The organism is Lactobacillus sp. ESL0679, from assembly GCF_029433515.1.
Lineage (GTDB): Bacteria > Bacillota > Bacilli > Lactobacillales > Lactobacillaceae > Lactobacillus.
The window spans coordinates 1-57,671 of the sequence record NZ_JAQTIG010000002.1 but is presented as its reverse complement, the minus strand read 5'-3'; the positions used below and the strand labels follow the sequence as shown (position 1 = coordinate 57,671).

At 38.1% G+C, this 57,671-nt stretch carries 46 protein-coding genes (1 of these 46 running past the window's edge); 3 read left to right on the top strand and 43 right to left on the bottom strand.

Annotated features, from left to right (window positions below; all coding sequences use genetic code 11):
• Window positions 1-6,414 carry the start of an SLAP domain-containing protein gene (locus PT287_RS03285; RefSeq protein ID WP_277132552.1) on the bottom strand. The gene continues 7,638 nt to the left of window position 1, outside the view, so 6,414 of the gene's 14,052 nt are visible here — the first part of the coding sequence; its start codon is at window positions 6,412-6,414; the stop codon falls past the left edge of the window.
• Window positions 6,415-7,212: 798 nt separating this feature from the next.
• A complete protein-coding gene (locus PT287_RS03280; RefSeq protein ID WP_277132550.1) occupies window positions 7,213-22,779 on the bottom strand; it encodes an SLAP domain-containing protein in 15,567 nt (5,188 codons plus the stop codon).
• A 1,352-nt stretch (window positions 22,780-24,131) separates the two neighbouring features.
• On the opposite strand from PT287_RS03280, the gene PT287_RS03275 reads away from it, so the two are divergent.
• Window positions 24,132-24,593, top strand: a complete 462-nt coding sequence (locus PT287_RS03275; RefSeq protein WP_277132548.1) for a universal stress protein — start codon at window positions 24,132-24,134, stop codon at window positions 24,591-24,593.
• Window positions 24,594-24,657: 64 nt separating this feature from the next.
• Here PT287_RS03275 and PT287_RS03270 read toward each other — a convergent pair whose 3' ends face one another.
• The 18 genes from PT287_RS03270 to PT287_RS03185 form a co-directional block, all read right to left on the bottom strand.
• Window positions 24,658-25,851, bottom strand: a complete 1,194-nt coding sequence (locus tag PT287_RS03270; RefSeq protein WP_277132546.1) for an FtsW/RodA/SpoVE family cell cycle protein — start codon at window positions 25,849-25,851, stop codon at window positions 24,658-24,660.
• 12 nt (window positions 25,852-25,863) lie between these two features.
• Window positions 25,864-26,091, bottom strand: a complete 228-nt coding sequence (locus tag PT287_RS03265) for a DUF2969 domain-containing protein (RefSeq protein ID WP_277132544.1) — start codon at window positions 26,089-26,091, stop codon at window positions 25,864-25,866.
• An 8-nt stretch (window positions 26,092-26,099) separates the two neighbouring features.
• Window positions 26,100-26,393, bottom strand: a complete 294-nt coding sequence (gene yidD, locus PT287_RS03260; protein ID WP_277132542.1) for a membrane protein insertion efficiency factor YidD — start codon at window positions 26,391-26,393, stop codon at window positions 26,100-26,102.
• An 18-nt stretch (window positions 26,394-26,411) separates the two neighbouring features.
• Window positions 26,412-27,401, bottom strand: a complete 990-nt coding sequence (locus PT287_RS03255; RefSeq protein ID WP_277132540.1) for a rod shape-determining protein — start codon at window positions 27,399-27,401, stop codon at window positions 26,412-26,414.
• A gap of 82 nt (window positions 27,402-27,483) precedes the next feature.
• On the bottom strand, window positions 27,484-27,714 hold the full coding sequence (locus PT287_RS03250; protein ID WP_277132539.1) for a DUF1146 family protein: 231 nt from the start codon (window positions 27,712-27,714) through the stop codon (window positions 27,484-27,486).
• A gap of 70 nt (window positions 27,715-27,784) precedes the next feature.
• Window positions 27,785-28,222 carry a F0F1 ATP synthase subunit epsilon gene (locus PT287_RS03245; protein ID WP_277132538.1) on the bottom strand — a complete coding sequence of 146 codons (438 nt, stop codon included), beginning with the start codon at window positions 28,220-28,222 and terminating at the stop codon, window positions 27,785-27,787.
• Between the two features lie 11 nt (window positions 28,223-28,233).
• Window positions 28,234-29,673: a F0F1 ATP synthase subunit beta gene (atpD, locus tag PT287_RS03240; protein ID WP_277132537.1), complete on the bottom strand. Its 1,440-nt coding sequence runs from the start codon at window positions 29,671-29,673 to the stop codon at window positions 28,234-28,236.
• 23 nt (window positions 29,674-29,696) lie between these two features.
• Window positions 29,697-30,659 (bottom strand): F0F1 ATP synthase subunit gamma, encoded by a 963-nt coding sequence (locus tag PT287_RS03235; protein WP_277132535.1) that lies wholly within the window; start codon window positions 30,657-30,659, stop codon window positions 29,697-29,699.
• A gap of 10 nt (window positions 30,660-30,669) precedes the next feature.
• A complete protein-coding gene (atpA, locus tag PT287_RS03230) occupies window positions 30,670-32,181 on the bottom strand; it encodes a F0F1 ATP synthase subunit alpha (RefSeq protein WP_277132533.1) in 1,512 nt (503 codons plus the stop codon).
• 14 nt (window positions 32,182-32,195) lie between these two features.
• Window positions 32,196-32,744, bottom strand: a complete 549-nt coding sequence (atpH, locus tag PT287_RS03225; RefSeq protein WP_277132532.1) for an ATP synthase F1 subunit delta — start codon at window positions 32,742-32,744, stop codon at window positions 32,196-32,198.
• Window positions 32,744-33,253 (bottom strand): F0F1 ATP synthase subunit B, encoded by a 510-nt coding sequence (gene atpF / locus PT287_RS03220; RefSeq protein WP_277132530.1) that lies wholly within the window; start codon window positions 33,251-33,253, stop codon window positions 32,744-32,746. Before atpF ends, atpH begins: the two co-directional genes overlap by 1 nt.
• Before the next feature lie 45 nt (window positions 33,254-33,298).
• The gene (gene atpE / locus PT287_RS03215; protein ID WP_277132528.1) at window positions 33,299-33,523 is read right to left on the bottom strand and encodes a F0F1 ATP synthase subunit C; all 225 of its coding nucleotides are present in this window, start codon (window positions 33,521-33,523) and stop codon (window positions 33,299-33,301) included.
• A gap of 19 nt (window positions 33,524-33,542) precedes the next feature.
• Window positions 33,543-34,256 carry a F0F1 ATP synthase subunit A gene (atpB, locus tag PT287_RS03210; protein WP_277132526.1) on the bottom strand — a complete coding sequence of 238 codons (714 nt, stop codon included), beginning with the start codon at window positions 34,254-34,256 and terminating at the stop codon, window positions 33,543-33,545.
• Window positions 34,257-34,375: 119 nt separating this feature from the next.
• Entirely contained in the window at window positions 34,376-35,005 is a 630-nt protein-coding gene (gene upp, locus PT287_RS03205) for a uracil phosphoribosyltransferase (RefSeq protein WP_277132524.1), read from the bottom strand.
• 85 nt (window positions 35,006-35,090) lie between these two features.
• Window positions 35,091-36,095 (bottom strand): L-threonylcarbamoyladenylate synthase, encoded by a 1,005-nt coding sequence (locus PT287_RS03200; protein WP_277132523.1) that lies wholly within the window; start codon window positions 36,093-36,095, stop codon window positions 35,091-35,093.
• Window positions 36,096-36,944, bottom strand: a complete 849-nt coding sequence (prmC, locus tag PT287_RS03195) for a peptide chain release factor N(5)-glutamine methyltransferase (protein WP_277132521.1) — start codon at window positions 36,942-36,944, stop codon at window positions 36,096-36,098.
• The gene (gene prfA, locus PT287_RS03190) at window positions 36,937-38,025 is read right to left on the bottom strand and encodes a peptide chain release factor 1 (protein ID WP_277132520.1); all 1,089 of its coding nucleotides are present in this window, start codon (window positions 38,023-38,025) and stop codon (window positions 36,937-36,939) included. Before prfA ends, prmC begins: the two co-directional genes overlap by 8 nt.
• A 6-nt stretch (window positions 38,026-38,031) precedes the next feature.
• Window positions 38,032-38,643 (bottom strand): thymidine kinase, encoded by a 612-nt coding sequence (locus PT287_RS03185; RefSeq protein ID WP_277132518.1) that lies wholly within the window; start codon window positions 38,641-38,643, stop codon window positions 38,032-38,034.
• Window positions 38,644-38,788: 145 nt separating this feature from the next.
• On the opposite strand from PT287_RS03185, the gene PT287_RS03180 reads away from it, so the two are divergent.
• Entirely contained in the window at window positions 38,789-40,141 is a 1,353-nt protein-coding gene (locus PT287_RS03180) for a Mur ligase family protein (protein WP_277132516.1), read from the top strand.
• 803 nt (window positions 40,142-40,944) lie between these two features.
• The gene (locus PT287_RS03175; RefSeq protein ID WP_277132514.1) at window positions 40,945-41,751 is read left to right on the top strand and encodes a hypothetical protein; all 807 of its coding nucleotides are present in this window, start codon (window positions 40,945-40,947) and stop codon (window positions 41,749-41,751) included.
• Window positions 41,752-41,815: 64 nt separating this feature from the next.
• Here PT287_RS03175 and PT287_RS03170 read toward each other — a convergent pair whose 3' ends face one another.
• The 23 genes from PT287_RS03170 to PT287_RS03060 form a co-directional block, all read right to left on the bottom strand.
• Complete coding sequence (locus PT287_RS03170; protein WP_277132512.1) at window positions 41,816-42,337, bottom strand: DUF2335 domain-containing protein; 522 nt, start codon at window positions 42,335-42,337, stop codon at window positions 41,816-41,818.
• A complete protein-coding gene (locus PT287_RS03165; RefSeq protein WP_277132510.1) occupies window positions 42,315-42,515 on the bottom strand; it encodes a hypothetical protein in 201 nt (66 codons plus the stop codon). The genes PT287_RS03170 and PT287_RS03165 overlap by 23 nt, the downstream gene beginning before the upstream one ends.
• 175 nt (window positions 42,516-42,690) lie before the next feature.
• Window positions 42,691-43,236, bottom strand: coding sequence for a peptidoglycan recognition family protein (locus PT287_RS03160; RefSeq protein WP_277132509.1), 546 nt, complete (start codon window positions 43,234-43,236; stop codon window positions 42,691-42,693).
• Window positions 43,223-43,552 carry a phage holin, LLH family gene (locus PT287_RS03155; RefSeq protein ID WP_277132507.1) on the bottom strand — a complete coding sequence of 110 codons (330 nt, stop codon included), beginning with the start codon at window positions 43,550-43,552 and terminating at the stop codon, window positions 43,223-43,225. The genes PT287_RS03160 and PT287_RS03155 overlap by 14 nt, the downstream gene beginning before the upstream one ends.
• Window positions 43,553-43,564: 12 nt before the next feature.
• The gene (locus tag PT287_RS03150) at window positions 43,565-43,924 is read right to left on the bottom strand and encodes a hypothetical protein (RefSeq protein ID WP_277132505.1); all 360 of its coding nucleotides are present in this window, start codon (window positions 43,922-43,924) and stop codon (window positions 43,565-43,567) included.
• An 11-nt stretch (window positions 43,925-43,935) separates the two neighbouring features.
• A complete protein-coding gene (locus PT287_RS03145; RefSeq protein ID WP_277132503.1) occupies window positions 43,936-44,118 on the bottom strand; it encodes an XkdX family protein in 183 nt (60 codons plus the stop codon).
• Window positions 44,118-44,534, bottom strand: coding sequence for a hypothetical protein (locus PT287_RS03140; RefSeq protein WP_277132502.1), 417 nt, complete (start codon window positions 44,532-44,534; stop codon window positions 44,118-44,120). The genes PT287_RS03145 and PT287_RS03140 overlap by 1 nt, the downstream gene beginning before the upstream one ends.
• A 45-nt stretch (window positions 44,535-44,579) precedes the next feature.
• Window positions 44,580-44,912, bottom strand: a complete 333-nt coding sequence (locus PT287_RS03135; RefSeq protein WP_277132500.1) for a type II toxin-antitoxin system PemK/MazF family toxin — start codon at window positions 44,910-44,912, stop codon at window positions 44,580-44,582.
• Complete coding sequence (locus PT287_RS03130) at window positions 44,912-45,175, bottom strand: AbrB/MazE/SpoVT family DNA-binding domain-containing protein (RefSeq protein WP_277132499.1); 264 nt, start codon at window positions 45,173-45,175, stop codon at window positions 44,912-44,914. Before PT287_RS03130 ends, PT287_RS03135 begins: the two co-directional genes overlap by 1 nt.
• A gap of 70 nt (window positions 45,176-45,245) precedes the next feature.
• Complete coding sequence (locus PT287_RS03125; RefSeq protein ID WP_277132497.1) at window positions 45,246-45,593, bottom strand: hypothetical protein; 348 nt, start codon at window positions 45,591-45,593, stop codon at window positions 45,246-45,248.
• A 27-nt stretch (window positions 45,594-45,620) separates the two neighbouring features.
• Window positions 45,621-45,974, bottom strand: a complete 354-nt coding sequence (locus tag PT287_RS03120) for a hypothetical protein (RefSeq protein WP_277132496.1) — start codon at window positions 45,972-45,974, stop codon at window positions 45,621-45,623.
• An 11-nt stretch (window positions 45,975-45,985) separates the two neighbouring features.
• Window positions 45,986-47,971, bottom strand: a complete 1,986-nt coding sequence (locus tag PT287_RS03115; RefSeq protein ID WP_277132495.1) for a hypothetical protein — start codon at window positions 47,969-47,971, stop codon at window positions 45,986-45,988.
• 15 nt (window positions 47,972-47,986) lie between these two features.
• Window positions 47,987-48,538, bottom strand: coding sequence for a putative phage tail protein (locus PT287_RS03110; protein ID WP_277132492.1), 552 nt, complete (start codon window positions 48,536-48,538; stop codon window positions 47,987-47,989).
• The gene (locus PT287_RS03105) at window positions 48,531-49,679 is read right to left on the bottom strand and encodes a baseplate J/gp47 family protein (RefSeq protein WP_277132491.1); all 1,149 of its coding nucleotides are present in this window, start codon (window positions 49,677-49,679) and stop codon (window positions 48,531-48,533) included. Before PT287_RS03105 ends, PT287_RS03110 begins: the two co-directional genes overlap by 8 nt.
• The gene (locus tag PT287_RS03100; RefSeq protein ID WP_277132965.1) at window positions 49,666-50,067 is read right to left on the bottom strand and encodes a DUF2634 domain-containing protein; all 402 of its coding nucleotides are present in this window, start codon (window positions 50,065-50,067) and stop codon (window positions 49,666-49,668) included. The genes PT287_RS03105 and PT287_RS03100 overlap by 14 nt, the downstream gene beginning before the upstream one ends.
• 443 nt (window positions 50,068-50,510) lie before the next feature.
• Window positions 50,511-50,891, bottom strand: coding sequence for a DUF2577 domain-containing protein (locus PT287_RS03095; RefSeq protein WP_277132489.1), 381 nt, complete (start codon window positions 50,889-50,891; stop codon window positions 50,511-50,513).
• Entirely contained in the window at window positions 50,864-51,616 is a 753-nt protein-coding gene (locus PT287_RS03090) for a late control protein D (RefSeq protein WP_277132487.1), read from the bottom strand. Before PT287_RS03090 ends, PT287_RS03095 begins: the two co-directional genes overlap by 28 nt.
• Window positions 51,617-51,667: 51 nt before the next feature.
• Complete coding sequence (locus PT287_RS03085) at window positions 51,668-51,892, bottom strand: hypothetical protein (protein ID WP_277132485.1); 225 nt, start codon at window positions 51,890-51,892, stop codon at window positions 51,668-51,670.
• Window positions 51,889-52,584 carry a hypothetical protein gene (locus tag PT287_RS03080; RefSeq protein WP_277132484.1) on the bottom strand — a complete coding sequence of 232 codons (696 nt, stop codon included), beginning with the start codon at window positions 52,582-52,584 and terminating at the stop codon, window positions 51,889-51,891. The genes PT287_RS03085 and PT287_RS03080 overlap by 4 nt, the downstream gene beginning before the upstream one ends.
• The gene (locus PT287_RS03075) at window positions 52,584-55,670 is read right to left on the bottom strand and encodes a tape measure protein (protein WP_277132482.1); all 3,087 of its coding nucleotides are present in this window, start codon (window positions 55,668-55,670) and stop codon (window positions 52,584-52,586) included. The genes PT287_RS03080 and PT287_RS03075 overlap by 1 nt, the downstream gene beginning before the upstream one ends.
• Window positions 55,671-55,899: 229 nt before the next feature.
• Window positions 55,900-56,313, bottom strand: a complete 414-nt coding sequence (locus tag PT287_RS03070) for a hypothetical protein (RefSeq protein WP_277132481.1) — start codon at window positions 56,311-56,313, stop codon at window positions 55,900-55,902.
• An 11-nt stretch (window positions 56,314-56,324) separates the two neighbouring features.
• On the bottom strand, window positions 56,325-56,801 hold the full coding sequence (locus tag PT287_RS03065; protein ID WP_277132479.1) for a phage tail tube protein: 477 nt from the start codon (window positions 56,799-56,801) through the stop codon (window positions 56,325-56,327).
• Window positions 56,802-56,812: 11 nt separating this feature from the next.
• On the bottom strand, window positions 56,813-57,671 hold an 859-nt coding region (locus PT287_RS03060), incomplete at its 5' end, for a phage tail sheath C-terminal domain-containing protein (RefSeq protein WP_277132477.1).

The following is a 57,671-nucleotide window of genomic DNA, read 5'->3' as shown; positions in this document are numbered from 1 at the left end:
GCCAGCATCGGTATCCTTAGCAACTTGAGTTGGATTTGCTGGATTAGGATTGTTCACTTTATTAAGGGCAGAGTCATACGCTTGTTGAACACTTTGCTTTAGAGCAGCTTTACTTGCATCATCTAAGCTAGTTAACGCATCAATTGCGTTATTAACCGTTGTTTGCTGATTATCTAATTTTTGTTTGCCTGCATTTTGAGCATTTTGTAAATCAGCTGCTGATTGGACAGATAAAATATTACTTTTACCTTCATTATATGCTGTATTAATATCATTAGCGCTATTAACACCATCAACGGCACTTGCAGCTGCTGCCAATGCAGCATCAACTTGCGCTAATTGGTTATTCTTTTCATCGGATCCTAGACTAGCTAAATCATTAATATGTTGCTTAACTTGATTAGCAAGTGCCTTAAGATCTTGCTTGGCTTGATCCTTAGCGTTAGCCAAAGCCGTATCATTAACACCAGTCGCTACACCCGACATAGCATCAATAGAAGTACCACAGTACTTGTTAATTTGATCGGTAGTAGTTGTCGCATCACTATTAATATCATTAACGCCAGTATCATGATAATTATTAATTTGATCAATCATCTGATCATGTTGTTGCTGTGTAATTTTATTAGCAGCAAGAGCATCATCAACTGTCTTAGTATCCTTAGCTTGTTCATCATTCAAAGAAGTAATAGCAATTGACTTAGCTGCTTCAAGTTCAGCCACCTTAGCATCAGCGTTAATAGCCGAAGCACCTGATTCTTCTGCACTAGTAATATCATCTTTATTAGTTGCAGTATTAATTGCATTTTGTGCAGCCTTATAATCCTGATTAATCTTAGCTAAAATTTTATTCTTTTTAGTAGAGCTTACTTGATCCGCGGGGAATGAATTAACTGCATTTTGTGCAGCAACATAAGCATCCTTTAAATCGCTAAGGGCATCATTACGTGCATTGTTAATTGCAGTATCCTTATCCTGCTTATCATTTTTATTTTCTGTTGTAGCATTAACTAAAACCTTATCAATATTATTAATTGCGGTGTTTTTGTTTGTTTCAACCTGATCACTGGCTGCAGTATTAATTGCAGTTATTCCTGCTGCTGCAGCAGTATTAACCGCATTAACTAAATCTTGACGATGTTCAGGCGTTAAATCAGCATATTTGCCAGTAGTCTGTGCTAAATCAGCAATAGCTTTACTTTGCTTGTCCTTAACAGCCTGAATAGCTTGTGCACGATTATCTGCATCTGTTTGTTGACTAAGTATGTTATTAAGTGCCGCAATTCCATCTTGATATGCAGATGCTACAGTACTTTCATCTGTTGCAGCGTCTACTTTTTCTTGCGCACCGGTGCCATCACCCTTACTAATCACATCTTTAGCTTGTTGCTTAGCCTTGCTTAATTCCGGATCCTTCAAAGTTGAAAGATTATCTAACGCTGCTTCAACAGCATTTTCCTTATCAACTAATTGTTGTTTAGCAACTCGCTTAGCTGCGGCTAAAATTTTGGCCTTAGCTGCTGTAGCTGCCTGAGTAATACCCGTAGCGTTATCCATAATATCAGTCGAGTTACCAGTGCTATTAGCTGCGGCTTGATCAAGCGTACCAGAATTAGGATTATTAGCTGCGGCTAACGCCTGATCAATGTCAGCATTAGGACCTGTGATCCCTAAATCATGCTTTACTTGGTTAGCATAGTTAGCAACTTCTGCCTTAGCTGCAGCACTATTAAACTTATTAAGTGCTGCATTTTGTCTGTTAATAATGTAAGCAGGATTTGTTGTATTAAAAATTGAATCCTTACTGCTCTTGTCCGTTGCTGCATGATATGCTGCATTCAGATCATCTAAATATGGTTTCTGATCAGTAGCATTCAAGCCAGAATTTTTAATTTTTTGCTTAGCAGCATCATAAGCTTTATCAATTGCATCTTCTGCTTGACTATATTTAACAGTATTATTAATTGCAGTTACTCCCTGATTAGCTGCAGTTTCAATTGGTGTTTTGCCATTAGTATCATTAGCAGCAGCAAAGACATCTTTAGCAGCTTTAGCCAATGCTTCATTGATAGCCGGTGTTTGCTTTGGTGCATCGTGCTTAGCTTGATCAGCAGCAGCTTTTAACTTATTAAGAGCCGCAATCCGCTTAGTAACATCGTCAATTAAAGCCTGAGCTGTCTGGTTTTGTTTAGCAGTATCCTGTCCTGTAGTAGCACTATCAATCGCGCCACCATTAGCAGCAATTGCAGTAGCATCACTAAGTTCCTGCTTAAGCTGCTTAATTCCATCTAAAATATCAAGGTTAGTACCTATTCCTGTACCATTCAAATAACCCTGTAAATCATTAATTTCATCAGCCAAGTTAGGATAAGTGGTAGTGCCTTCGGTACCGCCGGTAAGTTGCTGGTGCAAGTGTTGCTTTAAATTAGACTTATAGCCTGTAATTACCTGATCAACAGCTGTCATCCCATTCTTAACATCCGTAACTTGATCTCGGTTAGTTTCATTAGCGTTAGTGCCTTTAGCATCTTGTAAATTATTAAGAGTTGTTTCATTATTGATAACTGTTTGATAATTATTTTGTGCTTGGCTAATTGCCGTGGCAAAATCCGGATAAGCTGCAGTTTGTGCTTGCGCATAATCATTTAACTCGGAGGTAGCCTGTGCCTTAGCTGCTGCTAAATCAATTGCAGTCTTATTATTATTAATCAACTGACTACCTTGGAAATCGGCAGTAGTACCTGTTGATGGTGTACTTGCTAATTGTTGCGCAATATTATCAGGATTTCGTAACTTATCAATTGCAGCAACGTATGCTTGATCCGGCAAATTCAACTTACTTAAATCTGCATCACTTGGACCATATGAAGTTAGTGAATTTTTAACTTCAGTTTGATATTCGTTAAGTACCTGATTCTTAAGGTTTGTTTCAACACTATCCTTGTTAGAACCATCGGCTTTAACCGAAGCAATTTCATCATTGATTTGTTCAACTAACTTTTCACTTGGAAAACCAGTAGTCAAACCGAGCTTTGCTAAGTCGTCCTTGCCAGCTTGCAGATATTGTTGAATAGCACTATAAGCTTGTGCTTGGTTAGTCGCAGCATTAATGCTATTCTTAGCAGTATCTCTAGCTTGGTTGATCATGGCAAAATCAGTTGCACCATAGACAGATTTTGCTGCATCGTAATTAGGATTAGCCGTACCATCTGCCAGTGTCGGTTTAGCAGTAGCCGCGTTAGCCGCAGCATTAATAGCTGTCTCGTAGTCTATATACTTTTGCTGATGTGCTGGTGATTTATCCGGATCGGCAGTTGCTGCAGCTTGGACTTGACTTACTGCTGCGTTAGCTGCTTGCATAACAGTATTGGCTGCCTGATCCTGCTTTTCTTCTGTAGTTAGAATTCCATTATTTAAGCCCACCGTTTGGTGTGTACCAGCAGGATCATTAGGATCATAACTAATAAAGTTAGCTTCAGGAACTATTTGCAGTTGATCGCCCTTATGATAAGCATCTGCTGGTAAAGTAAAACTAAAAGTACCATACTTTGGACTCTTAGCATCCATGTTAGCCATAACTACATAAGTATGCGGCAAATCATTGGTTACGCCATTCTCACCGTCATCAGTATACTGGTAAGGATCGGCTACTTGATTCTTGTCATCTTGATAATAATTACCACCATTGACACTTACGGCAACGTAAGCATTAGTTCCTGTTGGCATTACATCATTAAATAAGTTATCTGGTTCATCTACCGCATAATTACTAAAGTTAACAATCTTACCACTAACCGTCATCGAACCATCATCATTTTGGTGGTATGAGGCTTTACCTAAATTGCCATCATCATCTGCGATATCCAAGAATCCCTTTTGGTTGGCCGGTAACATTGTAATGTTGTTATAACCAGGGTTAGTAGGATCTGAAAATGCCTGAGTGATAATTTGCGCAAAAACTTGGTCAAAACTAACCGCTTTCATATTTTCTAAGGCAGTTTTGACTCCTGCAACAATGCTATTAACTATATCTGGTGTTAATTGCGCTGGATTAGTTGGAACATCCTGTCCCAAGGCCTTAGCAAGAACTACGGCAACTGTTGGCTCTCCTTTTAAAGCATCAGTAAGCTTCTTAATATGGGCATCGTCAATATGGGACTTACCATTTAAGACTTCGATTCCCAACTTTTTCGTTTTATCATCTTGAACTACACTGATAGAGCCGTTTGTTTTCTTAACTCGTAAAACATGAAATGGCGGTAAAGTTATTTTAGGGAAGCCGGGAATTATTTTACTAAAATCAAACTGTTGCCGAATGTTAGTAATATCAATTTCACTATCACCGATAATACTGGTGCCAGGATTAGTATTATTAGCAGCATTTAAAATCAAACTTTCAGGGTTATCAACCGTTAATGATCCTGAATTAGAAACGTCAACTAAGATAATTGCACCAGTTCCGGCGCCATCAACAGTATTATCACCATCCAGATGAATATTGATTGAACCGTTATCTAGATAAGCTTTTTGTCCAATGTAAAGTAAAGTGCCGGAATAAGTACCCATTTGCGATCCGGCAATATTAATTACCCCACCACGTCTAATCGTTAAATTACCACCATCGTAAACTAAATAGCCTGCTGTAGGAACACCGTTATCTTTTGAAGCAGTATTAATATTACTATTAGTCTTAATATCAATTATTCCCTGTACGTTCATATTAACTTTAGGGGAGACTAACATGATTGCAGCTGTGGAACCATTATCTTTAACACTAGTGTTAACAGCTGGAGTGTTATTAATTGTTAATGTAGCACCATTTTCAATATTAACCTCCCCAACAGTATTATTACCAGAAATATTAATCGCCGCTGCTATTCCTGTTGCTGACGGAGCTGCATTATTAGCTGCTGAAACTCCCCGAGGATTTAAAGTTACTTGAGCTGCCGGCAAATCACCGTTAGCGCTTGACAGAACAATCTTAGATTCATTATCTAGCTGATGCACTGTACCTTGCGGATCTTTCCAAACTGTTGTACCACTTGATCCATTGTTCATTTCAATAACGTTATCACGTGAAGAAGTTCCCGTAAATTGTGATCCCGCTTCAAAAATTAAGCTGTCACCTTGATGTGATAATTCAAAAACTTGTTGACTATTTTCTTGTGACTTATAAGTTAAATTATCAAGTGGTGAAACATAAGTTGGTACTGAAGCTACATCAACTTTGCCTTTAATATGTACTTCCGTATAGTTACCGGCATAAATAATCTGAGCACCTTGGTAAGTAATATTTTCTAGAGTAATTTTCTTAGGGAAATTACCATTCATCCCATTGTCAACAGTATTCCATAAGCCCAAGTATGTCTGCGAATATAGTTGTAAGTTACGGTAAGTTACATCTAATGTACCATTAACCCCTTTACTATTGTTACGCGAATCATACCCTTTATAGTTAATGATATATCCGCCTTCAGGCATTTTACCATCTTTATTATTAGATTCAATGACTAGTTGCCGCTGCGCTGTAGCAATAGGATGATCATTAGTATTATTTGGATCAGCAGTTGGGGCATTAATGTTATTGATAAGCTCAATATTATGAATATTAGGATTAGCTAACGCCTTTACATAGTCATCCCAATTACCAATATAAACTGTCGAATCACTAGTCGTATCATAATTATGCAAAACCTTACCAGCTTGCTTTTCTTCACTCGTAAGTTCAGACAAACCATTATAAGCTACTACTCCATCTTGTACAGTCGGCTGCTTATCAGAATCAACTGTGACTGGTTTATTAGTAGATATGGCTTGTCCTGGCGTTGTAATATCTACTGCGCTTGCAGCAGGAACAACAGGTTTTGGCTCAGGCTGAGTAGCCACCGGTTTAGCAGTAGTAGGTGTGACTGCTACACCGTTAGTAATATCAGCAGGTTGATTATCTATTGGCTTTTGCTCAGGTTTAACGCTTGCAGCAGTTGCTGAAGTGGCGGTATTAGCAGTACTTGGCTTACTTGACTCCGTTACACTACCAGCACTAGCCGTAACAGTTGCAGCATCTGAATCACGTAAAAACTTACTTAACTTAGTATAAGTATCAAGTTTTTGTGCACTTTTAGCAGTTTTTTCTGCTGGTTGCCGTGTAGTAGTTGGGGCAGTACTTTTAGCTACCGTCACTTGCTTATCTGTCAGCAACTTATTACCTGTAGATGTATTAGGAGTTGCTTCTTTTACTTGAGGTTGTGAAGTCAATGTATCTGCTTGTACGCTTTGACTATTTAGGCCAAAGAAAGTAAAGCCAAGTAATACCGAGGCAGCACCAATACTTAATTTACGGATTGAAAAATGGTCCTGCTTAGCTTGCATTTCCATCTTTCGTAATCTTTCGTTAAAATTATTTTTTCCTAACATAAATACTCCTTGTTACATAAAAATCAACATGTACCATTGTAAATCATAGCTAGATAATTTCAAATATAATACATTATTACTTATATTATTTTATATATAAATAATAGTTACAAATGTGCAAATTAATAGTTAGCAATTAACAAAACATGATTTTTATTATAAAAAATCAACTTCTTCATTTATGCCAAAATATCATAGCTCCAACTTTTAAATTATTGTTTAAAAGCTAATAACGCCTATATACCAGCATTCTATCAATAAAAAATAATTGGCAGCTTATTTTTTTGTTAATCATTTTGCTTATAACACTACTCATTGCCAAAATATTGTAATAACTTTAAAATTATAATTAATCATAATTTTATGACTAGGTAGTAGTCTATTTCAATTAAGAAATCAGATAAAATCCAGCAATTATTCGGATTATATTTATTATTATTTTAATTATAATTAAGCATATAAATAATATGTATAATTTGCATAATTATTTATTTTAAAATTTTTACTTAGCCAAGTAAAAATTGCTGATATAACATAGTTAATGATTTTATGTAAGTAAATTTTAAAATTCTAGTTAATGTAATATATTTAAATTGACTCCTTAGTAAAGGTAACTTGTAATAATAGGACGATATTATAAATTTTAAAGTTATTAACTATAACTAATTAATTGTTAGTTTTAGAAAAATTTACTTAAAATGTAGAAACCTAGATAATTATTAGATTACAACTGCATACAAAAAATGCCTCAAACTGTTATTTCTAACAATTTGAGACATTTTTATTTATTCAAGCTAATTACTTCTTAATGAAGTTAGCTTCCTTAACATATTTTCCTTTAGCAGTAATGTAATATTTCTTACCATGAATCGAAACTGGATCACCATAAGTCTTAACTAACTTATGCTTCTTCAGCACTGCCTTACCTTTACGATCACCATATTGACTGTAAACATAAGCATTATGCTTTAATTTCATCTTCTTAGCATTAACATTTGCTGCCTTGACATACAAACCATCATCAAGTGCGTAATAAACTGTACCGTTAATTAACTTAGTACCTGTCGTAGTAATTACTGTGCCTTCGTTGAAAATTAAGCCATTGGAACGTTTGCCATCTTGGTCATAAAGATAGGCGTTGTGCATGATCTTCTTTTCAGCTGCAGCAGTTGTCTGGTCGCTAGTAGTCGCTTCTACCTCAACGGTTGTGATTACACTGGCTTCAGCAACATTAGCAGCCTTAACCAGCTCACCCTTGTTAATAATATAGAACTTCTGCCCATGAATTGTGATTGCACCACCATAAGTTTGGATTGTCTTACCCTTCTTCAAGGCATGTAACTTCTTAATTCGTTGACCATACTTGTTATAAACATAAGCATTATGGGTTAGCTTGGTATCAACACTATCAACATTAGTAGATACTATGTAGTACTTCTTGTTATTGGCACCCTTATCAATGACAACGAAGTAATCCTTGTCGCCAATCTTTTGCTTACCAGAAATCGTAATCACAGAACCGGCCTTCAGATCAACCTTGTTGCAACGTTTACCATTTTCATCATATAAGTAAGCATTGTGCATTAAGGTAACATCTTGAGTTGGCTGTGTTGATGGAATTGGCATTGCAATTGAAGTCCCTGAATCATTACTACCAATAATTGAATTAATGGTTGCAGAATCAGTGTAATCATTCTTGATTTGACTAATAGTGTCATCGCGATCGTGATTAATTGTACTAATATCAGAATCATTCTTGATCTTGTCTTTACCTTTTTGGGCATCTTGCTTAACACGATCCTTCAGCTTGGCTTTTTGATCCTTACTCCAATTTTTGTTATTGTCAATTGCCGTATTGGCTGCAGTAACTGCATCGTCAATCGCCTTATTAGCATTATCTTTAACAACTGTTAAATCATTATTGATAATGTCAGCTAAATTACTATCTGAAATAATAGTGGTGATGTCGTTAAGGGCAGCACTTGCAGCATTATTAACACCATTCTCATCATTAGTACTGTCAATCTTGCCTGGCTTATCAGTAGTACCATTTGTACCGTTGACAATGTCATCAATTGCTTGATCAACTTTGTCTTTCAAAGCTTGCTTTTCAGCATCAGTATACGGTGTACCATCTGGCTTATTAGTCAAATGGTCAATCTTATCCTTAGCATTTGCAGCAGCATCAGCAACTTCACCCTTGGCAATTTCTTTTTCAGCTTCTAAGGCATCGTGCTTAATGTCATCAACAGTCACACCATGAGCTTCCTTATGATTATTAAAGGCAGCATCAGTCTTCGAAGTATCAGCATTAGGACCAAATTGATCGTGCAAGTGCTCAACGGCATGTTGATGAGCAGCAGCGATTGCGGCATTGGCATCAACAAGTGCACTAAGTTCAGTAGTGTAATCATTCTTAATCTGATTAATAGTTTCGTCGCGATCGTGATTAATTGTACTAATATCAGAATCACTCTTGATCTTGTCTTTACCTTTTTGGGCATCTTGCTTGACTTGATCTTTCAGCTTATCCTTCTGATCCTTACTCAGGTTCTTGTTATTGTCGATAGCTGTATTGGCTGCAGTAACTGCATCGTCAATTGCCTTATCGGCATTATCTTTAGCAACTGTTGGATCATTATTGATAATGTCAACTAAATTATTATCTGAAATAGTGTTAGTAATTTCTTGAATAGCATTTTGTTCAGCAGTGGTGACATCTGACTTATTCTTTGCCTGATCAATAGTCCCTGGCTTACCAGTAGAACCATTTGCATTATTAACAATATCATCGATTGCTTGATCAACTTTATCCTTCAAAGCTTGCTTTTCAGCATCAGTATACGGTGTACCATCTGGCTTATTAGTCAAATGATCAATCTTATCCTTAGCAGCGTTAGCAGCATTAATAACATTTTGCTTAGCACTTTGCTTATCTTGATCAAGTTTAACAGCATTGTATGCTTCCTTAATGGCATCTTGCTTTTGAGTTACATTATCCGCAGTCGTATCAGTAGTTAAAATTGCATCAAGCGCTGCTGAATCAGTACCCAATTTATCCTTAGCTGTTTGCTTTTCAGAATCAACTATACCAGCTAAACCTGTATTTTCTGCATTAGTATATTTGTCATCTGTTACTTGATTGATTGCATTCAAAGCTGCTTGCTCTGCTTGGTCAATTGCCTTAGCTTCATCACTACCTTTAGCAACGCCCATGTCTTGACGAGCCTTATCAGCAGCAGTAATTACAGCGTTTTGTGCAGCTTGCTTATTCTTTTGTTCTTGTTGAACAGCTTCATTAGCACTAATAATTGGATCCAGAACACTACCATTATTATTCGTACATGCGTCTTTAATCTTATTAATAGCATCAAGAGCATTTTGCTTAGCAGTGTTGACATCAGGTACTGAATTAGCATTATCAATAGTACCCTTATCATCATTAGCCTTGGCAACTTCCGCTTGAATGGCATCCTTAATTGCTTGCTTTTCAGCATCAGTGTAAGGTGTGCCATCTTGATGATTAGTCAGCTTATCAACTGCATCATTGGCAGCACTAGCTGCAGCAGTAACTTCTTGCTTAGCCTTGGCTTTAGCATCAGCTAAAACAGCAGGATCACTATTCAAAGCTTCTTTGTCAGCTTCGGAATTACCAGTACCATTAGCACTAATGACATTTAAGGCATTGTTTAATGCACCACTGACAATTGAATTGTCTTTGCTCTTAGAAGCTTGCAGAGCAGTCATACGGCTTGGATTAGCTTGGGCGGCTTCAATCGCTTCATCAGCAGCTTGCACATTACTATCAATTAAGTTATTCAAAGCTGCTTGTTCATGATCAGTATAAGCTGAACCATCTTCATGCTTTGAATTCTTAATCTCATTCTTAGCCGCTTGAGCAGCATCTTTTACAGCACCTTGAGCAATTGCTTGTTCGGCTTTTCGTGCAGCTTCCTTAATAGCAGCAACACTATCGCCATCAATTGGTGCATGATGGTTGAAAGCATTATCTAGGTTAGTAGTATCAGCATCATCCAAGTTAGCCTTAGCTGCATCGTAAACAGTTTGCAAGTCCTTTTCAGCTTGGTCTTTAGCTGCTTGCAATTCACGATCATTTTGAACATTTTGATCATTGCTTAAAGCTGCTTGGTTCTTGTCAGTACCATCAGTTACAATATCAAGAATATTTTGCAGAACATCCTTACGAGTCTTATCAATATCAGTAGTAGTGTCTAATAAACCCTTATTACTATCAGTACCATTAGCGTTATTAACTACATCTTGAACAGCGTTAGTTAAAGCGGTTTGTTCATTAGTAGTGTATGGCTTCTGTGTATCCTGATGCTTAATATTAGTAATTAGCTTATTAGCTGCAGTTTGCGCATCTTGAACAAGACCTTTAGAAATGTCAACTTCACCAGCCTGTTCAGCTTCAGCAATCTCAGTAGGCTTTGAATTATTGCCTAATTTATCAATTGCAGCTTGTGCAGCAGTGTTAGCAGCATCAATCTTTGAAGTATCAGCATCTTTACCGAACTTATCATGCAATTCTTGAACAGCCTTGTCATGATCTGCCTGTAATTTAGCCTTAGCCCGTTCTTTTTGAACTGCAGGATCATTACTAATAGCAGTATGATCAGACTCAGTTGTCCCTATGCTATCACTTGCAATTGTGTTCAAGCCGTTGTTTAAAGCACCGCTGACTACTGAACTATCAGTTGAATTTTGAGCATCACTGACTAAAATACCACTTAAATCAGCAGTAGCATGGCTAATAGTTTCATTAGCCGTTGCGGCATCTTGGTCAAGTAAGTTATTCAAAGCATTCTGTTCAGCTTCTGTATATGAACTACCGTCTTCATGCTTCAAATCTTTAATCTTGTTCTTGCCGTTAGTTACTCCATCAGTTACAGCGCCATGAGCAATTGCTTGTTGTGCTGCTTGGGCGGCACTAGCAATATCAGCTAAGCTATCACCATCAATTGGTTCATGGTTGTTAAAGGCATTGTCCACTTCAGTAGTGTCAGCATTAGGACCATATTGTTCTTTCAGCTTATTAACTGCTGCATCATGAACAGTTTGCAAGTCTTTTTCGGCTTGCTTCTTAGCCCGTTCTTTTTGAACTGCAGGATCATTACTAATAGCAGTTTGTGCAGCATCAGTTGACCCTGTGGCATCATTAGCAATAACTGCTAAACTATCGTTCAAGGTACCACTAACTGAACCATCGCCTGTTGCCTGCTCAGCCTCAGTTTGACTAATACCTTCTTTATCTTTCGCAGCATTAGCGATTTCACTATTTGCTTTATTTACATCTTGAGTAATTAATGCATTCAAAGCTTGCTTTTCGGCATCAGTATAAGGCGTATTATCATCATGTTTCAAAGCATTAATACTATCTCTGGCAGCTTGAGCAGCAGCTTGAACAGCACCCTTGGCAATTTCACGTTGTGCCTTTTCGGCATTATGCTTAATCTCTTCAGGAGTTGAACCCGTAACTGTCTTATTATTGTTAAAAGCCGCATCAAGAGCACTAGTATCTGCACCATTAGGTAACTTATCCTTAGCTGCTTGATAAATAGTTGCTAAATCTTTTTCTGCTTGGGCCTTAGCACGATCACGCTGAACCGTTGAGTCATTGCTCAAAATACTATTAATCGTATCTTGAGCAGAGTAATCTTTACCGATCTTGTCAATGGCATTATTCCGAGCACCACTGGCATTCTTATCATTAGTATCGGCTTCAGAAGCTTCCACTGTTTCATCAGCATTTACCGTTGAGTTATCAATGTTGTTCTTACCAGTTGTCTGCTCCTTAGCCACTTGATTCTTTAAAGCTTGCTTTTCAGCATCAGTGTAAGTTGTACCATCTGACTTGTCAGGCAAATTCCCCTTATCAATCTGATTATTAGCATAAGCAGCAGCATCGTCTACCGCAGCTTTGTCAATATTCTTAATGCCATTATCAACATTCTTTAAACCATCAAGTGATAAACCATTTAAGGCTGCAACTTCACGATCATGCGCTTGGTCAAGGTTAGTCGTATCAGTACCTGCAGGTAATTTATTCTTAGCGGCTTGATAAGCATTATCAAGCTTCAACTTAGCAGCTGCCTTGGCATCAGCAAGAGCGCCAGCACCAGCAGTATTGGTATTACCCACAATGGTATTCATATCATTAATGACATCGCCTTTAGCAGCATCAATCTTGTCCTGATTACCAATTGTATCGCTATCGGTTGGTGTAACACCTAAAATACTATTAATTGCGGTCTGCGCATCCTGATCTACTTGATCCTGATATGGTTTCTTTTGGTCATCGGTCAAGTTATTATTGCTATCAATTGCATTATTAGCAGCAGTTTGAGCATCTTCAACTTCCTTAATTGCCTTGAGTTTGTTCAAAGCAGTTAAACCAGCATCATAAGCATTAGTTGCATCCGCAATTGAAGTAGCATGATCAGCCTTAGACGTATCAAGTTTAGCAATACTGTCATTAACTGTAGCAATTAAGTCATTATACTTAGACTTTTGGTCATCTGATAACCCAAGATTATCTAGCTTGCCGTTCAAACCTTCAACGCCGTCTGTACCATTCAGAGCATTATCAGCTTCATTAGCAAACCATGGGAAGTCATCAGTCTTAGAATTTTCCTTAATAACACGATCAACCATCTTCTGATAGTCATTAGCAATTTCTGCTGCCTCAACCTGATAAGCCTCTGGTGGTAAAGTGTGACCTTGTTGGTCTTTACCAGCAGCATCTAGTCTGTTCTGGGCATCAGTATATAGACTCTTGAGTTTATCTTTAGCAGCAGTCTTTTGTTCAGCTGTTAATTGTGAACGATCAATGATTGCTTCAGCATCAGCTTTTTCATGCTTTAACTTATTAGCGGCATCACTCTTATGACCACTAATTGCAGCTTGATCAACTAAATCTTGAATCTTGTCTTTAGTAGTATCTTTAATACCATCTGGCGAATCAGGTCCAGTTGTATCCGTTGCGTTATTAATTGCCGTCGTTGCGTCACTAACAAGTTTATCAATGGCATCTCGATCCACACCATCATGAATTTTAGCTTCATTTGCAGCAGTTTGAATATCAGCAATATCTTGGCGCTTCTTAGAATCTAACTTGGCGCTTGCTAAAATTTGATCAATTGCAGATTCACCATTAGTTTCCGCAGCAGCAACATTAGTTTTGCCAATTGCCAAATCATCTGACGTTGGCTTGTCTGGTAGTGACACACCACTAATCTTATCAGCAGCATCTTGACGAGCTGTTTCAATTTGCTGCTTGTAATCAGCAATTTCTTCTGGCGTTAAACCATTTGGATTATCTTTACTTTGAGCAAGAGCATCAATGGCATCTGCTTGCTGCTTTGCGTGATCGTTAAGTGCCGTCGTCTGCTTATTCTTCTCGTTTAAGAGCTTATAAGGTAACAAAGCATTATCAATCGCAGTTTCACAGTCTTTTTCGGTTTGATCAAGATCGTTCTTAGCAGTATCTAAACCAAAGATCGTGTTTTCACCTTGACGCTGTGCATCATGAACAGCAGCTTGGGCATTAGCAATATCACTATCGGTTAAGTTAGCGAAATCTGGATTATCCTTTGAGATAGGTTCGTACTTAGGACGACCATTAGTGCCATCGTTACCATTCTTAACATCACTAGCATGTTGCTTTAACTTCTCAATAGCTTGTTCTTTATTATCCCAATTGCCCATTAAGTTAGTTAACTTAGAAACTCCATCCTGAGCATCCTGATCCATCTTACCAATTGGATCATCAGCATCATTGCGATCTCGATTAATATTGTTGTTAGCTTCATTCTTAATGCTATTGATTTGGTCATAAACATGTTGCTTCTGCTTAGAAGTCATATTTGGATGCATACTAATATAATCACTAGCTGCAGCGTTTGCCTTTTGAACCGCAGCTGCAACGTTACCAAGATCAGTATTTTGTGCTTCATCCTTGGTAACTTCATCGTTAACAGCATTTAATTGTACTTCACCAACTGCTTCAGCCTTATCAATAGCAGTATGATCTTTAGCAGCATCAATCTTACCTTCAGCATCACTTAACGCATCATCAACTTGCTTATTAAGACCACCTTTACCGTCAGCGCCATTAGCTTGCGTTTGACTTAACTTGCCAGCAGCAAGATCATCCTTAATTCTGTCCTTAATTTTTTGTGCTAATGCTTCAAGTTTACCCTTAGCATCATTAACAGCAGCTGTATGGGCTGTATCGTTTGCACCACTAACAATATTACTAATCGTGTCTTCAGTATCACTAACAATACTATTAATGGCATTCTGATCTTTAGCATTGTTAATTTGATATTTACCACCGTTCGGATCTTTAGAAATCGCATGGTTAATGTTGGCAATAGCAGTTTGCTTGTCATGTTGTGACAACTTATCGTCTGGAATCTTGTTAATTTGATCAATAGCAGTTTGGGCAGCGTCATCCAATGCCTTATCAGCATCATTCTTAGCCGCCTGCAACTTAGCATCATCTAATGCTTGTTGAATATTGGTTAAACCATCATCACGATCACCCTGTATAGCAGCAACAGTTGCATCGCCATTAACCGCATCAACAGCATCGTTATGTGCACTTTGTGCTTGTTGCTCGAAGCCATTCAATTGATCAGAAGTCAGATGATCCTTCAAAGCAGCAATTTGGTCAAGAACCCCCTGCTCCTTGCCATCACCATTTAGCTTATGATCAAGTTCTTTAATTGCTTCTTGTTGAGCAGCACTAATCTCACTAGCATTAGTAGCTGAAGCTACTGAATTAATCTTATCAATTTTATCCTGATAGGTATTAACTGTAGCAGTTACATCATCAGGCGTTTGATCATCATTGTTAATTTCATTAACAGCATCACTAACAAGCTGATCGATCTTAGCAGCACCACCGGTACTATCAGGATTAGGCAACTTACCTTTGGCTGTTTCACCATATTGGGTAATCTTGTCCTTGCCCTTAATCTTAGCTGAAGCGAGTAATGCTGGCTTTTTGGCATTGTTGACGTCAGTATTAATACCGTTAACTGCATTATCAATGGCTGGCTTATCTTTAGCAGCTGCAACTTGCTTCTTGCGATTAGTCCTAGCAGCTTCGATTTCCTTATGAGCTGTAGTAAAGGCAGCAGCTGTAGTAGAATCAGCCTGTTCTTGCTTACTCAGAGTAGCCCATTCATTATCTAGCGCTGTATTAGCAGCATCACAGGCAGCATCAATGTCCTTATCAGCCTGATCTTTCAATCCTGCAAGATATGAACTATTAGCATTTGCTTCAGCAGTAGCAATAGCATCTAATCCATCACTTTCAGCCTTGTTGGCCTTATCAATCGTATCAGTCGTTGACTTATCTATTTCTTCTTTAGCATCATCACGTGCCTTGTTGATTGCCGTATGAGCAGCAGCTTTTTGCTCATCAGTTAAAGCAGATTGATCAATGCGGTTATTAGCTTCTTGGGCAGCTTGGTCAAGTTCAGCCTTATCATTTTTCTTAACTTGATCCAGACCTTGAGCACTGTCAACAACTTTATCCATATTATCGCAGCCGTCAATTGCAGCTTGAGCAATATTATCTAAGTCAGTGTTAGCAGAATCGTTAACTTTACCCTGCGCATCATCATGAGCTTGCTTGATCTTCTGCTTTAAAGCATCCTTGCTTGTTGAATCCAAGTTCGTCAAGGCGTCTATCGCAGCATTATCATCTTTTAGCCTCTGATCAAGCTTCTTGTTAGCAGCATTCTTGGCATTTTGCACATCAGCAGCAGTTTGATCAGCTTGAATATTAGAGTTACCAGTATTTAAAGCTGAAGTAACATCGTTAATACTTGTAGCAGAGTTAACTGCATCTTTGGCATTGCCAAAGTCAGTTTCAACTTTATCCTTTAAGGCGTTCTTCTCATCAGTACCAAGGTCAGTTAAACCATCAATATGCTCTTTAGCAGCATTTGCTGTAGCTTTTAACTTATCAATTGCATCATTTTTATTATTAGCCAAAGTAAGATTATCAATATCAGTAGTAACACCGTTCATTAAGTCGATGTACTTATTAGCATCAGTATCAGTCTTACTCTTATCAGTTTCATTCTTAACAGCTGTTGTACCTTGAGTATGGTAGCCGTCAATCTTACTGATCATGTCATCATGCTGCTGTTGCGTAATCTTACCATCAGTAAGAGCATCATCAACTACCTTGTTATCTGCAGTTTGAGCAGCATTCAATTTATTAATAGCATCTTGTTTAGCAGCAATCAAGTCAGCCTTGTTGGCATCCTGCGCCATATTAGTTGCACCAGTTTGCTCAGCAGTATCGGCCTCATCAGAAGTCTTAGCAGCGTTAATATTAGTTAAAGCTGTCTGATAGTCATGCTCAATTTGGCTAATCAGATCTGTTTTATCAGTTGGACTAACTTGATCATCCGTAAAACCATTAACCTTATTTTCGGCAGCTGTCTTAGCATCATCTAAATTTTGTTTAGCGGTTTGTTTAGCAGTATTAAGCGCATTTTCAGTATGTTCCTTATCATTGCTATTTAATGTATCAGCATTAGTCAAAATATCATCAAGATTTTTAATTGCTTGACTCTTTTGCGCATCAACTTGATCATCATCACAAGTTGCTAAATTACTCAAACCATTAGTCCAAGCTGTATTAGCATTAGCAATCAATTGCTTACGGTGTTCATCAGTTAAGTCAGGATACTTGGTCTTATCATTAAGGTCATCAACAACTTTCTGATGTTCAGCATTAACTGCAGCAATTGCAGCCGCACGGTTAGCTTTATTAGTAGCATCAGTTACAACACCATTTAGGTTAGTCAGACCATTATTTAAGTCAGTCTTAATACTACTGATACCATTAGCTAAGGCCGCATCCTTAGCAGCTTGATCTTGGGCATTAGTAACAGCGGCATTTACTGTACTTTCATCAACATTAATGTGATCTGTTGCACCAGTACCATTAGTATTAGTTACAAAGTCGTGTGCCTTACTCTTGCCATTCGCAATCTGATCAGCAGTCAGATTATCGCTAAGAGCATCAAGCTTCTCCTCAACTTTAGATTCTTCAGCATTTAATTTAGCATTGGCCTTATTCTTTAAGGCAGCCAAGATAGCTAATTTAGCAGCATTTTCGGCATCTTGAACTTGACTAGACGTATCATGGGCAGTCGTTCCAGCATCTGATACATTGTCAATTGTCCCTTTATTTGCTGTTGCCTCATCTCTAGCTGCATCAATATCAGCGTCATCATTAGCACCTAAGGCATCTTTAGCATCTTCCGCAAAGCCAGCAACCTCAGCTTTAGCAGCAGCCTTGTTAAACTTGTTAAGAACACGCTGTTGACGATTGTTAATAAAGTCTTGATTATCAGAACCGTAAATTGAATTCTTATCACCCTTATCAGGTTTCGTATTCAAAGCAGCAGTTTTAGCATCATCAATTTCCTTATTGTATTGTGCCTTTTGTGCTGCCGTTGCATGTGAATTATTTACACGAGTATGTGCTTGAGTAGCCGCGTTTTCAATGGCATCACTGGCAGCAGAGTACTTAACAATATCATCAATAGCTTTTTCACCATCTTGTTCAGCAGCTTCAATTGGACCATTACCATTGGTATCAGTGTTAGCACTCGTGTCTGTAGCATTAAAGATATTCTTAGCAGCTTCTTTAGCAGCATTGACAATATCCGGCTTAGCATCCGGCTTCTTTGAAGCTTGATTATTCGTGTAAGCTACCAGCTTATTCAAAGCATTGTAATACTTCAACGTTTGATCAAGTAAATCTTGTGCTTTCTTCTGTTCACCTAAGGCAGTACCAGCAGTAGCAGTATCACCTTCCTTAGTCGCCTTATCAATCGTAGCTGTTGCTTTAGAATCAGTCTGATCACCAGCAATTGAAGCAGCCTCATCTAAATTACTATTAAGTTTACTAATACCGGCTTTAATATCAAGATCAGAACCAAGATTTAAACTGGCAAACTTACCTTCCAGAAGTGAAATATTGTGCCGTAAACTATCATAAGTCTTGCCATCATTATCAGTACCACCATTGATTTGGACAATAATATGCTTCTTCAAACCATCTTTATAAGTCTGAATTGCTTGATCAATTGCTGCAATACTGTTTTTAACATCAGTAATCTGATCATGGTTATTAGCATTAGCATTGGCGTGATTAGTATCTTGCAAATTTGCAATGCTAGTTTCACCGTTAATCGTAGCCTGATAGGTACTATTAACTTTACTAATAGCAGTCCCACAACTTGGGTAATCACTTACCACACTGTTAGCATACTTTTGCACTTCAGAAACAGCATTGGCCTTAGCAATAGTTAAATCAATTACCGTCTTGGCCTTAGCAACATTAGCACTGCCTGTAAATTCGGTGCCGTCGCCTTTAAAGGTTAAGTCATTAGCAATATTGGTCTTAGTGTTATTAATGTCACTTTGGTAAGTAGAACCAGCAGGTAACGTTAAACCGGTTAACTCCTTACCTTCATCACCACCATAATTCGTGATCACACCTGACAAGTTTAAGTTATATTTAGCAAAAACCTTTTGCTTAATACCATTAACAATCTTATCCTTGTTAGAACCATCGGTTGCCATCGTAGCAAGTGCAGTATTAATAGCATCATCAGTAAAGCCAGAATCTGCACTTATAAAGTCAGTAGTATCAACACCTGCTTTGCCCAAGTCAGTCTTTGCTGCCGCAATATATTTTTGAATATCTTCTTTAGCTTTAGCTTTATTTTGAGCTATATTACCCGCTGCAGTTAGAGCAGTTTCAGCATCTTGTTCTGCTTTATTAATTGCATCTTTACCAGTTGCTGCATTAATTTTATTCTTTTCTGCATTAATAGTATTAGTTAGCGAATTATCAGTTAACTTATGATCACTAACAAACTTATCGAATTTACTATCATATGCATTATGATACATAGTATCAATTGCACTTTGAGCTCGGTTAATAACGTCATTAATCGCTGCATCGCTATTATCATCAGTTACGCCATAAATAGAATTGGTTTTGTCTGGGTTTGGGTTGGTATCATCTGTACCACCTGCAATAGCAGCATGATAAGCTTGATCAATCTCATTCTTATAAGTACCATCAAGATCAAGACCAGAATTAGCTAAAATACTTAATGCGTCTTGATATGCTTGATCCAGTTGCTTTCTTTCATCATCAACTGTATCTTTAAATGACTTCTTCAACAGATCGACACTGTATGGTTGAGCATCATTAGCATACCCAACAAAGTTGGCTTCTGGTGTTAATTCTAATTGTGCTCCAGCCATTAATTTATTAAATACATCTGTTGGAATTGTAAAACTAAACGTATTGTCATCATTAACTTTAGCTGCAAATTCAGTTGATAAAGTTTCTTTAGAGTCACTTGTTGATACTGGGGTCACAAACGGTAAATCAAACGGCAATGTTAATGAACCCATACCATCTGGTAGCGGCCAAGCTAAATTAGCAGGTAAACTAGCTACTTTATTGCCACCTAATAAAACAGCATGATTCTTAAAATCAAGAACTGCATTTCCGGGTACATTTGTACCATTAAATTTCATACCATTTTTTGGTACGGTTAAAGTTTGCTTAGTACCATCAATCTTTAAGCCTGCAGGTAAAGTCTGCGGATTACCAACCAGATCTGTACTTGCATAAGGTGAGCTAAATTCTCCCGTTTTGGTTGGCTTATCAACTTGATATGGACTCTTCCAAGTTTGACCATCTAAAGTTGAGCCAGTACTATTGAACTTAGCAATAACATAAGCATCTGTACCACCATCAACTAATTTATTAAAGACCGTGTCACTCTTTGGACCATCTTTTGTCTTGTCATAGCCAGTAATTGAACCTGAGATTGTTCTAGAACCATCTTTATTAACAGTTACTTTAGCATCTTGAATTCCCAAAAATCCGGATGGATTGGCTGGAATCATGTGAATGTAGTTGTACCCCGGATTATCTGGGTTAGAGAAGGCATTTTGAATAATAGCTGGGAAAATTTCATCAAAAGAAATCCCCGCTAGACTGGTTAATAAAGCCGTTGGATCTTGGCCACCCAATGCGCTTCCTAACACACTTCCTAATCCAGCAAGAGTTGGATCGGTGCTAATATCATTTACAAGGCCGGTAATCATATCTGTCGTTAATGGCGTTGTACCGTTAAGCAGTTCCATCCTGTTAACGCCAATAGTTGCTTTATTACCAGTCGTCTTTTTAACATCTAAAATATGAAACGGTGGCAAAATAATTTGCGGCAAACCTGGAAAATCAAAAACCTGACGGACATTCATGATCTTAATATCACTATTACCAATGATACTGGCTGCCTTATTCGCATGAGCATCTAGTATCAGGCTTTGTGGGTTATTAACAGTTAAAACACCCTTCGAAGAATCAAGGTCAACTAAAGTACTGGCACCAGTTCCTGAACCTTGAGCACCTTCGCCTTCCAATGAAAGATTAAGCGTTCCGTTTTCCAAATCGGCTTGACCAGCAATGTACAGTAAGGTACCGGCATATTTTTGCATATTAGTGCCAGTTATATTCAAAGCTCCATGTGAATTAACTTGAATATTACCACCATCATAAACTACAACACTAGCTTTACCAGAACCATTATCACTAACATCACCATTGGTTTTAACGTTAATGGCACCACCATCTTGAACAGTAATTGTAGCCGCTGCGTCAGATAAGATAATAGCTGCAGCTTCATGATAATCCACTTTACCTGTAAATTGATCACTTAATTGCACATCAGTAATATTAGGCTTAGCTGCATTCTCATTTGTCTGTCCTACATTAATATTAAGGTTAGCATCTTCGTTAATTAATACTTGGCCTTTAGCCGTCATATAAATACCGGCTGCCTTAGTGGTATTTTGAGCAGAATTACCACCTTTAGAACCATCAGCATTAGCAGCTGGATTTAAAGTAACTTGGGCACCTTGCTCTAAAGTTACTTTACTATTAGTACCATGCATTTCAATTACGTTACCGTAAGTGGTTGTTCCTACAAAAGTACTACCCTTTTCAAAAGTTAAAGATTGGTTACTGTTACCTTGAAATTCAAATAACTGCTGGTCTTCACCATCACCATTAACTTTAGTGCCATCTACTTGACTTGTATAAGGCATTGGAACAGTTTCAGCAGTATTATGACCGAAGAAATGAATATCAGTATCGTTATTACCAGCATATACCATCTGATTACCATGGAAGTCAACATCTGTAAAGTTAAATGTCGATGCATTAAAATATGAATCCGCTACGCCATAATCACTTGCGCAGTACAAAGTTAAATTATCATAAGATAAAGTGAGATGCCCCTGACTACCTTTATTGCCTGAAGAAACACGTGAATTTTTAAAATCAATTATGTAGCGCTTATTATCAGCTGGATTAGATTCAATCGTTAAACTACGATCACCTGACAACGTAACTGGTTGATCACCCGTAACGTTAGTATCATTAACAATATCCTTCATAATTTCAATTTTAGTAATTTGCGTATTGCTAAAGGCATTCAGCAAATCTTTCCAGCTACTAACATAAGCAGTTTGACCATCTTGTGCGTCAGCCAATTGCTTTTTCTTGTCGTCCTGATCTGGAGCAGTCGGCTTGTCACCATTAGTGATGGATACTCCTGTAGCAGCTGGATCAGTAGTAACTGGTTTTTGACCTGGCTTAGCAGATGTTGCTGTAATATCAATGTTAGCCGGCAATTTATCATCCGCTGGCTTGTTGGTGTCAGCTGGAGCTGTAGCATTATTATTAGCAGCAATACCACTTGCAGTATCAGCAGTATTTGCGCTATTACTACCAGTAATATCACCAGCAGGCTTAGTGTCTGCTGGTTTTTGTGCTGGTGTCGCTGCTGAACTAGTAGCAGGTTTTACAGTATCACTAGGTGCAGCTGTTGGCTTAGTAACATTACCGTCACTAGCACTTACAGTAGCGCCATCACTATCCCGCAAAAACTTACTCAATTTTGCATAAGTATCAAGCTTCTGACTACCATTATTAGCTTTTTTAACTTGCTGTTTATTGCCACTAGCTGTCTTAACGGCATCACGTGTCGGAGTCTCCTGCTTATCTGACGACGCAACATTTTGGATATTTGCTGTCTCGACTTCCTTAGCAGGCGTAACTGTATCTGCTTGGACACTTTGGCTGTTTATACCAAAGAAAGTAAAGCCAAGCAGCACAGAAGCTGCACCAATACTTAGTTTACGTATTGAAAAACGGTCCTGCTTAGCTTGCATTTCCATCTTTCTTAATCGTTCGTTGAAATTATTTTTTCCCAACATAATATCTCCTTTTGATTAAAGTTATACGCGTACTATTGTATTTCATAATTATGAAAATGTAAATATAATCTTCAAAATTTATAGTTATAATATAAATAACATTTACTTACATATGTTCATTAAAATTATTTACATGTAAATCAAATTATTTTTTAATAATGCAATAAGATTAGGATGTATAGTATTTAAAATAACATAACATTGATCAAAATCTTTACGTTAAAATACCTATAGTTTATACAATTACTTGTGCCAATTGATTTGCAGTAATAACTATTACATGTATTTGCTAACTTAAATTTTTATTTATAGCTGTTTCAAGACAATTAGATACTTAAGCTTTAATCATTAGCAGCCTTACCAATATTGCTAATAAAGCCATACTAGTCGTATACATATTGACAATATCAGCTTTAAATCAGTCCCTTTTATCATAAAATATAATTTATATTTTCACTATATTTTATATTTTATAAATTAATATATATTATAATTGATATAAATGTGCTGTAATTAATTTATGTCTGCATATTTGTACAATAAACACTAATATATTAAGCTATTAGTCTGAAAAGTAAAATTTATCATTTTTTCATCAAAAAGCTTTTAATTTGTTATATAGTATTAGATAAATTGAATAATATCCGAAAATATTAAAATAATAACTAGTTATATTTTGCATTTTATATTATTTAATTTTATTGCAATCCAAATTCTTACAACCGCGATTATCAATTGGCTTAAACTCTTGACAATCCTAATGATCTTGGGTAGTATAATAGTTAATCTGAGTTGATCAACAAGCTTAAATGTATTAAAGTTGACCGATCAAACTAAAGACGTGCGAGTAAGTAAATAACTACCGAATCGGAAAACTATCATGGAATAGGATCCATATTCGCTGCGCTACTACTCAATTTTTGAACACTGCGGGTTCAACAAGCGTCATTATGCTTTGTTTTGTCAACTCGGATTTATTTTGAGATTTTACAAAACGGTTGTTGAACCGTTTTTTTGTGGAGTTTTTATGGCTATTAAAATTATCATGGGAATTTATCTTCTAATTTTACTGATAACTTCCCTCTACTTATGGCACTGTCAAGACGGTCAATTCCTAATCTATAACAGCAAAGGCACAAACAATTTCAAGACAATTATGCGCTGGACGGCAATATTGCTTTTTATTGAAACGATTTTGGGTATTTTCCTATTATTGCAAAGAAATCGCTATCTAAATTTAATTACTTTAATTTTCAGTTCGCTCACAATTTTGATTTTTAGTCTATTAATTAATCAAAAGAATGAATAACTAACCAAAATTTGGTAAAATAGATAGTGAAAGAGGTGTTCTAATGATGAAACAATATCACCACATTCAAGTCGCCGTGGATGGTTCTAAAGAGGCTGACTTAGCCTTTAAAAAAGCAGTTTCGGCTGCTATCCGCAATGACGCAATACTAGAAATTTTGCACGTAATTGATACGCGATCATTTCAAAATGTCTCGAGCTTTGACTCCGAGATGATTGAACAAGTTTCCAATGACGCAAAAGAAAAAATGGAACAATACTACAAAAACGCTAAACAAGCAGGTGTACAGGAAGTTCATTTTTCAATTGAGTTCGGGTCGCCAAAAGCAATTATTGCTCATGAATTTCCTAAAAAACATCATGTTGATCTAATCGTCCTTGGTTCTACTGGACTTAATGCCGTTGAACGTCTGCTAATCGGCAGTGTAACTGAATATGTTACCAGAACAACCAACTGTGACGTTCTGATTTGCCGTTCAAGAGAAAATTCAGCTTTAACCAAATAATAATTGTTAATACAAAAAATGCATTTACCCTGAGGTAAATGCATTTTTTTGATTGTTATAAATTTTAAAAGTCGCCAGCTTGGCTAAACATGTAATCTTTATTATGAAATTTCATGGATAAAATCATCCCAATACCAATCATATTACCAATCAAGGCTGACCCACCTTGTGAAATAAACGGTAATGGAATCCCCGTCAGCGGCAACAAATCAATGCTCATGCCCACATTTTCAAAAACGTGGAACAAAATCATCATGATAACCCCTGTGGATACATAAGAATAAAAAGCATTCCGCGTATCAAAGGTAATCTTAACCATTTGAACAATTAAGTACAAATAGAGCAGAATGACTGCAACACTGCCGACAAAGCCAAATGATTCACCAATAACAGAATAAACCATGTCTGAGCCGCGAACGGGAACATAGACACTCAATTTGCCAAAGCCGTTACCAAACAGCTGTCCTGAGCCGATAGCCTGCATACTTTGCCATAATTGATAAGCCCCCTTGGAGGTGTCAGTTGCCGGATTCAGCCAAGACATAATCCGTTTAAACTGGTATGCCTGGAAGAAGTGACTCAGAAAAGCCTGGCCGCCCTCTGTCGTTACCATAAAAATCACACTTGCAGCTAAAATACATACAGCTGCAAACATTGGTGCAATAATTTTCCACGAAATACCCGAAACTAGTGCAACACCGCCAACAATGGCAATGAAGACCAGCATAGTTCCGAAGTCATTTTGCAATTTCAACAGAATTGCAACTGGCAATAACCATCCGGCCATTTTACCAATCAGTAACCAATCATTCTTAATTGTATGCGCAAATTTTTTGTTATGCTCATGGACAACTCGTGCCAGCATTAAGATAAATGCCGGCTTCATGACTTCTGATGGTTGAAACGAAATCGGTCCTAATTTAAACCAGCTCTTAGCACCAGTATCTCCTGCCACACTACGATTATAGAAAAACAGGACAGCTATTAGTAAGATAATCCCAAAGCCGTAAATATACGGCGCAACACGCAACAGTTGCTCTGCATCAAATTGCATGACAAAAACAACAATGGCAAGAGAGATGACATACCATAACCCTTGCATAACCACTGCTTTCATCGGACTACCCATGTGACTAGGATCGTCAACTGCTGCAAAATAAATCGAATACAAACCAATTAATGCTAGCAGGATAACCGGAACAACCACATTCCATGCAATTCGATCAAACAAATCCGTTTCATTTTCTACTTTTACCATTAATGATCACATCTATTTTTCATGTAACGCAAAGTATGATAATAAGTCATTGACACTACTTTCAAGCGTCTTTGCGTATAAAACATTGCTAGTTTTGCCAGTAGTGGCACGATAGCGGCCATCAATCTTTTCAATTAAGCCAATTGACTTTTTATTCGGGATAACCACTTCCCAAGTCGGGACTTCTTTGCCCTTGACTTCATTAATTTCAATATTAATATTTTCTGGTTTTTTTGACATTTTATCTCCTACTTCACATTTGGGTGAAATTTTCTTGCAATAATCTCATCCTCATACTTCTCAGGGTGAGGATTACGGAAAATAGTAAACTTATCGGGAACTGGATCAACACCGCCACGAACAAATGGATTGCAACGCAAAATACGGCAAATTCCCATTATTAGTCCTAACAACGGTCCATGCTTTCTAAGAGCGTCAATCATATAGGTTGAACAAGTTGGATAATACCGACATGTTGGCGGCAAAATTGGTGAAATCAGTTTCTGATAAATTTTAACTAAAAAAATCAAAATCTTACGCAAGTCAATTTCCCCCGCGAATTAATGACGTTGGTGCTTTTCGATATTTTTAAGTAATGTACCTGTTCCCAAGGCAACTGCTTCTAATGGATGGTCAGCTGTTAAAACAGGAACTTTCAAATAATACGAAATTAGCTTATCGATGTTCTTAAGCAGTGCGCCGCCACCAGTAAGCATAATTCCGCGATCAATTATATCAGCGGACAACTCTGGTGGCGTCTTTTCCAAGACTTCCTTAGTTGAAGCAATAATTGTCATCAGACCATCATGCAAAGCTTCTTGAATTTCGGGTGCAGAAACAGTTACCTGCTTAGGTAAGCCATCTACCATATCCCGGCCACGCACTGTAATGGTTTCTTCCTTGTCCGGTTCAAATGCACTACCAATTTCAATCTTAATTTGTTCAGCCGTGCGTGAACCAATTAGCAAATTGTGCTTATTCTTAATGTAAGAAACAACTGCTTGGTTCATGTGGTCACCAGCATAACGCAAAGATTGGCTGGTAACAATCTCGCCCATTGATAAGACTGCAATATCAGTGGTTCCCCCACCAATATCAATCACAATATTACCTTGAGGCTTAAAAATATCTAGACCAGCACCGACAGCAGCAACTTTTGGCTCAAAATCAAGGTAAACTTTACCGCCACCAGATTTTTCTGCTGCCTGAATAATTGCTTTCTGTTCAATTGAAGTTACACCAGTTGGTGCACAAATCAAAATATTTGGCTTGGACATAAAGCCTTTTACGTTTAACTTTTCAATAAAGTACGACAACATCGCCTCAGTAATGTCAAAGTCAGCGATTACGCCATTTTTGAGCGGACGAATAACCCGAATGTTGCCCGGAGTCCGACCAACCATCTTGTATGCTTCGGTTCCTACTGCTACCACTTTATTTGTACTTGTGTTGACAGCAACTACTGATGGCTCATTTAATACAATCCCCTTGCCGGAGACGTTGATAAGCACATTGGCTGTCCCTAAATCGATTCCTATATCTCGTGCCACGATAATCCTCCATAAATATTCATTGTTCATTTTACCATAAAGAAAACAGCTTTTCCTTTGACTTTAACCTTTTTACTAAGTCTTAAAAGAAATTGCTTAATTGCAATGACGTATCAATTAAGGTTACAAAGAAATCGCCAACTAAAAAGCCAAGTCCGATTGCTGCAAAAATCAGCAATAATTGTGCCTCGAAGATTTTACCCTTACGGACAATTTTTTCAATTTTGATGCTTTTCATAATTTGAAAAGACAATCCAATCGTAATCAAATAGATTACAATGCTGATTAGCGCGTGCACTCCAAGTTGAAACATTCCATTTCTCGCATTCTATTATTAACAAAAAACGGATACACTCTCGTGCATCCGTTTAAAACCCGTATTACTAATTATTAGAATTGTAAACACTAATCCGGTTTACAGCTCGTCTTAATGCAATCTGAGCTCTCTGTAATGAACGTTGATCATGCTGAGCTTTTGCTTCTGCCATGTACTTTTGTGCTCGATCACGAGCAGCCTGTGCCCGCGAAACATCAATGTTCTTGGCACGTTCAGCACTATCGGCAATGATTGTAGCAACGTTATCTGAAAATTCAAAATAGCCGCCACTTATAGCAATATGATTGACTGCCTGGTTCATTTCCTTACTTCGCTTAACCTTAACTTCACCAATTGTAAGTGGAGTTAATATCGGCAAGTGATTGTACATAACTGAACGCTGACCATCAATTGCCCGCATTTCCACAATACTAGAATAATGCGAGTAGATCACGCCATCAGGAGTAACAATATTTACCAAAAAAAGTTTCTCTGGATCTGCCATTTGACATCACCCTACTTTTCTAATAATGCTTTTGCAGCTGGGTCACTAGCTGTAACACCCATCTTTTGTGCCTTTTTAAGGACATCTTCGATTGGACCAACACTACGGAAAGCATCTTCAGGTAAATCATCAAGATGCCCATCTAAAATCATCTTAAAGCCCTTGATTGTATCCTTAATTGGAACATATGAACCGGGAACACCAGTAAATTGCTCGGCAACAAAGAAGTTTTGCGATAAGAAGAACTGAATCTTCCGCGCCCGACTAACGATTACTTTTTCTTCATCGGACAATTCGTCCATACCCAAAACAGAAATAATATCCTGCAATTCGTGGTAACGTTGCAAAATATGTTGTACACCAGTTGCAACTTCGTAATGTTCTTTACCAACAATTTCTGGATCCAAAGCACTCGAAGTTGACTCAAGTGGGTCAACGGCTGGATAAATACCTTGCTCAACTAAGCTACGTTCCAGGTTGGTAGTAGCATCCAAGTGAGCAAACGTCGTAGCAGGTGCTGGGTCGGTATAATCATCGGCTGGCACATAAACGGCTTGAATTGAAGTAATCGAACCCTTCGTTGTTGAAGTAATTCTTTCCTGCAATTGACCCATTTCTGTTGCCAATGTTGGCTGATAACCAACGGCACTAGGCATCCGACCAAGCAAAGCGGAAACTTCTGAACCAGCCTGAGTAAACCGGAAAATGTTATCAATAAAGAGCAAAACATCTTGCCCTTCAACATCTCTGAAGTACTCAGCTAAAGTCAAGCCAGTTAAGGCAACCCGCATTCTGGCACCAGGCGGCTCATTCATCTGACCAAAGACCATGGCTGTTTTACTTAAAACGCCTGAAGCCTTCATTTCAAAGTAAAGGTCATTACCTTCACGAGTTCTTTCACCAACACCAGTAAACACGGAAATACCACCATGTTCTTGCGCAATATTGTGAATTAACTCCTGAATGATCGTGGTTTTACCAACACCGGCACCACCAAACAGACCAACTTTACCTCCTCGAACATAAGGCTCAAGCAAGTCAATAACTTTAATTCCTGTTTCAAGAATTTCCTGACTAGTTGTCAGTTCTGCATACTTAGGAGCTTCTCTGTGGATGCTCTTGCGCGGATGATCCTTACTAAATTCAGGACCATTATCAATTGGACTGCCCAGAACGTTGAACACACGACCCAAAGTATCATTACCAACTGGTACTGAAATTGGACCGCCAGTGTCTTCAACCTTCATCCCGCGTCTGAGACCATTAGTAGATTCCATGGCAATAGTTCTTAAAACACCATCGCCAAGCTCAAGTGTAACTTCAAGAACAACAGAAGTATCTTCTGATATAACTACGCGCAAAGCGTTGTTGATATCAGGTAGGTTTTTATCAAGTGGAAATTTAACATCGACAACTGGGCCGATTACTTGAACAACTTCACCTTCGCTCAAAACATCTACCTCCTTTTCTCTATTTATTTCAAAGCTTCGGCACCACTGACAATTTCGGTGATTTCAGTGGTGATTTCAGCTTGTCTTGCACGGTTTAATTTAGTAGTTAAACTCGATACCAAGTCATTAACATTATCTGTCGCACTCTGCATGGCCGTCATTGAACTAGCATGCTCAGCAGTTTTGGCGTCCAATATGGCACCATAAATTGTCGAACGCGCATATTGCGGTACTAAAGTTGACAAGACAGTATTAATGTCTGGCTCAATATCATATTCTAAATCTTTATGTACTTCAGCTTCCTCAACGCCAATATCAATATCAACGATTGGCAGCATTTTTTCAACCCGAAATGCAGATGACAGCGAGTTAATATGGTGCGTGTAGCAGACGTACAACTCATCATAAACGCCATTTAAGTACATTTTAATTGCGGTTGAAACAATTGGTAAAACTTCATCAAAAGTTGGCACATCAGTGATCGCATCATTTTCATAAACAACGTTAAGGTTATTTTTCTTGAAAAAGTCCGCACCAACTGACCCAACAGCTAGAATTTTAATATCCTTGTTTTCAGCTTTCGAATCTTCGATTAAACCCATCATATTTTTAATGACAGCACTGTTGTAAGAGCCAACAAGGCCACGATCACCAGTTATTACTAAATAACCAGTTGACTTAACTTCCTTGCGCTCTTGTACCATATCGGAAACAACTCCAAGGCCAAACACGTTTTCATAATCAATCTTGCTGATGTTATCCTCGTCAGCACTTACCATTTCTTTATGCAAGTGGTTAACGACTTGTCTACTCATCAACCGCGACAGAGTTTGCCGGACATGATCGTTATAAATTGTATAACCTTGATCACGCTTTTCGGTTTGATTCAACTTTGATGCAGAAACCATTCTCATGGCTTCCGTAATTTTACCAGTTTGCTTAACTGAAGCAATTTTTTTCTTCAACTCAAGTAAAGATGCAGGCATACGCTACCTCCTATTTATTACTTGGTGAAAAACTATCAGCGAATTTGCTAATTGCAGCTTGTAATTCTTTTTCATCTGGTAATTCACCAGTTTCGCAAATTTGTTTCAAAAGATCAGCATGAGAACTATCAAAGTTGTCATACATTTCCTTTTCAAACCGCGCAATATCTTCAACTGGAATTGAATCCAAATAACCATGCGTTAGGGCATAAAGAATTAAAACTTGCTTCTCAACTGGAATCGGATCATGCAAAGGTTGCTTCAAAACTTCAACAACTCGACGACCACGATTCAACTTAGCTTGGGTCGCTTGATCCAAGTCACTACCAAATTGAGCAAAACTTTCTAATTCATGGAAGGCAGCCAAATCAGTACGTAAAGTACCAGCTACCTTCTTCATCGCTTTAATCTGCGCACTACCACCAACACGAGAAACTGAGTTTCCGGCATCAATCGCTGGTCTAGTTCCGGCAAAGAACAAATCACTTTGCAAGAAAATCTGACCGTCGGTAATTGAAATTACGTTAGTTGGAATATAGGCAGAAATATCCCCGGCTTCAGTTTGAATGAATGGCAATGCAGTCATTGAACCGCCACCTAATTCATCACTCAATTTAGCACTACGTTCAAGTAAACGTGAGTGCAAATAGAAAACATCACCAGGATATGCTTCACGACCAGGCGGACGACGGAGAAGCAAGGAAAGTTCACGGTAAGCAACGGCTTGCTTGGATAGATCGTCAAAGACAACCAAAACATCCTTACCGTTGTACATAAATTCTTCACCCATCGCGGTACCAGCATAAGGTGCGATATACAGCATCGGTGCTGGCTCACTAGGTCCTGCTTCAACGACAATAGTATAATCCATTGCGCCGAACCGTTTTAAAGTTTCTACTTCAGTTCTAACAGTTGACTCTTTTTGACCAATGAAGACATAAATACAAATAACATCTTGCCCTTTTTGATTCAAAATTGTGTCGATTGCCAAACTAGTTTTACCGGTTTTACGGTCACCAATGATTAACTCACGCTGACCACGACCGATTGGTACCAATGCATCAATCGCTTTAATACCCGTTTGCAATGGTTGGTTAACAGATTGTCTCTGCATAACACCCGGGGCATTTGATTCGATTGGTCGCGTCTTGTCTGTCTTGATTTCGCCTAAACCGTCAACAGGTTGACCCAATGGGTTAACAACCCGGCCGATTAATGCGTCACCGACTGGAACACGCATGATTTGACCAGTTCTTTTAACCTGGTCCCCTTCACGAATGTTATCAAAATTACCCAAAATGATAATACCAACATCATTGGCTTCAAGGTTTTGAGCAATTCCGTAAGAACCATTGTCAAATTCCAACAACTCATTAGCCAAAACATTGTTTAGTCCGTGAGCCCGGGCGATACCATCACCTATGTATGTCACAACCCCGACTTCATTAATATCGAGCTTGTCATCATAGTGCTCAAGTTGCTGCTTGATTAAAGAGCTAATTTCTTCTGCTTTAATGCTCAATGGTTTCACCTCTTTTAATCTTTATTTATTAACTGAACGCGGATCTTCTTCAGCTTGTTTTTAACGGAGCCGTCAATTAAACGGTCGCCAATGCGTAAGATTACACCGCCCAAGATGCTTTCGTCTACCTTATTTTCAAGTCGAACATCTTTTAAGCCATACTTTTGCGCGTAGCCCTTACTTAAAGCAGCTAATTGCGCATCATCAAGCTCGACTGCCGTAGTTGCAGTCCCTGATGTAATCTTGTTTTTCTGATCATATAAATCGTTAAAACGATCAATAATATCAAGTAAATCCGCAAAACGATCATATTCTAATAGAAAATTCAAAAAGTTCTGTACTTCGACGTTGAAATCTTTTTCAATCACCGCAAGTGACGCCCTTTTTTCATCGCTATTAAAAATCGGATCACTAAAAACACTCAAAATCTGCGGATTAGCAGAAACAGCTTGCGCTAACTCCTGTAAATCCGCATGAACAGCATCCAAAGAATTCATATCCTGTGCGTAGCCGAACAGTGCTGTTCCATAACGTGCAGCTATTTCTTCTCTACTTAAGGCCATTATTCATTCAGCCCCTTAATGAATTGATCGACTAAATCTTTTTGATCAGCAGCAGACAAATTCTTGGCAATTACCTTTTCAGCAATTGCTACAGAAATATCTGCAACTTGACCGCGCGCTTCATTCAAAGCATCAACTTTTGCTTGAGCAGCATCAGCCTTAGCTTTATCGTGAATTGAAGCAGCATCATTATTGGCATCAGCCACAATCTTACTGCTTGTTTTTTCCGCATTAGCCTTTGCATCAGAGAGAATCTGTGTTGCCTCTTGTCTTGAATTCTTCAAGGCAGCTTCACGCTCATTAGCTAAAATTTCAGCTTTTTTACGATCGCTTGCAGCTGAATCTAAATCATTAATTACCTTTTGGCGCCGTTTCTCCATCATGTCAGAGACTGGTCCCCAAGCATAATGCTTAACTAAAGCAAGCAAAATTGCAAAAACAATTAAATACCAAAGGGTATTGCCAAGATAAATATGACCTGAGGCTGCAAATAAAGTTTGAAATGTCATTTACTGCCCTTCTCTCTTTTTCAACCTAAATCTTTTAGTAAAAAATTAAAGGAAGAGAATCAGGAACGCAACAACGACTGCCAAAATAGGAACAGCTTCAATCAAACCAACACCGATAAACATTGTTGATCTTAAATTACCAGCACTTTCTGGTTGACGAGCCATGCTTTCAATTGTCTTAGTAATAACTTTTCCGTTACCCCAAGAAGCAGCTAAAGCAGCGATTCCTGCTGCAAGTGCTGCAGCTAAATATTTAAAAGCTTGTGACATATTTTAACCTCCAAAAAAATTATTCCTTTGTAACCTTTTTTCCAATGTAAACCATTGATAAAGTTACGAAAACATATGCCTGGATAGAGCCAATGAAGACAGAGAAACCTTGCCAAATCATTGCAAGCGGCGCAGCTAAAATTAACGTAGAAATACCAAAGCTTGGAGCTAAACTATTTCCAATTAATGTTAGCAAAACTTCACCAGCATAGATATTCCCGTATAAACGCAAAGACAACGTCAAAAAATTAGTAATTTCCTCAATCATATTGATTGGGAACAAAAAACTAACTGGTGAAGCGTAATTGCGCCAATATCCACCAACGCCGAACTTTTGCATTCCAAACGTGAATGATAGAAGCAAGGTCATCATTGCAAACGACATTGTCGTCACTGGGTCAGCTGTTGGTGACTTAACAAACATATAGTCACCAGCTTTGACTTCCATGAACAAGCCAAGCATGTTCATAAACCATATAAAGAGAAATAAAACAAAAGCATAAAGTGACAAGTGCTTCTGTGCATCTTGATCACCAACATTGTCTTTAACAATGTTATCTGTGAAATCAAGTAAATACTCTAGCACATTTTGCTTTTTGTTTGGTTTCATTTCAACTTTACGTGAAAGCCAAATACAGACAAATAAAACCACTGCTGCCATTAAAGTTGAGCCAATGATCCCAGTAAGATCAAAGGTTAAGCCCAAGAATTTAAAAACAAATGATTTCTCCATTACTTCGCGGACCTCCCTTCCTGTGCTCAATTATCGAACACTCATACAATATTAACACCAAACATTAATTTTGTGAAAAATTGTAAGCGAATTCTAAAATTAATTTGGCAAATGCAAGACTATTTAGTCCCAAATAGTCGGTCACCCGCATCGCCAAGACCTGGGAAAATATAGCCATTTGGCAATAATTCTTTATCTTCGGCTGCGGCATAAATATCAACGTCTGGATTTTCTTTTTGAATTGCCTTAACACCCTCTGGTGCAGCAACTAAGACAGCTAGCTTAATGTCCGTAACGCCGCGCTTCTTCAAAGCACCAATAGCCATGTTAGCTGAACCACCAGTGGCAAGCATTGGATCGACAACCAAGCATTCACGTTCTGCAATATCCTTTGGCATTTTGCAGAAATATTCATGTGGCTTCAAAGTTTCTTCATCACGGTACATCCCGATAACGCCAACCTTAGCTGACGGAATCATTTCCATTACACCGTTAAGCATTCCAATACCAGCACGCAAGATTGGCACAATCGTCATCTTTTTGCCGGCGATTTCCTTCTGCGTAGTTTTGCCAATTGGTGTTTCAATCTCAACATCCTTCAGTGGCAAATCTCTGGTGATTTCATAAGTCATAAGACCACCAATTTCACCGACAATCCGGCGAAATTCGTTAGAACTCGTTTCCTTACGTCTGATAATGGTTAACTTGTGTTGAATCAAAGGGTGATCCAAAACTGTAAATTTGCCCATAATTTCCTCCTAAAAATATAAATTATACTTAATAAGTATTTTAATCAAAACGGTGAAGGGTTTAAAGTCCTTTGCTGGTAATTTTTTAATTTACTTGATAGTGGTGCCCAGCAGCAGCCTTATTTAGTCTATTCATATAAGCTAAAGTTGCTTCACTACCTCTAAAGCCCTGGACAAAAATCTGCTTGATGTCCTTTTTATCGTCAAAATAACGTAAACCACCAAATAAATTATGATCAGCATCGGATAAATTTTGCCCCAAACTAAATTTGTTTTCTTCTGGTGCAGAAATTTTAGCTAATTCAGCGTCAAGAGCCATAACGCCCGTTGTTTTATCAAAATTAATCTGTGCAAAGTCTTTGGTATCATCAACCACCACCACGGGAGCAGCAGGTGCATAATGCCGGTACTTCATCCCTGGTGCCTTTGGTATATCTTGATCAGAAACCTTGCCGGTGTTGATCAGTACCTTTTCTCCTAAAACTGCACTTAGCTCTTCCGGAGTAATCTCGCCGGGACGCAAAACAATCGGAGTTTTAACTGATAAGTCAATAATCGTCGATTCCAGACCTACTCTTGTCTCTCCGCCATCAATGATACCAGCAATTTTACCCTTAAGATCATGATATACATGTTGTGCAGTTGTTGGACTAGGCTTAGTTGATGTATTGGCTGACGGCCCCACAATTGGATAACCCAACTTGGCAATTAAGTCATGGGTCAGCTTGTCATCGGGGCAACGAAAGGCAACTGTATCAAGACCACCAGTAACAGCGCTAGGTAAGCTGTCAGGTTTAACAAAGAGCAACAATGTTAATGGGCCTGGCCAGAAGTGTTTAATTAACTTTTTTGCCCGTTCTGGCACTTCTTTAGCATATCTTGCCATCATTTCAGCGCCTGAAACCGTCACAATTAATGGATTATCACTCGGCCGACCCTTAGCTGCATAAACACCTTTGACCGACTTTTCGTTAGTGGCAATTGCTCCTAGTCCATAAACCGTTTCCGTTGGAAAAGCGACTAATTCACCTGCAGCCAGCAATTTAACTGCATCATCAATTTGTCCTTCTGAAAAAATTTTCGTTTCCATCTACTTGTTCCACTTTCCATAAACCATGCGTGGCTTACCTGCCATGTCGTTTTTAAACTCAACCGTAAAGTCCGGCAATTCCTTAGCAAATAATTCACTTAACTGCTCCTTTTCACTAAAGCCGTACTCCAGGAAGAACTCACCATGACTATTTAAATGCTCCCGAACTTGTTTGGCAAATTTTTGGTAAAATTCCAAGCCAGTCTTACCGCCAAATAATGCTTCTTTAGGTTCATTTTGCAAGACATTTTGGTCCATAAGATTTTTTTCTGTTTCCTTAATATAAGGCGGATTAGAAATAATCACATCAAACTTCTCTAGGCCAATTAAAACATTAGCTTTACGCGTCGTCACATCAAGGTCATAAGTGACAAAGTTTTCCTCGCTAGTTCGCAAAGCAGCATCGGTAACATCTGAAGCGTATAAATCTAGGTCAGTAATTCCCTTGCTTGCAGCTTCTTTAGCTAAAACGACCGTGATACAACCAGACCCAGTTCCTAAATCCAAAACCTTGTCGCCTGACTGTAAATGAGCTAGCGCCCAATTAACTAGTTCTTCAGTTTCAAACCGCGGAATCAAAACCCCATGTTGAACCATAATTTTATAGCCGTAAAACCAGGCATAGCCCAAAATATATTGCGGCGATATCCCCTTAGCTAGTTTATTAACATCTTTTTGTGCTTGCTTCAATTGCTCAGGCGTTAATTGCAAATCATGCTTTAAGGCATACTCACTGGGCGTTAAATTTAATCTTTCTGCCAGCAAGTATTCCACATCTTCAGGCCTCGCATCTGGTGCAGTTTCAATAGACCAAATTTGTAAATCTCGCAGTGTTATAATTTTAGGCATTTTGATCAGCCAGCTCCTCTAATTGCTTAGTTTGGTTATATAAAATTAAAGCATCAATAATTTCATCCAGTTCGCCATTCATTACTCGGTCAAGCTTATTTAAAGTAAAACCAATTCGGTGGTCAGTTACCCGGTTTTGCGGGTAATTGTACGTCCGAATCCGTTCTGAACGGTCACCTGTACCAACAGCGTTCTTTCTTTTAGCATCATATTGGTTACGATTTTGGCTTTCATAATAGTCATAAACCCGCGACTTCAGAATTTGCATCGCCTTTTCCCGGTTCTGCTGCTGACTACGCTGATCTTGCATGGCAACAACAATCCCAGTTGGCAAGTGCGTCATTCGAACAGCACTAGAAGTCTTGTTAATGTGCTGGCCACCGGCACCACTTGAACGATAAACATCAACCCGAATATCCTTAGGATCAAGGTCCAAATCTACTTGCTCGTATTCAGGCATAACCGCAACAGTCGCAGTTGACGTATGAACCCGACCTTGTGATTCAGTTACTGGTACCCGTTGTACTCGGTGCGCACCATTTTCGTACTTGAGCTTAGAATAAACCTTATCACCGGTAATCATAATAGCGATCCGCTTATAGCCGCCTACTTCTGTTGGTTCACTATCAACTATTGATACCTGCCAATTCTGCCGTTCAGCATATTTCTCATACATTCTGAGCAAGTCACCAGCAAATAGTGAGGCTTCATCCCCACCAGCAGCACCACGAATTTCCATGATAATATCCTTATCATCGTTAGGGTCTTTTGGCAGCATTAATATTTTAATTTGGTCTTCTAATTTACCGATTTCTTGTTCAAGATCGTGATTTTCTTCCTTAGCCATGTCAACTAGGTCGCTGTCACTTTCGCTTGAAATAATTTCCTTATTATCGGCAATCTCTTGCTTGTCAGCCTTATATTTCTGGTATTTTTGCACAACATCGCGCAAATCTGCCTCTTCTTTTGAAATTTCCATGTAGCGCTTGGTATCACTGATGACTTCTGGGTCGGCCATCATTTCTTGAAGCTCTTCATAATGAGCTACTAACCCTTCAAGCTGTGCCATAACTTTGTCCATATTTATCTATTCCTCTCTTGTTCTAAGCTTTCCCGGGTGAAAATAATGAAACCGGCAAACTGGATAATAACTTTCATCGCCACCAATTTGCACTTGCTCACCCTCATAAACAGGTTGACCATCGTGAATCCGTAAGTTCATTGTAGCCTTACGGCCGCAATAGTGGCAAATTGTTTTGATTTCCTTAATTTTATCTGCAAAAATCAAGAGGTTTTTACTACCCTCAAATAATTTATTCTGAAAATCATTCTTAAGTCCAAAAGTCATTACCGGAATCTTAAGTTCATCAACAATTCTGGCACATTCTAAGACATGGTGCCGCTCTAAAAATTGCGCCTCATCAATAAAAACACAAGCAATCGAACCATCGCCGCGTTTTTTGTCCTCAGCGTTTAGTTTTTTGATATACTCAAAAATATTCGTCTCTGGCTCAATCGGAACTGCATCTCGGTGCAGACCAATTCTTGAAGCAACTGTGCCAACACCACTGCGATTATCAACACCGCTGGTCATCAATGCAATCTTTCGCCCCTGGGCCTCATAGTTATGCGTATCTTTAAGAATTTCAATTGTTTTACCACTACTCATCGCGCCATAGTGAAAAAATAATTGTGCCATTTTTTGCTCCTTTGTTTAAATTAAATTCACCTAACTTAACTAGTATAGATGAAAATCAAATTATGTGCAGGTAAATTGTCGTGAAAACTCGTTTTCAACTCGGCGCTATGCTATAGTTATAATGATTTTAAAGTGAGGGATAAACATGAATCTAAAATCAAAAATTGCCAAGGTAGCTGGTAAATCAAGCTATTGGTTTCTTCATAATGTATTAAAAGGCGGCACCAGTTTCCCCGGTAAGTTAGCAATGAAAATTGACCCGCAGGTGTTAAAGGCTCTAGCACGGGATTATGAAACTGTCATTGTGACTGGGACTAACGGCAAGACAATGACGACATCTCTAATTGTAGCCGCATTGAAACAAAAATATGGCGATATTTTAACTAATCCGTCGGGCTCAAATATGGAGCAAGGAATTGTCACTGCCTTCTTAGCTCATAAGCAAAAGAAGGTTAAGCGTAAGATTGCTGTCTTAGAGGTTGATGAAGCCAACGTCAAGATGGTTACTGAATTAATTCACCCAAGTTACTATGTGTTGACCAATATTTTTCGCGACCAAATGGACAGATATGGCGAAATTTACACCACTTATGCCAAAATCATAGATGGCATTAAGCTGGCTCCTGAAGCAACAATTATTGCCAATGGTGATGCTAGCATTTTTTCATCAGTTGACTTACCTAATAAAAAAGTATTCTACGGATTTAATTTGGATTCTGAGCAAAAAGATAGCGATACTAAGGCTCCAGTGAATACAGATGGCGTCTTATGTCCTAAGTGCGACCATGTTATTCACTTTCATGAGCGCATTTATGCTAACCTAGGTGATTTTTTCTGTCCACATTGCGGCTACAAACGGCCTGAATTAAAATATCAGGTTAACAAAATTATTAAACAAACGCCTAACCAACTGGCATTTCAAATGGGGGCTAAGGATTATACAATCAACATTGGTGGGACTTATAATATTTATAATGCGCTGGCTGCATATTCTGTTGCTCGTGAATTTGGTCTAAGCGACGATGAGGTCGCACAATCATTTGCCAAAAACAAACGCGTCTTTGGTCGGCAGGAATTAATTAACTACGCTGGTAAGGACATCGACCTGATTTTAGTTAAAAATCCGGTGGGGCTTGACGAGGTGCTCCACATGTTAAACACGGAGCCTGAAGATTATTCACTGGTTGCTCTGCTTAATGCCAACCATGCTGATGGGATTGACACCTCTTGGATTTGGGATGGCCAGTTCGAAGACCTAAATTGTGAGCAGATTAGGCATGTTATTGTTGGCGGCTTGCGTCGTAAAGATATGCACTTTAGGTTAGAAGTTGCCGGCTTTAACCCTGATAACATGACTGTAGCTGAAAATAATGACGACTTAATTGCGCAAATTGCTAAATTGCCAACTAAAAAAGTTTATATTTTATCAACCTATACTGCCCTCCTCGCCTTGCGTAAAACAATGGCTGAAAAGAAAATCATTAAAGCTGGTATGTAATAATCAAAAAATGCAGCTCTCTTTATGAAGAACTGCATTTTTTATTTAGAATAAATTTATGGCAACTTGTTATATTCATCATTAGCAACCGGTTCAAGCCATTGCGTTGATCATGTCGTAATTGCCAAGTGACATCTTTAGCAGCACCATACCCATGTTTAGTCCCACGTGAACAACCACAACATCACCCGCAAATCTTAAACGATAAGATTAATTGGTACAAGAAAAAGCAAGCTAGCATAATTACCGAAAATAAAAATTTTGCACCGATTTATGCTTTTTCAGTTAATTTCAAAAAATCGTAGAAAATAAAAATGCCCTAGTATCAATGCTTATGGCTAATTGAAACTAAGACAAATCATGAATATTGGGATATCCGGGCTCGAACCGAAGAAAACTAAGCATTTTTAAGGATTTTTAAGCACGTAAAACGTTGATTTAACGGGAAATGTGTTTTTAATAAACCATAAGAATTTTGTTGCTGATGGGCAAATTGATGGGCAAAAATATAAGGCATAACTCCTTATGTACCAGTAAAAATGAGCGACGCTAAAATTGATTAATTTCAATTTACAAAAATACCACTCGAATTTACGGGTGGTATTTGTAATTCAGAACCCTAGGGCCCTCTGAACTTGATCAGTTAAATTATGACATTTAATAGACTTAGCAAAATATTAGCTTTAAAATTAGCATATTGAAATTTATAAAGAAATTAAAATAAAACTATTATTCAAAAATGTAGCATTTATTGGAACTTTAATTTACTAATTATAAAAATTAAAATAAGGAAAATTAATTATATGAAGAATAATTACGTTATATTTATACTTGGTTTTGTAATTTGCATTATAATTGAATTCATATATAAACTAATACGAAAAAAATGTACAATTGATAAAATTAAATCATATTTTAGCGAAAAAATTGAACGTTATAGTTCAAAATTTGAAGATCAACTAATTTTACATCCAAATTTAAAAAGAAAGTCAACTTGGCTATTTATTGGGATTGTTACAGGAAGCATTTTCACTTTTTTAATAATATTTCTAATTTATAAAAGAGAAAATCGCGAATATCTAATTAACCTTTTATCAGCATGTGGTACTATTGCAGCTGTCTGGACAAGCATCTATTTCAATCACAAAGACAATAAAAAAAGTATTGAAGTAGAGGCAATATGTACCTACAAAGGAGGAACGGCTGATAATAGAGAGCTAATTAGTATACAAACTTATGCAGTCAATACTTCTAAATACGCAGTAAGGCTTGAACTTGATGGAGTTAGCATGTATGATGGTGCTTTAAAAATAGCAGTAGGAGCACTTACATATGCAACCAATACACCTGAAGTTATTAAAGCAGGAGAATCCACTGAAATATATGAAATATCAAAAAAAGAAATCCTTGAAGCCCTAAATGAATTTGAACATATGCGAAAAGAACCAGATCGCTTTTATAAGAAAGAAATTTTAAATAAGCTAAATCCAAATCAATTCCAAATTGAAGTCGAATTTTTAGAAGGAGAAAAAACTTCATACTTTGGTTATGATGAAGTAGATCTATCAGAAGCTCCTTTTTGGAAAGAAATAAAAGAACAATTAAAATAAATCTTACTTGTACATAAAAAGACCGCCCCAGAGGTTTTGTCCTCCAGAGCGGTCTTCCTTTGTATCAATTATTTTTATCATGGTCTTTATTATTAGTCAAATCATCATTTCCAGATAAAGTTTCTACATTACTTGATACAGTTCCTACTAAAGTAAAGAAGCTGATTAACCCCGTACCCGTTGCAAAAATTGAATGCCCATCTTGTGCTAAATAAAAAGTTCCAATAGCAGTAATTATAATAAATACAATTACTGCTATTAAAGATACCCACGCCATTCTTCCACGTCTCTTTTGTCGACTAGTCTCTAAATTTCTTCTATGCTCAGATTCAGCAATTCCATTATCTATAATTTTCTTAGCTGCTCCTTTGTCTAAAGCATCATAACCAGCTAAAATCTTAGGATGTGGAATTGGTCCCGAATACATTTCTAAAGAAGCGATTGAAGAAATAATGGTTTCCTTTTTATCATCAGACAGATCCATTTTTTCAACTTGATCAATAATCTCTTTATCTAATTTATCATCAGCTGTTTTATCCATATTGTTAGATATTGGTTGCTTATTATTTGATTCTTGATTCTCCATAAATTAGAATTCCACGTTTTAAATCATTTCCAACATTTTTCCAATCTTGCTCTGTAAATCCACCAAAAGCAGTATTATTTTTCAAGCTATAATTATTCGACTTATTTTCCAATCTCTTATAAGGAACAGAAAGTTGTTTTGAAACTCGCTTAAAAATCAACGTCATTTCTGTAAACATGTTATTTCCTCCTTTTATTGTATTTTATCACATAACGATACTTTGATGCTTTTAAATATAATTTTTCAGTTCATTAAATATTTTTGTAAGCAAAAAAGATCGCCCATAGAGCAATTAAACTCTACAGACGGTCTTTTGCGTTGGCCCCCATAGCAGATGCCAACGCTGTCCTATTTTATTTAGTCAATTTAATATTTAATCCACTAAAGCCTTTCTTTAGGTCTTTTTGGAACTTAGCTTTTGATACGCCAATCTTTGGTAGATAGTGCCACGGATCAACGTGATTAGTGTTAGACAGTCCATGCTGAACAAGCCAGCTGTGGGTTTTAATTCCACGATAAGAGTTGGTATCCAAACTCAATGGGATATTGTACTTCTTTGCTGCCCATCTGAGCCAGTTGACATAGTGTTTATATGCTTTCATAGCTCTACGATGATTGGTAAACTCACATAATTCAATCTGAATTGGTGCCAGGCTGTTAGCAGGTTCTCCTGCACCCCATGCCTTGTAACTATAAGCACCCACACGATAGATACTCTTATCGTCAACAACCAAATGGACGTAGGTCTGCGAACTGTTAATGCCGTTTTTCATGTTTCTTGCAATCGCCCAAGCTTCTCCATTAAGTGTCCCAGTTGAGTGGGCAACGATAAACCGTGGTTGAGCCAGCTGTGAACTACCTTCATTATCTGCTAATTGATATTTCTTATTTACTTTCAACTTTAGTATCTTCTTTCTTGTCTGTATTCATTTTGGCTACTTCTTGCTCAGCAAAAGCACGAATTACCGCTTCAAGTGAAGTGTCAACCTTGATTCCGTGATTTACTAAAGTGTCTTCAACACTACTAATTACATTGTCCATCTTAGTTTTTCCAGGTAAATCAGTTGTTTCAGCTTGATGGACAAAAGCTTTTGCCAAATCTTCTACAAATAATAATGCTTTATTCTTGGTTACATGCTTAGTGGCATAAAAACCTACTAAAACGGCCAATAAAAATAACACAGCATACACTGTGTCAAACATAATTTTAACCATACTTAATCTCCTTTAAATCGTCGAAAGTGCTTTAGCTTCTTCGTACAATTTCGTTCCTAAACCATTACCGCCAAGAGCATGATAAACTTCATAAATCTGGTTCAGTCTTGTATATTGATTGCGTGTTGAATGGCCTTGCTTAATAATCACATGACATAATTCATCTAATTCAACATGCAAGTCCTCAACCTCACCAGCTTTTAGCTGCGTAACTAATTTAGTAAGTTCATCAACGCTTTGCTTGATTTTAGGAACTTGCTCCAATAATTCCTTTTCTGCCGCCACTTTCTTACGGTGACGGTGCCATAAGCCAGATACCCAAGTTATGATACCTAGCCTACTTAACCAATCCCACAAATTATTCCAGTCCAATAAAATAGCACCTACTTACTATTTTCAGTAGATGCTTCTGAATAATCTTCCCCTGTAATTCGTTTATACGCTGCAGCGTCAATCGTGCCCAGTGCTACAAACGAAGCAATTTTAGCTTTATCGTAAATCTTTGAATTATAAAGTGATTGATATACTTTTTCCATCATTGGTGCAAATTGTTTCAAATTAAACATTATTCAGCTTCCTTTCCAGTATCTGTTGTGGGCGTCCCTGCCATAGCTGCCATCATCTGTGAGACCATGTCAACAACATTGCCAACTTGTTGACCAATCGTTGTTTGACCTGATTGAAGCGAAGTGAGTGTCTGATCAATTGTTGTCTTATCATTCTTGATTGTTTGCGTATCCGTTTTGACGCTTTTAACATCCGCTGACAGCTGATTAATTAGCTGTCCTTGAGCATCAGGTGCAAACTCAAACCACTCACGCTTATTCCAGTCGTACTTAGGAGATTTAATAGACGGGGCTGGTGCCTCAGCCACAAAAGGATAAGGGATATAATCACCAAAAGGTTGTTCCTCTCTATCAATTGCATACGACACTTGATTGTCACTTCTGTAATAGATATATGTTTTTGCTTCTTCTGTCATTTTTAAATTTGCCTTTCTATATAAAAAAGCAACTTAGCTCTTTTGCTAAATTGCTTGCTTTCTAATAAATTTACTTAATCCGATAATATCGATAGAATTTAATTTTCCAATCGGACGTCGACTGAAAACTGCTTCTTTAGTAATCTCATAATTCTTATGTGTATCAACATAGGATTGCTTTTTAAGTCCTGCTTCCTGCCATTGCTTTATCGGATAATATAATTTTTTAATCTTACTTGATTTATTTTGATATTGACTTGTAATTTTAAACACTATTACATATTTTTTCTTAACAGCTAACACCAAAGCTGGTCGCACTTTACCACCATTTTGTTCGTCAAAAGGTACATTGGCGATGTATAACTCCATTGGCTGCATTAGCCATTAACCATCCAATCATGAAAATCAGGTGACTTTTTGGCATCATAATGTCCATTTTTATCAATATCAACTCTTTCGGTTGGAATATCTTTAATCAAGTCAGCCCATTCTAGTGCTGTTGGTAACTTTTTAATAATTAGTTCGTTATTACTAACACTAATTGATAATTCATCGCCGCCTTGCAATCCCAGTTTACGTCTTATTGCTACTGGAATAACAACCTGTCCTTTACTTGATAATTTTAAAGTTTGCTCTGTCATAATTTTTCCTCGCTTTTACATCTTACTTTTTACATTTTACTTAAAAGGTAAGTAAAAAGCAACTACTAAATCATAGCGGTGTCACACCGCCAAAATCCGATATTTTAATGTATGATTCCACACTTATCCAGCTACCTATTTTTTGTGTAGCTACCTTTACTAAAGCATAATCTTCTCCATTTTTAGTAATTATATTGTCAACCCAAGCTTCCATAACTGGAAAGCCTGATCGATCGCAAACTGCCCACTCAACAGAGTTATTAGCTTCTAAGATGCCATTATCATTAACAGTGTATGTTTGACACTCTTTCCCTGGATTTTTACCAAATCTGAATTTTTTTGGAAAATAATTGGCGCTAAGCCACGTTTGTCCCCCATAGCAAAAATGGTCATGTTTCTTGCCATTATACGTCAGCATGGAACCATCTCCATGCTGAATAAATGTCTAAGAAGGTTGATAGCTAGGGCTTTTACCCCCCCCCGAAATTACTTTCACAGTATCAGGGTCAACTGTGCATATTTTTACTCCTTCCTCCTCTCCATCATTCCAGTATCTAATATCTAATTCAGTTATAAAATATATTTTATTTTTCACTTTAGTAATGCCTTCTATTGTGGCAGTCTGATCACCATATGATGTAAAAGAATCATTAAAATAATCATAAGCTATCTGATAAGAAAGCCAGGTTCCATCTTTAACACTTATAGTTTTTCCAATCATGTCTCGTAATGATTTTTCAAATTTTTCACCATTTAAATAAAAATGGTCATGCTGCTTTCCATTATATGTTATTGCCATAATATCCCTTTCTAGTCGCCAAACACAATCACGCTAGGGTGTGCTTGCGAATATGTTAACGCGTCGACATCGGTACCTGCATCATGAGTGTACTCACGAGTTTCCAATGCAGTTACACGTCCTTTAAGATTGCTAATATCTTGTTTAGGCGCAATCAAAGTACCATTAGTATAGCTGTTAGCATTATTTTGAGCGCTAGTTGCTGCACTATCTGCATACTTCTTAGCTTTATCTAAAGCTAGATTAGCATCCAATTCCTCATCAGCAGGATTATGATTATACGTCATATTAGGCGGCAAACCATTTTCCCATTTCGCCAACTTAACTTCTCTATACTGCGTACCTGTTCCAGAAATATGAGCAGTAACATAAGTAGTTTGATCATAGCTGATGGTAGTAGTTACACTTGAGTATCCTGATTTTCCAGCTACAATAACATTTCCTTTAGCAACAGCAATGGCTTTATTTTGCGCATCATAAAGCCACAGTGCAACACAATTATCGCCTGCGTCTTTAGTGTTATCAATCCAAACACCAATAGAAAACTTATCTCCCTTAATAGCTGATACTTTGGTTTCATTTATCAGTCCATTCCCACCAATTGCTTGTAAGTAGGTTGAAGAATTAATTAGCAAATTTTCAGAATAACGAGGTATTGCGTTGACACTCACATCTGTATAACCTTTAGCAGCATACGCGCATTCGCTAATCAACTTCAGTGCAGTAGCTAGCTGTTCATTTGAGTAGCTGCCATCATTTTTTCTAATTGGAAAAGTGTAAGCATCATTCCCATTAGCAAAGAAGCCGCTATTGGTTAAAACGCGTCCAATCCATTCTACTTGATCGAAGAAGTGCTGTGACTTGCCATTAATTACAGGTTCACGTTGCGCATCACCGCCCCAAAGTCTTACGAAATTCTCTAGCAAGTGCTTAACCGTATGTCCATCAACTTGAGCAGTATCAATAGTGTCACCCACAGGTATTGTGATGTTGCCATCTTGTGTAGCATCGATACCATTCACAGTAGTAGCAAAATTGCGCCCATTGAGAAAATAATTAAAGTTAACAGAACCATTGTTAGCCCCATTAGCTTTAACATCATAACCATTAACTTTAATATCACTAATACCAAGAACATTACCTTTATTGCCATTAAAGCTAGTTACACCCGTATCAATATCAATATTGCCATTTTTATCTGGCTCATTATGATTTACTGACTTAACTTTACCTGCCGCAGCAACCTTATCATCAACTTCTTGCTTATTATAAACATCGGCTTTATTAGCCTTAGTCGTTTCGTCAGTATCAACTCGCTGCTTTAAGCCTTTAAAGTTATCATCATTAATTTTAGCTTGATCATAAGCATATTTTTCAGCTTCACCCTTAGCTTGATTGATTTGCTTGGTAACATCAGTTGAGTTTGCTTTAAGTCCAAGCTTCTGGTTAATGGCAGCCTTATCATAGACATCGGAGACATTGGCTTTCTTGCCTACTTCGGCTTCAACTGCCACTAAGTCCTGTTTAGTGGCCACACCTTCCTCAGTAACATTAATCGTTACATTACTAGACTGCCCAACTACCACATACATCGTTACGTTGAATTGGAACATTGCCTTGTTGTTAAAGTCAGGCATATGCTCCGGATCAACAGCTGTGGCAATGGCATACAAAAATTCGCTGCCGCCATCTTCTTTGGCATACAAACCAATCGCATTGACGCTGTATCCATGTGCCAATTCTTTGTTATTGAATTTCAAGTCCATGCCAATAACAGTGTCTTTATCTAGTGCTGAGTCCTCAACATCAGTAATCATGCCATATTGCATAATACTGGGTAATTCAGTTAAATTCTGCAAATCAGCAATGCTTTTATCAGACAAGTTCTCTGAGCTAGTAGCTGCTTTAGTAATGCTGAATTTGGCTCGTCCAGCGTTTACTTTCTTAGCTAGGTCAATCCCGGCATTCGTCAGCACGGTCTTATTATATTTTGACAATTTTTATCACTTCCTTTAAAAAATCTGCGACACATTTGCATCAATTACCGTTGTCACTTTTGATTTCATACCAATACCAATAAATAAATCATTACCAATTAGTGCCTGCTTCAAAGCAATCTTGATTTCGTAAAGCATGTTAGCCGGCAAATAAACATTCAGAATATAACGGATATTATCAACTTGCGCATCAGTAATATTGCTACTATTGCCCTCAACAATTGCATTACGCTTACCATAATCAATTGTGATATTGACTGGTATTTTCAAAGTATTAAACAATTCTCGCAAATATCTAATCGTTATCGGTCTAGGTGGCAGCAAATGCATCAGCACTCTGTTCTGCCTAGTAGCTAAATCATCGCCAAGACTTGGTTGCACACCAACCTGGTTCTCAAATACCGCAATACCTTTGCTATCGGTCTGCGTGACAAATTGATTGAGCAGCGTTCGAATTTGTTTACTCTCAAATTCATCTAAGACTTGCCCGTGTGCATGCATAATAGCTTGCATTTCGTACAAGTCCTGGTAATAATCTGGCAAGTAAGCCATTAAATCATTACTCATTTAGTGTCACCGTCCCTAAGATTGGCAATTGCGAAGTGCTATTATCAAACACCAATTTAATATCACTGTCAGCACCATTTAAGCTAGGGATTGTTGCGTTCATCACGCCTTCAATTTGCATGATTTGTGACAATATCTTTGAGCGGTAAATCATCATGGCATAACCGCGTCCAGTTTTCGGATCAATTAAATTCCATGAAGCACGCAAATTTTTGAAATACTCGGTTAATTGATCGTTAATTTGCTGCTTCACTGCATCTGCGCTGTGTTGACTGTCGATTTGAATATTTGTCGCAATATCAACGGTCAAAGCTGTGGGTGCAGTTACAGTAACCTGATGGTCAATCGGCGCTAAGCCATAACCTTGAGCTTCACTATCTGTAGGGTCAATCAGATTTTTGACCTTTGTAATTAAATCTTGATTAGCTGGCATTAAGTCATTATTTAAAATAACTAACTTAACACTCCCCGGACCATTCCAAACGGGGTAAACCTGTGTTGCACCGACCTCGGTAATCTTGCTGGTCATTGCTAGGTAGTCCGCAATATTGCCACCGTAGGCAATCCAATCATCTGAACCCAGCAGTCTGGCTCGTAAGTGGTCGTCCGTTTCTTCATCACGAGCTGGTGCGATAATTTCGGTAATCTCGGCCCAGGACAACTCGTCATTTGGCGTAACCGGTAAAATCTGCCCCAGATAGCCATTGGGTGTTGTCCCAGGGTCGTCAGCTGTCATTGCAACCGTTAAGTCATCATAAATTTGCGTAACGGTATAAAAAATAGGCGTTTCACCAATACTTGCGAATTGGTCGCCTACCTGTACATTTGTTAGTCCATTGCCATCATTATCAGTAATCTTCGCTTTAACTTCAGTTTGTGTCGCCGCATATCGAGCCGTCCCTCGTTCAGCCGCTCGATAATCCAAGAATTCGCCTTCAGCTGTTCTCACATATGTCTCCTTGATAATCATGGCCATACGTTGATTCTCCTGTGCCATAACCAAAGCTGCAGGAGCAATCGCATCATAAATAACGGAACCTTCACGCTTATCAATGTCGTCTGGTACTCCGTCCAGCATTTCTTCTATATAATAGTCAACGTCATGCTCTTCAAATTCCGCTGCTAAATCATCTGGTGTCACTTATCTTCACTTCACTTTCTATTGGCACATCCCCATATATTGTGGTGCAAGTCCCGGTCACAGATAACGTAGTGCCGTCTGACTGTTCAATCTTGTCAATAGCCACTTTAGTTACCCGGTCATCATCAAGTAAGGCCTCTTCCAGCATTCTTTTAATTTCAACGCGTGCATAAGAAAACGACTTACCGAATAAATCGGGTAAGTCGTTACCATACTGGTCTGAATATATTGGATAAACAAAGCGTTCAGTTTTTAGGATTTTATCAACGGCCTGCACCATCGCAGGTAATTCATCAACCTTGTTACGAATACGACCATTCTTAATTTGAAAAGTCAAAGTCGGTTGATCCTCCTCAACTTCTTCATCATTATCTTGATCTTCGTCAATCGTGTCTAAATCATCATCTTCATCAATAATTACAGCATCATCGTCCACAACTTACCACCTCCTTATTCTTTCATAAATAAGAATACCCGCCAAAATTATAATAATTATATCCAAGATTAATTTTATTATTTGCCATCGAGTCTCATGTTTTTTCATTTGAATAATCCTCAGTTTTTGCTATAATTACAGCAAAAGGGAAACGTTTCCGCTTCCCCTTTGCTTGTTACCTAAAAAGTTGGAACAATTGGAGTAACAAGCTCAAGATTGTTGCAAGACTTGCTAGAAAGCCGATCGCATTAGTAAACCGATTAAAGTTTACTTTGCGGTTGGCTTTTTTGCTTGCCCTGCGGTAATCTTTGCGAGTCATCTAACTCACTTCCTACTTATAGGCTAGTTGACTTCTCAGTCAACGTTTTTATTATACATAAAAGAGAATTATTTTACTATGTCAATTTTAATTTAACTTTCGGTTCACGCTCAAACAGGTAGAACTGCTGACCACCATCTGCTCGGATCATACTAACTTTATCGCCAGCTTTTAAACTGTTATCAAGCTCATATCTGACCTTTTCAATCAGTTCAGGACGATTGCCTGACGCACTACCAACTTTGTCACTGTGAGCATAAACTTTAACTCTGCCATTTAGTACAATCTTGCCGATGTTTTTGCCCATAACGATAAAATCATCGGTCAGAATCATGTCGTTGGCCAGTTGCACTTTCAGCGGGTCAACCGAATCAACTGTGCCATACACAATATCGCAATATTCATTGTCTGAGCCACCGCGCTCATGCATCATTCTGTAGAGTCGTTCGCCAGCCATGATGCCATCACCTTCATTTCTAAGCTGCAATTATAATCTGTCCCAAAGTTATGCGTTGCTTTCAAAATACCGCAATTCTTGATTGTCTTATAGCCTACGATCTTAACTTCAATCGAATTGCCAGCGACTAAATCAAGATTGCCTAAGCAATCAATTGTTAGTGTTTTATTAGCTAAATCCTTTTGCTTTAGGACGTTTTTAGCTTGCTTGACCATCTGCGCATGATTAGCCTTGCCCTTCTTATTCTGCGTAATTTGAAGCTTACCCCAACACTTCACGCTAGGCATTTTTTTAGTTACTGACTTAAAACTGGTCTTACTAGGATCATCCCCTGAAGCTGTAGCTGTCTTAGACTTAGACTTCTTGACATTTTTCTGAATAATCTTAACTACATTTGCCGTGTTATCGATGTCTTTAGAAAAAGTGAAGCTGATCATGCCAGAATCAGGATCTAAAATCAGCTTAAGCTTCTTACGCGGTGCTCGACATAGCTCAACCCGTGAGTAATTAGCGTAAATGAAGTACATATGCCCTGTTGACCGCAGCGTCTTAGATATTGCTGACTTGAGCATATCAAAGTAGCTTTTGCCGTCACAAACTTCTGCAGCTACCTTATGCTTAGGCTTATTAATCACTTTACAAGAAATACCAGCTCGCTTACAGACATTAGTAAACCGATCAGCGATTGTTCCAGTCTTCCACACAATGCTGTCTTGATTCTTCAAGTATCGCGTCTTATCGTAAGCCGTGACACTAACCGTCTTATCATTCTTTAACTATGACTTAAACACGTAACCATAGAATACTTTATGATGATCCCAATAAAATTTAACAATGCTGCCAAGTGCAGGTAGATAAGTCTTTCCCTGATAAACCAAATCAAAATTAAGTTGGCCCGCACTAAAATTTAGGTCAGTTACCCATTTCAGATTAGCTACAATGTTCTTAACATCGTAGCCTTTCTTTTTATCTCGTGACCATATTTGAAAAAAGGTTATCATGCTCGCTTCACATCACCTTTCTTAACCCAACCTCGTGCTCCTCCTGACAGCGTTGAAACGTGAATCGGGTACTTGTGGCCCGTTGCAATATTCGTAATCTTACGCTTTGCATTCTTCTCATAAGCCCCTGGTCCTCGACCGTCACTGTCTAAGTGCAGTCTGCCATTCACAATAACAGTTGAGCCACGACCAATCTTCTTAGCAGGGCTATTACGGCTCTTCTTATGACCTGACTTGCGCTTTTTCTTCTTTTTCTTAACTTTCTTGTAACTTGCCTTGCGATAATCTTTAAGCTCCAAAGTATAAACATATTCGCCATCATAACCGTCCTTAAAGCCTGGTTCGAAACTAGCAATCGTCATCGTCCTGCTTAGTTCGGTCGAAGCAACAACTAGCTGCACTCGACCTTTACTCTTCTGAATTTCTTCCAGCCAATCAATATAGTAGGTCGGCTCTCGAAAATCAGCTGTCGAAACAAAATGATCGTCTTTGGGGAAGGTACTTGCAATTTCGATAGTACTAAGTTTCAGCGGGCCAAGTTGATTGATTTCACCCAAGTTAATTACGGTTTGCGTCTTATCATCAGATTCATATTTGATTTTTAGGTCACTAGGATTAAGCGGCAACTCAATAGTTGAGTTATCGGCATAATTGGTTAAGTAGACGGCAAATCTATCATCATTATCATCCATTAGAGCCTCCTATTATCAATTTCAACCATTCGTCTCTCAATAGCGTCAAGCACATCATCTGCCGTCTGTTGTGGTTCACTCGCACCATTAACCACAATGGCACCTTTAGCAATGGTCACTACTTGGCTGTTACTGTTGCTACTACGATTAGAAAATACCTGGCTACGTGCCAAACTTGCCGGTGTTATTGAACCAGAGCTTGCATAATTAACTCCCACAGTTCCGCCGGTATTGGCGGCATCAATTAATCCAGCTCCTGCAGCACCAACTAAACTAGCCGTTTTATTCATCCCTAAAGCCATACCTTGACCGATAAAGCTACCAACTTCAGCAAACAACCTTGATGGTGAGTGAATTCGCGCTTTTGCACGTGCTGCTCGATTAGCTTGTGCAACTAGGGCATTGGCTGCAGCAGCGACCGCACCAACCTCTGAACGCATACCTGCTGCAAGTCCAGCACCAATCATAACGCCAGCTGACCGCATGGCACCTGCACCACTTCTAGCAACGGCAACAGACCTTGTAATAGCAGAATGAACAGCAGCTACCATTCGATTGCCACCACTTCTAACTGCAGTAACAGCCTGATTCATACCAGACCTGACTGCAGAAACGACGCCTGTCATTGATGGCTTACCTACATGAGGAGCTGAAATATTTCTTAGTTTCGGCATCTTAGGTTGTGGAATAACTGGTCTTGCAACTTTAACATGCAATGTCTTTAGCTTAGGTGCTTTAGGCGTTGGTATTTTAGGTTTGGCAACTTTAGTATGAATTGTTTTCATTTTAGGAGCCTTGGGTGTTGGCACCTTAGAAGTAGCAACTTTCATTTTAATCGGTTTACTGCCAAGCTTAGACTGAACTGCTTGTTGTGTACTATTTAATTTAGAAGTATCTGCTTTAACCGGAATTTTAGCTCCAGTTTGAAATTTTCTGATTGGATCAGTATCAAATGTATAGCCAACTTTGACCTTCTTATTTAAAGCTAATTTATTACCAGTTACATTGCCCATATTCATGATTGAAGCATTGCTCTGAGCGATGTTAGGCATTTTAATATTATTCATATCAGAACTAGTTGTTTTAGCTTTACTGTCTAAATTATCTAACACATTCATGACATTAGCTGTTGCACCATTATTAGCAATATCTCCAACTTTGCCAAATGTACTACCAATACTGCCTAAATCGGATTTCAAATCATTAATTGCATTTTTGGCATTACTAAAGCTCCAATTGAAAGTAACCAAATCTCTAAACGCTTGAAGAACAATATTAATCACATCAACAAGTGCTCTAAAAGCATAAATTATAATGGCAACGTCATCTATTAAAATGGTAATAGTATCAACTACAATTGCTATTGCCATTGCTAAAGAGTAAAGTGCAACAACAACGACACCAGCTATGATTCTACCAACACCACCTAACAATGAGCCTACAGGGCTTAAAGCATTACTCAAAGTTCCGATAGCTTGTCTAAATGGTTCAAAAATTGTTCCTAGATTACTAAAAAGATTAGAAATAAAATCATGAAATCCTAAAAAGTTGTTCTGCCATGCCCATACTGCTGCAACAATTACTACTGTTATAACTGCTAAAACGGCAGCAATTGAACCGGCTGCAGCTCCAATTGAACCGGCTGCAGCTCCAATTGCACTTAAAACTTCTGGTCCAATTGAAGATACTATTTCCATAATTTTAGAAATAGCACTGCCTATCGACGATATTCCACTAACTACGCCTTTTATAGTTTTCAGCGCTACCAATGCACCAGCAAATATTTGAATTGCTTTAGCAACTTGCTTTATTTGACCCGGATTTAATCGACTTATATTTCGTAATCCTGCAACAACAGCTGTGAATACGAGTCCTTTCATACCACTTTTTAAAATAATAAAAGCGGCACCTAAAGCTTCAAGTGTAGCAGGATTCATTTGTCCTAATGCTCTAGCTATTCCATCTATCGCATTAGCAGCTCCACTTACTACACTACCTGCGAAACTACCAAGTTGAGTAAAGAAATTATTATTTCCCCCAGATGAAGCTTTAGTCATAATGTCGTTAATAGTATTACCAATATCATGGAACATATCATTTATTGCAGACAAAGCGCCAGTTGACTGAAAGCCATTAATCACATCATCAAAAGCTGACTTAATTTTATCGAACGCATTTAAAGCTTTGTCCGCAAGTCTATCAAAGTTCATATCACTTAATTTATCAGATAATTTACTAATGGCATCAATGCCAATTTGACTAAACTTCTTGAACTGTGGTTGCAGTTTATTAGCCAAAGTTTCTCTCAAACCATCTGCTGCTTGACCTACAGTCTTATACTGTGTTGCCATCTTGCTGAAGTTTGCATTTGTTCCGACTTCAGCAATGGCCTTTAACAAGTCAGCAGACTTTAATGAACTATTCTTGCCTTGAGAATTAGCAATCAACTGCGCCGTTGTCATGTGCATTTTTTTGGCAACTGCCGACATCCCTGCTGGCGCCTGTTCCATCATTAGCTTTAAGTCTTGCCACTGAACCATTGGCTTAGCAGCCATTTGCGTAGCTTGTTCTGACAAGGTCTTCATTGCTTGTTTTGGATCAGTAGCCGAAGCGGCTAATCCAGCAAAGCCTTTAACTAATTGATCAGTATTCTTGGTTCCAATCGCGGCTAACTGACTGTAAGTTGAAGCCATATCACTAGATGAATAAATAGTTGCTTGAGCAAATTGCTGCATTGATGATTTAGCACTAGCTATCTGAGCTGGTGTCTTACCAATTTGTTGCATATTGCCTTCAAAAGTATCCCAAGCTACCGTTGACTCGTTTAGTTCGCCAACCATACTGCGTACGCCATTACTAGCTAATGCCATGCCTTTGCTAATCGTACTGCCAACAACTTGCGCGCCAACCATTGACTTAAAAAAGCCGTTAGATTGCTTAGTTGCATTACCAAACATGTTGCCACCATTCAGCGCACCCTTAAGTTTGTCAAAGCCGCTTGTACCTGCATTAAGTCCTGACTCAAGCTTTCTTAGCGTTCCACTAAAAGCATCATTCAACCTAATAGTTGTTTCAATTACTCCCATCTAAAACCTCCTTTCTTGCAATAACAAAAAAGGGCAAGACCTAATCATTAGACCTTGCTCTCCCTTTCCATTTTCTTTATTTCTTCTTCCTCATGTTTCTGTCTAACTTCAATTGACGCAATAATTAATGACTGCTCTCTTGTACTTAACTCTGTCCATTGCTTAGGTGTCCAGTGATATTCATTAAGTACGTAGTGATAAGCGCCAAAGTCGCCAACTGAGTTCTCTATTAGTTTTTTGCTGTATTAATTACCGCTTCAGAATCTTCAATTCCTGAAATCTTCATAATGCGATCAGCAAGTTCACTATATTCGCCAATAGTTAACATTCTCTGCAGCAATTTAGCAGCATCGCCATCAACTACACTATAACTTTTCATCAGTTCTGCATTGTGAAGGTCAGGCGAAACCACACTGGCTTCGACAATTAAATCAGTAAATTTGTTTTGGTCAGTTTGAGCCTCATATTGATGTGTCTTACTGTTCAATTCTTGCTTAGTTGCCTGATTGCGTAATCTAGTCACATCTTCAGCCAATAGTGACTTGATTTTAAACGGCGATTTAAAACGTTTAAATTTAACGTTTTCCGTTTTGACAGGGTTTTCAACATTTTCCATTAAAAAGTCTTTAATATTTTCAGCCATCATTATTCTCCTTAAGCTAAACTACCGTTAAATTCATTGATTAAGCTAAATCCTTCAAACGAGAAGTCAGATTTAACTTCCATTACACCATCGTCTGCTTTGAAATCGGCAATCGGAATAGTGTCTAAGTTGACGTTATTGAGTTGAACAACTTGCTTACCCCAATCAGTCGTCTTGTCTTCAATTGTTAAAGTAATGTCAAAGTACAAATCACGACCATTCTGAACGTACGGCATTGCTTGCTTAATCCAATTAGAGTTAATCAAGTAGCCGCTCAACGTTCCAGTTCCTTCAATGGAAGTGGTCTTCTTCCGCTTCCAGTGCGTACCTAGTGTTTGAATATCTTCCTTTTTCTTTTCCAATTTGGCTGTAAATTCGTTGCACTCAATCATCTTATAGACTTGACCACTAATCGTTAATGTTACAGTCGCTTCTTTAGTAGAAATCGCATTTCTACCATTTAAAAAATCACTTGCTTCTAAAGGCATATTGTTCCTCCTTATCCTACGTTAATCGTGACATACAGTTTTTCCATTGCGTCCACAGGCTTGACTGCCAAATCAACAACGACGGAATCACTGTCTTCGCCCGGATTAACCGTAATATCAGTTGCACTAAAGTCTTGAATCACATTACTGTCGTTTAATCCTTGTAAATAACTTACTCGATTAGCCTTAAATAAATCACGGCCAGCTGCGTTATTACCAACTTTGCCCAAGTAGCTTTGTTCAAAGACTTGTTCAGTATCTGTCGCAATCTCGTCCAATACCCGCAGAACCTTGTTTTTACTGAAACTCTTAGGCTTATCCTTAGTAAACTTCATCAGTGAATTGATGTCCTGCTCAATTACAACTCGTTGACCTGGTCGCGTTGAAAAGACAATCTGACCAGCATTCAGTGCTGCGATAGTTTTTTCATTATTTAGTCGCGGATTAGCGCTAATTGCATCTTCAATCTCTGTATAAGTCAGTGAGGCTGACCCATCAACTGAACTTGACAATCCAGCAAAGTAACCAGTTGCATCAGTCACAGATAAAGCAGCGCCATCGCTCAACGTTAAGCCGTTAGCGACAACTGAAATGCCTTCGTAATTGATGTTATTGATACTTGAACTTGCCGGAATCACACCGCGAATCTTCATGCCTTCTGTATCTCTTAGACGCTTAACCGTGGTAACTAACAAGCTATGAATATTGCTGTTTTCTGGATAACCTGCTGTGGTGACAACTGAGTAGTTCTCGGTTTCCATTACATCAGACATTAGATCTTCAGTATTAGCAAGCGTGGTTGTCCCACCAGTTAGCTTATAGCTTGCTGCTGCGCTGATTGCTTCCAACTTACTTTGACCACCATCTTCA

What these genes read in the sequence shown, in the direction of transcription:
- prmC (WP_277132521.1), bottom strand. Translation starts at nt 36,944, where the DNA reads ATGCCTAAAATTATAACACTGCGAGATTTACAAATTTGGTCTATTGAA.
- PT287_RS03140 (WP_277132502.1), bottom strand. Translation starts at nt 44,534, where the DNA reads ATGACAGAAGAAGCAAAAACATATATCTATTACAGAAGTGACAATCAA.
- PT287_RS03280 (WP_277132550.1), bottom strand. Translation starts at nt 22,779, where the DNA reads ATGTTGGGAAAAAATAATTTCAACGAACGATTAAGAAAGATGGAAATG.
- PT287_RS03135 (WP_277132500.1), bottom strand. Translation starts at nt 44,912, where the DNA reads ATGCAGCCAATGGAGTTATACATCGCCAATGTACCTTTTGACGAACAA.
- PT287_RS03155 (WP_277132507.1), bottom strand. Translation starts at nt 43,552, where the DNA reads ATGGTTAAAATTATGTTTGACACAGTGTATGCTGTGTTATTTTTATTG.
- atpH (WP_277132532.1), bottom strand. Translation starts at nt 32,744, where the DNA reads ATGGCCTTAAGTAGAGAAGAAATAGCTGCACGTTATGGAACAGCACTG.
- PT287_RS03275 (WP_277132548.1), top strand. Translation starts at nt 24,132, where the DNA reads ATGATGAAACAATATCACCACATTCAAGTCGCCGTGGATGGTTCTAAA.
- PT287_RS03185 (WP_277132518.1), bottom strand. Translation starts at nt 38,643, where the DNA reads ATGGCACAATTATTTTTTCACTATGGCGCGATGAGTAGTGGTAAAACA.
- atpF (WP_277132530.1), bottom strand. Translation starts at nt 33,253, where the DNA reads ATGACATTTCAAACTTTATTTGCAGCCTCAGGTCATATTTATCTTGGC.
- atpE (WP_277132528.1), bottom strand. Translation starts at nt 33,523, where the DNA reads ATGTCACAAGCTTTTAAATATTTAGCTGCAGCACTTGCAGCAGGAATC.
- PT287_RS03270 (WP_277132546.1), bottom strand. Translation starts at nt 25,851, where the DNA reads ATGGTAAAAGTAGAAAATGAAACGGATTTGTTTGATCGAATTGCATGG.
- PT287_RS03080 (WP_277132484.1), bottom strand. Translation starts at nt 52,584, where the DNA reads ATGGATGATAATGATGATAGATTTGCCGTCTACTTAACCAATTATGCC.
- PT287_RS03065 (WP_277132479.1), bottom strand. Translation starts at nt 56,801, where the DNA reads ATGCCTTTAGAAGCAAGTGATTTTTTAAATGGTAGAAATGCGATTTCT.
- PT287_RS03200 (WP_277132523.1), bottom strand. Translation starts at nt 36,095, where the DNA reads ATGGAAACGAAAATTTTTTCAGAAGGACAAATTGATGATGCAGTTAAA.
- PT287_RS03075 (WP_277132482.1), bottom strand. Translation starts at nt 55,670, where the DNA reads ATGGGAGTAATTGAAACAACTATTAGGTTGAATGATGCTTTTAGTGGA.
- PT287_RS03085 (WP_277132485.1), bottom strand. Translation starts at nt 51,892, where the DNA reads ATGATAACCTTTTTTCAAATATGGTCACGAGATAAAAAGAAAGGCTAC.
- PT287_RS03070 (WP_277132481.1), bottom strand. Translation starts at nt 56,313, where the DNA reads ATGGCTGAAAATATTAAAGACTTTTTAATGGAAAATGTTGAAAACCCT.
- PT287_RS03095 (WP_277132489.1), bottom strand. Translation starts at nt 50,891, where the DNA reads ATGGCTGGCGAACGACTCTACAGAATGATGCATGAGCGCGGTGGCTCA.
- PT287_RS03110 (WP_277132492.1), bottom strand. Translation starts at nt 48,538, where the DNA reads ATGAGTAATGATTTAATGGCTTACTTGCCAGATTATTACCAGGACTTG.
- PT287_RS03250 (WP_277132539.1), bottom strand. Translation starts at nt 27,714, where the DNA reads ATGTTTCAACTTGGAGTGCACGCGCTAATCAGCATTGTAATCTATTTG.
- PT287_RS03125 (WP_277132497.1), bottom strand. Translation starts at nt 45,593, where the DNA reads ATGCTGACGTATAATGGCAAGAAACATGACCATTTTTGCTATGGGGGA.
- PT287_RS03180 (WP_277132516.1), top strand. Translation starts at nt 38,789, where the DNA reads ATGAATCTAAAATCAAAAATTGCCAAGGTAGCTGGTAAATCAAGCTAT.
- PT287_RS03265 (WP_277132544.1), bottom strand. Translation starts at nt 26,091, where the DNA reads ATGTCAAAAAAACCAGAAAATATTAATATTGAAATTAATGAAGTCAAG.
- atpB (WP_277132526.1), bottom strand. Translation starts at nt 34,256, where the DNA reads ATGGAGAAATCATTTGTTTTTAAATTCTTGGGCTTAACCTTTGATCTT.
- PT287_RS03130 (WP_277132499.1), bottom strand. Translation starts at nt 45,175, where the DNA reads ATGACAGAGCAAACTTTAAAATTATCAAGTAAAGGACAGGTTGTTATT.
- upp (WP_277132524.1), bottom strand. Translation starts at nt 35,005, where the DNA reads ATGGGCAAATTTACAGTTTTGGATCACCCTTTGATTCAACACAAGTTA.
- prfA (WP_277132520.1), bottom strand. Translation starts at nt 38,025, where the DNA reads ATGGACAAAGTTATGGCACAGCTTGAAGGGTTAGTAGCTCATTATGAA.
- PT287_RS03175 (WP_277132514.1), top strand. Translation starts at nt 40,945, where the DNA reads ATGAAGAATAATTACGTTATATTTATACTTGGTTTTGTAATTTGCATT.
- PT287_RS03165 (WP_277132510.1), bottom strand. Translation starts at nt 42,515, where the DNA reads ATGTTTACAGAAATGACGTTGATTTTTAAGCGAGTTTCAAAACAACTT.
- PT287_RS03145 (WP_277132503.1), bottom strand. Translation starts at nt 44,118, where the DNA reads ATGTTTAATTTGAAACAATTTGCACCAATGATGGAAAAAGTATATCAA.
- PT287_RS03245 (WP_277132538.1), bottom strand. Translation starts at nt 28,222, where the DNA reads ATGGCAGATCCAGAGAAACTTTTTTTGGTAAATATTGTTACTCCTGAT.
- PT287_RS03120 (WP_277132496.1), bottom strand. Translation starts at nt 45,974, where the DNA reads ATGGCAATAACATATAATGGAAAGCAGCATGACCATTTTTATTTAAAT.
- PT287_RS03170 (WP_277132512.1), bottom strand. Translation starts at nt 42,337, where the DNA reads ATGGAGAATCAAGAATCAAATAATAAGCAACCAATATCTAACAATATG.
- PT287_RS03235 (WP_277132535.1), bottom strand. Translation starts at nt 30,659, where the DNA reads ATGCCTGCATCTTTACTTGAGTTGAAGAAAAAAATTGCTTCAGTTAAG.